The organism is Enterococcus pingfangensis (assembly GCF_005405205.1).
GTDB classification, from domain to species: domain Bacteria; phylum Bacillota; class Bacilli; order Lactobacillales; family Enterococcaceae; genus Enterococcus_A; species Enterococcus_A pingfangensis.
In genome coordinates, this window is the sequence record NZ_BJDP01000010.1 from 57,672 (window position 1) to 102,316 (window position 44,645).

43 protein-coding genes (1 of these 43 only partly in view) are annotated in these 44,645 nt (G+C 39.7%); 26 read left to right on the forward strand and 17 right to left on the reverse strand.

Features of this window, described 5'->3' with window-relative positions:
• Positions 1 to 477, forward strand: the 3' end of a protein-coding gene (locus FFM63_RS07445; protein WP_137609679.1) for a PTS fructose transporter subunit IIC. It extends 624 nt beyond the left edge of the window; only the last 477 of its 1,101 coding nucleotides appear in the window; its start codon lies beyond the left edge, outside the window; its stop codon occupies positions 475 to 477.
• Between the two features lie 20 nt (positions 478 to 497).
• The gene (gene alsE, locus FFM63_RS07450) at positions 498 to 1,202 is read left to right on the forward strand and encodes a D-allulose 6-phosphate 3-epimerase (protein ID WP_137609680.1); all 705 of its coding nucleotides are present in this window, start codon (positions 498 to 500) and stop codon (positions 1,200 to 1,202) included.
• Between the two features lie 200 nt (positions 1,203 to 1,402).
• Here the strand turns inward: alsE and FFM63_RS07455 are convergent, their stop codons facing one another.
• Positions 1,403 to 1,897 carry a hypothetical protein gene (locus tag FFM63_RS07455; protein WP_137609681.1) on the reverse strand — a complete coding sequence of 165 codons (495 nt, stop codon included), beginning with the start codon at positions 1,895 to 1,897 and terminating at the stop codon, positions 1,403 to 1,405.
• A 239-nt stretch (positions 1,898 to 2,136) separates the two neighbouring features.
• Complete coding sequence (locus FFM63_RS07460; protein WP_137609682.1) at positions 2,137 to 2,550, reverse strand: hypothetical protein; 414 nt, start codon at positions 2,548 to 2,550, stop codon at positions 2,137 to 2,139.
• Between the two features lie 293 nt (positions 2,551 to 2,843).
• Here FFM63_RS07460 and FFM63_RS07465 point away from each other — a divergent pair, with 293 nt between their 5' ends.
• Both FFM63_RS07465 and FFM63_RS07470 read left to right on the forward strand, forming a co-directional pair.
• Positions 2,844 to 3,164 (forward strand): DsrE/DsrF/TusD sulfur relay family protein, encoded by a 321-nt coding sequence (locus tag FFM63_RS07465; protein WP_137609683.1) that lies wholly within the window; start codon positions 2,844 to 2,846, stop codon positions 3,162 to 3,164.
• 276 nt (positions 3,165 to 3,440) lie between these two features.
• Positions 3,441 to 4,586, forward strand: a complete 1,146-nt coding sequence (locus tag FFM63_RS07470) for a CapA family protein (protein ID WP_137609684.1) — start codon at positions 3,441 to 3,443, stop codon at positions 4,584 to 4,586.
• Between the two features lie 76 nt (positions 4,587 to 4,662).
• On the opposite strand, the gene FFM63_RS07475 is transcribed toward FFM63_RS07470, so the two are convergent.
• On the reverse strand, positions 4,663 to 5,688 hold the full coding sequence (locus FFM63_RS07475) for an LLM class flavin-dependent oxidoreductase (protein ID WP_137609685.1): 1,026 nt from the start codon (positions 5,686 to 5,688) through the stop codon (positions 4,663 to 4,665).
• A gap of 529 nt (positions 5,689 to 6,217) precedes the next feature.
• Positions 6,218 to 6,814, reverse strand: a complete 597-nt coding sequence (locus FFM63_RS07480; protein ID WP_137609686.1) for a TetR/AcrR family transcriptional regulator — start codon at positions 6,812 to 6,814, stop codon at positions 6,218 to 6,220.
• A gap of 309 nt (positions 6,815 to 7,123) precedes the next feature.
• Here FFM63_RS07480 and FFM63_RS07485 point away from each other — a divergent pair, with 309 nt between their 5' ends.
• Both FFM63_RS07485 and FFM63_RS07490 read left to right on the forward strand, forming a co-directional pair.
• Positions 7,124 to 8,005 carry an ABC transporter ATP-binding protein gene (locus FFM63_RS07485; RefSeq protein ID WP_137609687.1) on the forward strand — a complete coding sequence of 294 codons (882 nt, stop codon included), beginning with the start codon at positions 7,124 to 7,126 and terminating at the stop codon, positions 8,003 to 8,005.
• A 23-nt stretch (positions 8,006 to 8,028) separates the two neighbouring features.
• The gene (locus FFM63_RS07490; RefSeq protein WP_137609688.1) at positions 8,029 to 9,642 is read left to right on the forward strand and encodes an ABC transporter permease; all 1,614 of its coding nucleotides are present in this window, start codon (positions 8,029 to 8,031) and stop codon (positions 9,640 to 9,642) included.
• Positions 9,643 to 9,797: 155 nt separating this feature from the next.
• Here FFM63_RS07490 and FFM63_RS07495 read toward each other — a convergent pair whose 3' ends face one another.
• Complete coding sequence (locus FFM63_RS07495; protein ID WP_171000208.1) at positions 9,798 to 11,318, reverse strand: AcpB/EbpR/MafR family transcriptional regulator; 1,521 nt, start codon at positions 11,316 to 11,318, stop codon at positions 9,798 to 9,800.
• A gap of 508 nt (positions 11,319 to 11,826) precedes the next feature.
• On the opposite strand from FFM63_RS07495, the gene FFM63_RS07500 reads away from it, so the two are divergent.
• The 9 genes from FFM63_RS07500 to FFM63_RS07540 all read left to right on the forward strand — a co-directional run bounded on the left by FFM63_RS07500 (position 11,827) and on the right by FFM63_RS07540 (position 23,846).
• Positions 11,827 to 12,198: a DUF7006 family protein gene (locus FFM63_RS07500; protein ID WP_137609690.1), complete on the forward strand. Its 372-nt coding sequence runs from the start codon at positions 11,827 to 11,829 to the stop codon at positions 12,196 to 12,198.
• A gap of 375 nt (positions 12,199 to 12,573) precedes the next feature.
• A complete protein-coding gene (locus FFM63_RS07505; RefSeq protein WP_137609691.1) occupies positions 12,574 to 13,485 on the forward strand; it encodes a class C sortase in 912 nt (303 codons plus the stop codon).
• Positions 13,478 to 14,356, forward strand: a complete 879-nt coding sequence (locus FFM63_RS07510) for a class A sortase (protein ID WP_137609692.1) — start codon at positions 13,478 to 13,480, stop codon at positions 14,354 to 14,356. The genes FFM63_RS07505 and FFM63_RS07510 overlap by 8 nt, the downstream gene beginning before the upstream one ends.
• A gap of 72 nt (positions 14,357 to 14,428) precedes the next feature.
• Complete coding sequence (locus tag FFM63_RS07515; RefSeq protein ID WP_137609693.1) at positions 14,429 to 14,620, forward strand: hypothetical protein; 192 nt, start codon at positions 14,429 to 14,431, stop codon at positions 14,618 to 14,620.
• Positions 14,574 to 16,157 carry a SpaH/EbpB family LPXTG-anchored major pilin gene (locus FFM63_RS07520; protein WP_137609694.1) on the forward strand — a complete coding sequence of 528 codons (1,584 nt, stop codon included), beginning with the start codon at positions 14,574 to 14,576 and terminating at the stop codon, positions 16,155 to 16,157. Before FFM63_RS07515 ends, FFM63_RS07520 begins: the two co-directional genes overlap by 47 nt.
• Positions 16,158 to 16,223: 66 nt before the next feature.
• Entirely contained in the window at positions 16,224 to 16,919 is a 696-nt protein-coding gene (locus FFM63_RS07525; protein WP_137609695.1) for a hypothetical protein, read from the forward strand.
• Positions 16,912 to 20,886, forward strand: a complete 3,975-nt coding sequence (locus FFM63_RS07530) for a BspA family leucine-rich repeat surface protein (protein ID WP_137609696.1) — start codon at positions 16,912 to 16,914, stop codon at positions 20,884 to 20,886. The genes FFM63_RS07525 and FFM63_RS07530 overlap by 8 nt, the downstream gene beginning before the upstream one ends.
• Positions 20,887 to 21,243: 357 nt before the next feature.
• The gene (locus FFM63_RS07535) at positions 21,244 to 21,549 is read left to right on the forward strand and encodes a hypothetical protein (RefSeq protein WP_137609697.1); all 306 of its coding nucleotides are present in this window, start codon (positions 21,244 to 21,246) and stop codon (positions 21,547 to 21,549) included.
• Between the two features lie 116 nt (positions 21,550 to 21,665).
• Positions 21,666 to 23,846: a BspA family leucine-rich repeat surface protein gene (locus tag FFM63_RS07540; protein ID WP_137609698.1), complete on the forward strand. Its 2,181-nt coding sequence runs from the start codon at positions 21,666 to 21,668 to the stop codon at positions 23,844 to 23,846.
• Positions 23,847 to 24,726: 880 nt separating this feature from the next.
• Here FFM63_RS07540 and FFM63_RS07545 read toward each other — a convergent pair.
• From FFM63_RS07545 to FFM63_RS07570, 6 genes are all read right to left on the reverse strand, one after another.
• Positions 24,727 to 26,040, reverse strand: a complete 1,314-nt coding sequence (locus FFM63_RS07545; RefSeq protein WP_137609699.1) for a tyrosine-type recombinase/integrase — start codon at positions 26,038 to 26,040, stop codon at positions 24,727 to 24,729.
• Between the two features lie 6 nt (positions 26,041 to 26,046).
• Positions 26,047 to 26,244 (reverse strand): DUF3173 domain-containing protein, encoded by a 198-nt coding sequence (locus FFM63_RS07550; RefSeq protein ID WP_060418013.1) that lies wholly within the window; start codon positions 26,242 to 26,244, stop codon positions 26,047 to 26,049.
• A gap of 222 nt (positions 26,245 to 26,466) precedes the next feature.
• Positions 26,467 to 27,534: a replication initiation factor domain-containing protein gene (locus tag FFM63_RS07555; protein ID WP_137609700.1), complete on the reverse strand. Its 1,068-nt coding sequence runs from the start codon at positions 27,532 to 27,534 to the stop codon at positions 26,467 to 26,469.
• A gap of 2 nt (positions 27,535 to 27,536) precedes the next feature.
• Complete coding sequence (locus FFM63_RS07560; protein ID WP_137609701.1) at positions 27,537 to 28,883, reverse strand: FtsK/SpoIIIE domain-containing protein; 1,347 nt, start codon at positions 28,881 to 28,883, stop codon at positions 27,537 to 27,539.
• Positions 28,864 to 29,376, reverse strand: coding sequence for a hypothetical protein (locus tag FFM63_RS07565; RefSeq protein WP_246033303.1), 513 nt, complete (start codon positions 29,374 to 29,376; stop codon positions 28,864 to 28,866). The genes FFM63_RS07560 and FFM63_RS07565 overlap by 20 nt, the downstream gene beginning before the upstream one ends.
• On the reverse strand, positions 29,351 to 29,647 hold the full coding sequence (locus FFM63_RS07570; RefSeq protein ID WP_137609702.1) for a hypothetical protein: 297 nt from the start codon (positions 29,645 to 29,647) through the stop codon (positions 29,351 to 29,353). Before FFM63_RS07570 ends, FFM63_RS07565 begins: the two co-directional genes overlap by 26 nt.
• 121 nt (positions 29,648 to 29,768) lie before the next feature.
• Between FFM63_RS07570 and FFM63_RS07575 the strand changes: the two genes are divergently transcribed.
• On the forward strand, positions 29,769 to 30,587 hold the full coding sequence (locus tag FFM63_RS07575) for a hypothetical protein (RefSeq protein WP_060417991.1): 819 nt from the start codon (positions 29,769 to 29,771) through the stop codon (positions 30,585 to 30,587).
• A gap of 196 nt (positions 30,588 to 30,783) precedes the next feature.
• Here the strand turns inward: FFM63_RS07575 and FFM63_RS07580 are convergent, their stop codons facing one another.
• The 6 genes from FFM63_RS07580 to FFM63_RS07605 all read right to left on the reverse strand — a co-directional run bounded on the left by FFM63_RS07580 (position 30,784) and on the right by FFM63_RS07605 (position 39,314).
• Complete coding sequence (locus FFM63_RS07580) at positions 30,784 to 31,272, reverse strand: hypothetical protein (protein ID WP_137609703.1); 489 nt, start codon at positions 31,270 to 31,272, stop codon at positions 30,784 to 30,786.
• 46 nt (positions 31,273 to 31,318) lie between these two features.
• On the reverse strand, positions 31,319 to 32,527 hold the full coding sequence (locus tag FFM63_RS07585) for a GIY-YIG nuclease family protein (RefSeq protein WP_137609704.1): 1,209 nt from the start codon (positions 32,525 to 32,527) through the stop codon (positions 31,319 to 31,321).
• Positions 32,514 to 34,475, reverse strand: a complete 1,962-nt coding sequence (locus FFM63_RS07590; protein ID WP_137609705.1) for a DEAD/DEAH box helicase — start codon at positions 34,473 to 34,475, stop codon at positions 32,514 to 32,516. The genes FFM63_RS07585 and FFM63_RS07590 overlap by 14 nt, the downstream gene beginning before the upstream one ends.
• Positions 34,465 to 37,131 (reverse strand): class I SAM-dependent DNA methyltransferase, encoded by a 2,667-nt coding sequence (locus FFM63_RS07595; RefSeq protein WP_137609706.1) that lies wholly within the window; start codon positions 37,129 to 37,131, stop codon positions 34,465 to 34,467. The genes FFM63_RS07590 and FFM63_RS07595 overlap by 11 nt, the downstream gene beginning before the upstream one ends.
• 369 nt (positions 37,132 to 37,500) lie before the next feature.
• On the reverse strand, positions 37,501 to 38,658 hold the full coding sequence (locus FFM63_RS07600; RefSeq protein WP_137609707.1) for a tyrosine-type recombinase/integrase: 1,158 nt from the start codon (positions 38,656 to 38,658) through the stop codon (positions 37,501 to 37,503).
• Positions 38,659 to 38,702: 44 nt separating this feature from the next.
• Positions 38,703 to 39,314, reverse strand: a complete 612-nt coding sequence (locus tag FFM63_RS07605) for a helix-turn-helix domain-containing protein (RefSeq protein WP_137609708.1) — start codon at positions 39,312 to 39,314, stop codon at positions 38,703 to 38,705.
• Positions 39,315 to 39,451: 137 nt separating this feature from the next.
• Between FFM63_RS07605 and FFM63_RS07610 the strand changes: the two genes are divergently transcribed.
• From FFM63_RS07610 to FFM63_RS07645, 10 genes are all read left to right on the forward strand, one after another.
• Positions 39,452 to 39,637: a hypothetical protein gene (locus FFM63_RS07610; protein WP_137609709.1), complete on the forward strand. Its 186-nt coding sequence runs from the start codon at positions 39,452 to 39,454 to the stop codon at positions 39,635 to 39,637.
• A gap of 2 nt (positions 39,638 to 39,639) precedes the next feature.
• Entirely contained in the window at positions 39,640 to 39,912 is a 273-nt protein-coding gene (locus tag FFM63_RS07615) for a helix-turn-helix domain-containing protein (RefSeq protein ID WP_137609710.1), read from the forward strand.
• Between the two features lie 40 nt (positions 39,913 to 39,952).
• Positions 39,953 to 40,258, forward strand: a complete 306-nt coding sequence (locus tag FFM63_RS07620) for a hypothetical protein (RefSeq protein WP_137609711.1) — start codon at positions 39,953 to 39,955, stop codon at positions 40,256 to 40,258.
• Between the two features lie 4 nt (positions 40,259 to 40,262).
• Entirely contained in the window at positions 40,263 to 40,409 is a 147-nt protein-coding gene (locus FFM63_RS09795; RefSeq protein WP_171000209.1) for a hypothetical protein, read from the forward strand.
• A complete protein-coding gene (locus tag FFM63_RS07625) occupies positions 40,393 to 40,629 on the forward strand; it encodes a hypothetical protein (protein ID WP_115251912.1) in 237 nt (78 codons plus the stop codon). The genes FFM63_RS09795 and FFM63_RS07625 overlap by 17 nt, the downstream gene beginning before the upstream one ends.
• A gap of 11 nt (positions 40,630 to 40,640) precedes the next feature.
• Positions 40,641 to 40,811, forward strand: coding sequence for a hypothetical protein (locus tag FFM63_RS09800; RefSeq protein ID WP_171000210.1), 171 nt, complete (start codon positions 40,641 to 40,643; stop codon positions 40,809 to 40,811).
• Positions 40,804 to 41,100 carry a hypothetical protein gene (locus FFM63_RS07630; protein WP_137609712.1) on the forward strand — a complete coding sequence of 99 codons (297 nt, stop codon included), beginning with the start codon at positions 40,804 to 40,806 and terminating at the stop codon, positions 41,098 to 41,100. Before FFM63_RS09800 ends, FFM63_RS07630 begins: the two co-directional genes overlap by 8 nt.
• Positions 41,101 to 41,113: 13 nt before the next feature.
• Entirely contained in the window at positions 41,114 to 41,989 is an 876-nt protein-coding gene (locus FFM63_RS07635) for a primase alpha helix C-terminal domain-containing protein (protein WP_137609713.1), read from the forward strand.
• Complete coding sequence (locus FFM63_RS07640) at positions 41,990 to 43,768, forward strand: phage/plasmid primase, P4 family (protein WP_137609714.1); 1,779 nt, start codon at positions 41,990 to 41,992, stop codon at positions 43,766 to 43,768.
• Positions 43,769 to 44,106: 338 nt separating this feature from the next.
• Positions 44,107 to 44,514: a DUF3206 domain-containing protein gene (locus FFM63_RS07645; protein ID WP_137609715.1), complete on the forward strand. Its 408-nt coding sequence runs from the start codon at positions 44,107 to 44,109 to the stop codon at positions 44,512 to 44,514.
• Positions 44,515 to 44,645 lie beyond the last annotated feature (131 nt).

Here is a 44,645-nt window from a genome sequence, read left to right on the forward strand (position 1 = left end):
GCTGAAGGAGTAAATGGGCCAATCACAGCATTGCAGTTAGTCAATACGGCAACGCCAATCGGCTTTGGCTTAGCCTTTTTCATCGCAAAATTATTCGGGAAAAATATCTATACGAAATTAGAAGTTGAGACTTTGAAATCAGCAGTGCCAATGGGCGTGATCAATATCGTTGAAGGGGTCATTCCGCTAGTCATGAATGATATTGTACGGGGTGTCGTAGCGACTGCGATCGGTGGTTTTGCCGGTGGCGCGACAACGATGATCTTAGGAGCCGATGCAACTGTTCCATTCGGCGGAGTTTTGATGATACCGACTATGTCCAGACCGTGGGCGGGTGTCATCGCGATTTTAGTCAATGTATTCGTAACGGCGATCGTATTAGCGATCATCAAGAAAAATGTCACCGAAGAAGACGCTGAAAAACAAGTTGAAAAAGAAGAAGAAGACATTAATTTAGACGATATTCAAATCTTTTAATAAAGAAAGAGTGACAGCACATGCATAAAGTAGAATTCTCACCATCATTGATGACGATGGACTTAGACAAATTTAAAGAACAAATCACCTTTTTAAATGACCATGTAGATTCTTATCATATCGATATTATGGACGGACATTATGTACCAAATATTACTTTATCACCTTGGTTTATCGAAGAATTGCGAAAAATCACCACATTGCCGATGTCAGCACATTTAATGGTGACTGATCCAAGTTTTTGGGTACAGCAATTGATCGATCTAAACTGCGAATGGATTTGTATGCATGCCGAAGTACTAGATGGATTGGCTTTTCGCTTGATTGATCAAATCCAGAATGCAGGACTAAAAGCCGGGATCGTATTAAATCCTGAAACACCGATTGAAGCAATTTTCCCTTATATCGAATTAGTCGATAAAATCACGATTATGACGATTGATCCAGGATTTGCCGGTCAACGCTTTATCGAAAGCACTTTAGATAAAATCGTCGCTTTACGAAAATTGCGAGAAGAAAAAGGCTACAACTATGTGATCGAAATGGATGGATCTTCCAACCGAAAATCATTCAAACGAATTGATGCAGCCGATCCAGATATTTATATCGTAGGACGCAGCGGATTGTTCGGGCTGGATGAAGACATTGCGAAAGCATGGGAGATCATGGTCAATGACTATGAAGAAATGACAGGTAAAAAACTAGTCTCAGCAAGTCAAGCTTAATTAAGTTGGCAGAAAAAAGACAAAGATAGTCAATGATAAGTTCCCCTTATACAGGACACTGAAATATAAGTGTCTTGCATAAGGGGACTTTTATATGTCTAAAAAAGGAAGTTAATTCTAGAAGAACGACTAATCTTTGGTGAAAGGTATTCAAGTTCAACAGTGACCGCCAACTGCTGATGGAAAATTTATTTTCAAATTTAACGGCTCGGCTGTTGCTCGGCTTCTTTCAAGTGTTTTTTTAAGAGGACTAAGCGAGCAAATGGTTGAGCTAAAAGTAATTCAACAAAAAAAGAAATAGCGAAATTTCGCGGCCATTTGTAAAAAAATTGTTCAATTGGCAGCCATGAGATCGTTCGCATCCCGATCCAACTTGCGACGATGGTGAGAATCAGGGACATCATGATGACATTGACAAGGCAGTTTACGATCATGTGTGAATGGAAACTGTCTTCTTTTGCGATTAATTTGTTCGTTATTTTTGCTGCCGGGCTATGCGTGAGTAAAACCAAAGCAACTACGGTCAACCAAATAAAAGGCATTACCACAAATGTGTGCTTCCAAGTCGTCAAACTAAAGCCCATTTCAAAACAAGAAATGAGCGGCGCGATGATGTTGACGGAGAGGATAGAAACGATTGCTAGAAATAAAGTGAATTCTGTTCTGTTGCGGGGGAGTTTCATATAAAATTCCAAAGGACTGACCTCTTTCTATTATTTGCGCAAAAAAAGCGCAAAGCCACCAATAGAGTGTGCTTTACGCTGATCAATTATACGCAGTAAATACTTTAGGATAATAGCATTTATTTTCTGAAAAAGTCAAGCGGAGAAATTTCCTTCGTTGCAAAATATCGTTTAGAACGACACTTAGCCTGAGCAGGACAAGCTGTAAAAAATAACTGCTTATTTAATTTTTGCGCTTACGCTGTTCTTCATTACTCGCTCTTTTGCAGCGTCATTGTCTTGGCAGCCTTCTTGTGATAAATCAATTTTAATTTCAATTGATGTCGGTTCAGTTTGGTCACATGGACCTTCGTAGTTGCATTGTCATTGACCAAAAAAATGTTTTTGGTCGTTGAATCAACTGTCACTCGTCCATTATCAATGATTTTGATCCCGTTTTCTGTGACATCCCATGTAGTATATTGCCGATTTTCGGTCTTTAATTTTAATTTTTCGTCTTGAGTGTACCAGCGGCCTTCTAACCAAGCCAAGTTGTTGGTCAGCAGAAATTTGATAAGCATAAATAACAAAAAGAAGCTGAGCGCAATAAAAATAAGAATGATCGCTCGTTTGATTTTCTTGTTTTGATTCTGAAACCAGATAAATAAAGGTCGTTTATTCAGCAAGAGGATCTCCTTTTTTTATGTTTTACTTACAAGGATAGAAGCAAAACTATTTTAACATATCCAAGGGAGACTAAAAATCGAAATTAAGGATATTCAGCAGATTTTTATAAGTGTCAGCTAAAAAGCGTCAAAAAAGGAGACAAGCGAGTGAAAATATAGTTTGGCCAATTTATGATAAAAGCTAGGGAGCACCTCGTCTTTTACTAGATTGTTTTTAGCGAGTGAAAGCGATATACTTTATAGTGATTTGAATAGAAGCAGCGCTATTTTTAGTGATCAAAGGAGTGAACGAGATGAAGGTAGCAATTATTTTGGAAACAAAGGAACATGAAAAAGCGTGGAATGCTTTCCGTTTCGGCGTGGCAGCATTGAAGAAAAAACATGAAGTCAAATTCTTTTTGATGGGTGAAGCCGTAGAAGTAGAAAGTATCAAAGACGAGCAATACGATGTGCCAGCTGAAATGCAAAAATTATCAGATTTGGGCGGAGAATTATTAGCGTGCGGAACCTGTTTGAAATCGCGCCATTTAGAAGATCAAACTGCTTGTCCAATCTCAACGATGTTTGATTGCGTTGAAATGGTAGAGTGGGCAGATAAGACTGTGACTTTTTAAATAAAAGCAGCCGAATTTTGAGCTGGTTTAAGATAAAGTTCGAGCAAGACAGTCCGTTTCTGACTGTCTTTTTTTACAAATTACTCGCAAGGTTTTTGTGCGAGGAAGCGCATTTGAACGCTGCGATGATCACAGCGTTTTTGTTGGTAAAAGGTTATTTTGGCTAAGTTTCCGCGAACCATTCAAGAGTTTAGTTATTCGTTATTTAATGTAGCCGGGTTAGCTATTAAACAAAAGTGTCTTAGCGAATAATAAGGACACGTTAGGAGTTGAAAAATGAAAAAGTTTTTGGGAATCAGTTTGTTTGTTTTTTTATTTCTCAGTGGGTGTGGAAATAAAACGGTCGAAAAAGCGGCGGAAAATACTTCTTCTGCGACTCAGGAAAGTCCTTCTGTCCAATTGAATTTTTCTGCGGTAGGAGATAATTTGATCCATGATTATATTTATGAACATCTCAAACAGCCGGATGGGACGTATCGCTTTGATGAAATGTATGAGCCGACGCGTTATTTGAATGAGGACCGTGATCTTTCTTATATCAATCTGGAAACGATTTGTGCAGGAGAAGAATTGGGCTTGTCGGGGTATCCCGCATTCAATGGGCCGACGCAAGTGCTGGATTCTTTGCATACCGCTGGTTTTAACTGGTTATCTGCGGCCAGCAATCACACGATGGACCGAGGCGAGGAAGGAATCGTTAAGCAATTAGAATATTTGGAAAAGTATCCGGATATTACGACGACCGGATCGCAAAAATCTGCCGAGTCTCCGCGCTTTCAAGTGAAAGATATCAAAGGCGTAAAAGTCGGTTTGATGTCGTACACGTATGGATTGAATGGGATCGCACTGCCTGCGGGAAAAGAATATTTAGTTAATTTAATCGATGAGGCACAAATTGCGCAAGATATGCAGTTGTTGAATGAGCAAAGTGACATCCAAATCGTCAGCATGCACTGGGGCGAAGAATATCAATTCACGCCAAATGAAACGCAAACGCAGTTGGCTCAATTGTTGAGCGATGCCGGTGTAGATGTAATCGTCGGCGGGCATCCTCACGTCATCCAACCGATGGATTATTTGACGGGCAAGTCAGGCAATCAAACGTTAGTGATGTACTCTTTGGGAAACTTTATTTCTTCCCAAGCAGAAAATGATCGGATGTTAGGCGGAATGGGACGCTGGACGATCGATTACAACAAAGAAAACAAAGCGGTTACCTTCGAGCAAGTCGAATTTTGGCCGACGATCACTTATATCGGAGATAATTATCAAACGTATAAAACCTATGCGTTAAAAGATTATACCGATGAGCTGGCGGCGCAACACATGATTCATGTCAATCAAGGACAAGATCTATCCCGCGGCTATTTTATCGAACGGACCAATCAGATCATGAACGAGAAAATCAAACTCGTTTATTAATAGCGATCAACTAAGAAAATAGCAATAAAACAGGTGTTGCGGTCAAACCGCAACACCTGTTTTGCTAGACAAATTTTTAGCGCCAGCCTAAGTCTGGAGCGACATCTTTAACTAATGTTTCAAGCAAGTGGATATTGTATTCCACGCCTAATGTATTAGGAATCGTAACTAATACGGTATCTGCTTCTTTGATTGCTTCATCTTCTGCCAATTCTTTCACGATTTTATCGGGTTCGCCGACAAATGTTTTACCGAAGATCGTTGGATTTTGATGATAAGCAAGGAAGCCGACTTGATCATAGTTTGGATCGTCGCCTTGGTTGCCGAATAGTTGGCGATCCAAATCAGTAGTGATCGGTTGGATCGAACGGGTTACTAATGTCCGTGGCTCAAAATCATGTCCGGCTTCTTTCCAAGCTTCTTTATAAGCACGCAATTGTTTTGCTTGTTGAACATGGAAAAGTTCGTTGGTTTCGTAGTTTACCAAAGTAGATGATTGTAAATTCATGCCATGTTGCGCAGCCCAAATCGCTGTTTGTTGCGAACCGGCACCCCACCAGATCCGTTGGCGTAAACCTTCTGCATAAGGTTCTAGCCGTAATTTGCCAGGACCTTGCGGAAACATTGGTTGTGGATTTGGATCAGCGAAATAACCGCCTTCGATTAATTTTAGAAACTCCAATGTCCGTTCACGGGTCACATCTTTGATTTCTTCTTCACTGTAGTCATAACCAAAATATTTCCAGCCATCAAGAACTTGTTCAGGTGAACCACGACCCACGCCCAACTGTACTCTTCCTTGGGTGATGATGTCTGTCAGTCCAGCATTTTCCGCCATCATATACGGATTTTCGTAACGCATGTCGATCAAACCAGTTCCGATTTCGATTTTGCTAGTTTTAGCGCCGATCGCTGAAAGTAATGGGAAAGGTGAACCGATTTGATTCGCAAAGTGATGCACGCGATAGTATGCGCCGTCGATCCCAATTTTTTCTGCTTCAACTGCTAATTCAATGGATTGTAAATAAGAATCTTCTGCTGTCTTAACAAGTGATCCTTGATCCATCCAATGACCAAAACTCAAAAAACCAATATTTTTCATAATAGATGCCCTCCTTTATGTAAATGATTATCGGAAGGTTTGCTTCCAATAAGTAAGTATATTCTACTACGAAATTCAATTTAAGACGAATAATTGTTCTCGCAAAAGTGGAAGAATCTATTGTATGAAAAAAGGCGTAAGGCTTCCGTTTATTTTGTTTCATTTGCTGAAAGCAGCAGCGAACATTCTTGGAGACAGTTTTTGATTTTTGCGACACTTTGCTCGACCGATTACGTGGTCGTATCGATCACGTGGGATTCGAAGGCGCCTAACTGATTGAATTATTTCCACAGCACTTTGATCAATTCAGTCTTTTCCTGCACGGTCAATTTTTCAGGTTGCCTTGCGCGGGCGAGCGTTTCTTCTTTTGACGCTCTTAAAACAATATAATGAACGTCAAAATCAGCTGCCGCAGCGATCCATGGAGACCGTGCTTTTTCCTGTTGCGGGCGTCTCAGTAATAATGCCGATTCTGTCTTTAGTCATAATGGCCTCCTTTCAAATCTGGAATGGTGATTCCTCGATAAAATTATTTTTTTGGCGCGATGCCTTTTACCAACATTTCCGTCCATTCGGCTGTGTACGGCATGATTTTTTCATAGATTAGCGGATTCGAGATCCCTTCAATGATTGCTTGAAAATACAGCATCAAAAATTCATCTGAATATTTCAAATCGACTTTGCCTTCTTTACGGCCGCGGTGGAACAGATCCAGCATGATCCCAAAACTTTGTTTCGTATAGTCTTCCATCATGCGGGTGAAGCCGGAGTCTTCTTTTTTAGTGTAATACTTCATTAGATCCAGATAAAATTGTTTATTGATTTTATCGAGGTATTCGATTTTGACCTGACTCATGGCGATCAGCGTTTCTTCAAATGGCGCGTTTTTTGCCATGACTTTTTTGGCGTTGTCGCCCATTTCTTCCATTGAACGAATAAATACTTCGTGGATCAAATTTTCTTTGCTGCCAAAATATTTAAAAATAGAGGTTTTTCCAACATTCGCCTTTTTTGCGACTTCATCGATCGTCAGATTTTCAACTCCTGTATCGCTGTTTATCAAGTCAAAAGCTGCCTGCAACACTCGTTTCTTTTTCTCTTCGGTTCTGCGTTCAAAACCATCCATTAAAACTACCTGCTTTCTATAAAAAGAACTTTTAATAAATTATAGTTCAAAACTATCGTCGTACATATTATATAGGAAAGGATACGAACTTACAACAACATAGGTAGTTCAAAAATATAAATATTTTTGTTGACTGTAAAAATAAAAAGGAATATTATTGGAGCTGTAAAAGAACTTTGGTTTGAAACGAAGGGTAAACAGGGATATTATGAACTATTTTATAATAGTAAGTTCATAATAAAAGACCGTTAGTTTTGGACTGGAAAGCTCGTTATAAATATATGTCGAAAGAAAAGGGAGTTACCTATCATGACAGAAATTGTGAAAGTACAAGGGCTGCAGAAAAAATTTGGGAAATTTCAAGCGTTGAAAGATGTTTCATTTACAGTGAACGCTGGTGAAGTTGTTGGTTTTATCGGACCGAATGGCGCGGGAAAATCAACGACGATCCGGACATTGCTAGGGATCATCAATCGAGATGCAGGCGATGTTCAAATATTCGGGAAGGATGTTTGGAAAGACAGTCTTGAGATCCATAAACGAATTTCCTACGTGCCTGGCGACGTCGCACTTTGGGGAAGCTTGACCGGTGGTGAGATCATCGATTTATTTATCAAACTTCACGGCGGCGGAAGCAAAACGAAACGCGATTATTTGATCAAACGGTTTGAATTGGATCCGAAGAAAAAAGCCAAAGGATACTCTAAAGGAAATCGGCAAAAAGTTGGTTTGATCGCTGCACTTTCAGTTGACTCTGATCTGTATATTTTAGACGAACCAACTTCAGGGTTGGACCCGTTGATGGAAGCCGTTTTCCAAGAAGAAGTCGAAAAAATCAAGAACGCCGGCAAAGCGATTCTATTGTCTTCACATATTTTGAGTGAGGTCGAACGTTTGGCTGACAAAGTCGCGATCATTCGCCGCGGAGAAGTCGTTGAAACAGGAACATTAGATGAATTGCGTCACTTGACGCGTTCAACCGTTACGTTGGTGACAAAAGGCGAAGTTGAAAAACTTGCGACAGTTGCCGGAGTCCATGACTTTGTTCAAAAAGACGGCAAAGCAACATTTTCTGCTGACAATGAAGCCATGAACAATATCTTGATCGAAGCAACCAAATTGGGTGTTACAAAAATCGAATCTGTACCGCCAACGCTTGAAGATTTATTCATGCGTCACTATGAAGGCTGATTGTCGGAACGGAGGAAAAGAAAATGAATGAAAAATTTGCCCGTTGGAACGTGTTGTTCGCACAATACGTGAAACGTGATTGGAAAAAAATAATTGTTTGGATTTTAGGGTTAGGGTTGTTTTCAGGAGCGTATGTTCCAGCCTTTGAAGAGATCGGTAAAGGCCAAGGTCTGCTGGGGATGTTTGAAACAATGAAAAATCCCGCAATGATCTCGATGGTCGGACCTACACCGATCAAAGTGGGTGCTGATTACACATTGGGTGCGATGTATGCACAAGAAATGTTGCTGTTTTGCGGGTTGTTTGCGATGATCGTTTCAGCATTGCACGTAGTCGGTCATACACGAAAAGAAGAAGAATTAGGTTTGACCGAATTGGTTCGCTCATTTCGCGTTGGACGTCAAGCAAATTCATTTGCGGTAATCAATGAAGTATTGCTGATCAATCTTTTGCTTGGTCTGTCTATTGGTGGAATCATGACCAGCTTTGGTGTAAAAACGATCAATGCTGAAGGAGCATTTTTATTCGGCGCTTCGATCGCGCTGGCAGGAATCATCGGCGGTGTATTGGCGCTGGTGATGTCGCAGATCATGACGACTTCGACCGGTTCGACTGGTGCGACATTAAGTCTTGTCGGATTGTTGTATATCCTTCGGGCGGGAACCGACGTGTCAAATGTCGATCTGTCGATGTTCAATCCAATGGGGTGGGTCTACTTGACCTATCCATTTACGGATAATAATTGGCTACCGCTGTTGTTCGCTGTGATTTTTAGTTTAGTTCTGACGGTGATCGCATTCATGTTGGAAGGTCATCGCGATATGGGGGCAGGCTATCTTCCCGAACGTGAAGGCAGAGCAACCGCTAAAAAATCATTGCTGTCGGTACCTGGTTTGTTTTTCAAAATCAATAAAGGTGTAATGATCGGCTGGCTGATTGCCTTTGTCGTGATGGGTGCGGCGTATGGTTCGATTTATGGCGACATGCAAGTTTTTCTTGGCGGAAATGAATTGATGAAACAAATGTTTACTCAATCAGGCACATCGATTGAAGAATCCTTTACCGGAACGATCATGATGGTGATGATCGGCTTAGTAACGATTTTGCCGATCGCTGTGGTCAATAAATTATTCGCAGAAGAAACACGCCTGCATATGAGTCAACTGTATGCGACAAAAGTCACCCGCGGACAGTTGTATTGGACGACGATCATTTTAGCTATCTTAGCTGGGATCGTTGGGATCGGGTTGGCGTCAGCTGGGTTAGGCGGCACCGCGATTTCCGCAATGAAAAATAAATCCACGATGGATCTACTTGATTTCTTAGCTGCCGGCTATAACTTCTTACCGTCAGTATTGTTCTATATTGGTTTGGCGGCGTTAGCATTAGGCTGGTTGCCAAAATTTGGAAAAGTGATCTATGCGTATCTTGGTTATTCATTTGCGCTGAATTATTTCGGCGGGATTCTTGACTTGCCGGATTGGTTCTCAAAAACAGCAATCCAAAGCTGGAGCCCACGGTTGCCAATGGAAGAATTTGACGGCACGGTCTTTGCAGTGATCACTGTGATCAGTATCGTCTTCTTGTTTATCGGTTACTTAGGATACAAGCGGCGCGATCTAGTCGAAGGCGCATAATTATTTGCACGTAAAATAAATCAATAAAACTACCGATCAAGCAAAATGTGATCGGTAGTTTTTTGTAAACAATCATAAAAAATAGCCTTAGTCAAAATCACAGCTGACTAAGGCTATTTATATAGTAGAAAACTGTTTTACTAAACGGCAGAAATTTATTTTAAGTCTCGGTTGTAACTAAAAGTTGCCGCATTGACGATCATCGAAATGAATTCCTCAATATGTTGGAAATCACTGCTGTAAAATTCATGATTGATCAAATAGAAATGCTTGCCTTGATTTTCAATCGCTGGAAAGTTCACGTTGCTAACGACCAGATCATAAGCAACACCTTTTTTCAACGTAGAAGCCGTAATAAAGTCTAAACAATTCAACCGTTTGATAATCATTGGTGTCAAGATCCTTTTCATCAACAGATCACCTTCGATATGCACACCGATAGACAACCCTGGAAAATTCCCTTTTAGAAAATACAGGATCAATTGATAGAGATCACTCTTGTAATAATCCAAGACATCAATCTTATGGGTGACATCAGGGAAATGATCCGCAAAAAAATCGGCGATAAAATCATCTGTGTCAAATAAAGCCGCAACTTTTTCAAATTGTTCAGGAGTGATCTGTGAATCTTCCGTCACGATCCACCCTTTAAAGAAACAATGATGCCAAGTAACTTGCGTGAGCAAATAGGTCAATTCATCCTGCTGATTGGAAGAGATAATCTGATGGTCATTAAAGCAGTCCAAAAGCTTATTTTTCATCGCGTAAGTCATCAAATCAGCCTCTGCTTCAACCGCGATGAGGTCTTTATACAAAATCGAATCATCCGACAGAATATGTTTTCCCATCAAAAATAAGATCAGCGCTAAAGGTTCATCCCCTTTTGGAACGATCCCGTAAGCGGAGAAAAACTTCTTCATAAAAAGTTTGCCAGGTTCGTACAGCGGACTTTTAACCAAAGAATCAACAAATCGATTAAACGAAGCGTCATCAAAGAACCAATCAGAAATACAGCTGACAGGAACGACCTTTTTTTGCAGATATCTGAATTTTACGATCATCAAGTAGGCGACGATTCTGCCAATTGCGATATCCGATAATTCTAGCTGGAACTGGTTGTTTAGCTTGATGATCTCATCAAAGACGACTTTATCCGAGAATTGCTCCGAGGTAGATTTCCATGTCCGCGTCATCGTATAAAATTCCACGAAAAAATGCCGAATTTGAAGCTCGGAACCGATCAATTTTTTATTTTCAATTTTTATGTCAAATTCAGCCAAAATCACATTTATTTCAACCAATTTTCGATAAAAAGTGGAGTAGCTGATGCCTAATTTTTGTTCGATATTTGGGATATGGAGCGTTTCTTTATGGAATAACTCTGAAATGATCTGGTATTTAATGGAAGAAAGCAATAAATAATGAAAAATATCATCTAAATTTTTATCAAATGGGATACTAATCGTTAAGATTCGGCCTTGTTTGCTAATAGAAAACAGACCAGATTCTGAAGCTAAAGACTCTAGAGAAACAATCAGGTTATTCAAGACCGACACATTCAAATTAAGCGTGTGCAGACATTCCTCTTTTGTCGCTGAAAAATTATTCTTATGCAAAAAAGTGAGCAGGTTATATTGTTTTTCATCCCACGAATCTAAAATTTTTCCTCTGTACACAGCAGAGCCCCCAGTCAATAGTTTCAATGAGTTATTTCTTTTTAGTATAAGAGAGGTAATTATAATTATTTTAACTCAAAAAAACAATAATTTAAAACGAAATCCTTATTTTTTTTAATAATAAGTGCCTAAAATATTTAACTTGGCAAAAAAGACAATTTTTTACTGAAACTTTGGCTAGAATTTTGGAATCATGATTGCAACTTGCCCAGCTCAGTAGGATAAATGTTGCCTTTTAGCGAGAAAACTCTTTAAAAGAATGAGGTGCATTTAGCAAAAATATTCCTGGATCCAAAAGTTAGAAATCAACGGCAGATAAAATTTATTTGTGCAAAAAATAACTCTTTTAAACGAAGCGAGTTTATTTTTATTGGATGATTTGTGGAATTGAACACGGGAGCGTTATCAAGAAATGTGAAAGCTGTTTCATAACAAGTAGATAATAACTCATTTTTTGAGACAAAGGAGCTTTTCTTTTCTGCTATGCTAGTCAAAAGAGGTGAGAAAAATGTATTTGTGGGATCTTAACTGTGCAAACTACTTGTCGAATCTGTCAAAAAAACATCAATTACCGCCATTTGGCTGTTTTGATGCCAAAATAAACGACAACTTCATTTTGGCGTATAAAAAATTAGCGGATCAAGCAGAACGAATCATCAAAACGGCAGACAGCGAAAATTTTTTGAACCAGATCCATCAGTTGCTCGATATCGATATGCGTTTGTATTATTATTTACTGCTGATGATTTATAATGATGGTTTTCGATCAGAAGAGCAAATGCTGCAGGAGCTTGAACACAATTACAAATCAGAATATTTTTCTGATGACGAGCATTTTTATCCTTTTTCTGATTATCGCTTGATTGTCGAACATCCTTGATTAATCACTGTTTTTTCGGATTTTTTTACTAAATTTTGCCGAAAATAACGCAATTTTAATCCCGACCATTTCCAGTTTCAGATTAGGTATTTTTTTGAGTGAAATTTGAAACTAAAGGGGTTACAAAATGGTTTATACTTAGACCAAGTTTATAATTATACTAAACTCTATTTTTTGAGAAAGCGCTTCGATTGCGACGAAGAACACAACTTTACCAATAAAAATGGTCGCAAAACTGAGTGGCAAACCTAGCAAAAAAATCGACATAATTGAGGTTGGCTAGATGGGGACTCTTAATAGAAGAAAGTGTCCGCAGAAAAATAACTGCTCATATTCAAAAAATAGTGATAGAGAAACGGAGGGGATGAACGATCTGTGACAAAGAAGAAAGTTGATAAAAAGAAGCGGAAAAAACGCATCATCTACACTTTTTTCAGCAGTGTCATCCTTCTGGGCGTCTTATTATTATTAGCACCGATTTTTTTCGATATGATTGATCTTGCTAAGCGCAAGGATATGGTTGCCGATTATGAACAAAAAGTTCCTGAAAAAGGCAACGCGACGATCGAATTGATCAAAAAATATAATAAGATGATCTATCAGCAGCAAAAAGGTGAAGCGGCAGAAGAAGTCAAGATTACGGATATTCAAAGTGATTTGAAAACACCAATCGGCTTTGTCAACATCCCCAGTATCCACTTGATCAACATGGTGATCCACTTTGGCGATTCTGACTGGGTATTGAATCATGGAATTGGGACGTTGCCTTTTACGACCTTGCCGATTGGCGGCAAGAACACACTCAGCGGCGTTACCGGACACTCTGGATTAGCGAATCAGATTTTATTTGATAATATCCGCTACTTGAAAAACGGGGATGTCTTCTATCTGAATACTTTTGGCAAAGAAACGGCTTATAAAGTCTATGACAAAAAAGTCGTTGATCCAAAAGATGAAAACGCTGTGAAGGCCTTTTATGTCCAGCAAGACAAAGATCTCGCCGCGCTGATGACGTGTACACCGTTGTTTATCAACAGTCACCGCTTAGTTGTTTATGGCAAACGAATTCCTTTGAAGGCTGCGAAAGAAGTCAAAACAGTTCATCGAACGGTTTGGTCGTTAGACACAATCTGGATTGCAACGCTGTTGATTTTCTTATTGCTCTTGCTGTTGTGGCTGATTTATCGCTACTTCCGCGATCGACGCAAGGAGAAGCAGCCGGAAGACGAGGAGTTGGCAGACAGTGAAGATGCGAATGAAGCAAGCGATGTGAAAGCGGATGATTAAACGAATCTTCAAATATTTTCTCATTCCGACCTTACTTTTTTTTGCGACAACGCTTTGGGTCTACGACGGCTATCATAAATTATTGACGCCGCCGGACACCTCGGTCACTTTGACAGAAGGCCAAGCGCAAGCCGCAAAAAATAAAGCGAAGGCTGTTTCACAAACCGATAAAGAACGTGAGAAGATCCAAGACGCAGACATGCAAGTCTTAGTGACGGCCCGCTTGAAGCGAGCCGAAACAATGGCGCAAGCCGGGGTCGGTCGTCTCGCAATCCCGTCAGTTGACCTTGATTTGCCAGTGTTAAATCAAGTGACGGAACTTAATTTATCTACCGGTGCGGCGATGTATTTTCCCGAACGTCCATTAGGTGAAGGAAATGTCGTCTTAGCTAGTCATAATTTTTCAGATGCGGATGTCTTATTGCATCGAATAAAAAATGTGACGACCGGAACAAAAATTTATTTAACGGATTTTACGACCGTTTGGATCTATCGGGTCACCGTCAATCGGACGATCCACGAAAACCAAACAGAGGTCTTAGATCAACCAAAAGACGGACCCGCGCAAGTAACCTTGCTGCGCTGTGAGGGCGGTATCGGCACACCCTATCGACGGGTCGTCCAAGGTGCTTTACAAAAAACGCAACTTTTTTCAACATTGACTGCAAAAGAGCAGCGTGCTCTAGGCATCAACGAAAAAAATGCACAAGCAACAAAGAGCGAACGCAAACAACAATCAGAAAATTGGATGAGCAATCAACTAGCCCTCAGCATTCAACAGAAACGACCAACGATTTGGCTGGTCGGAGTACTGTTGGTCAACTTGCTTGTTTTAGCCATCCAAGGAATGTCGTTCGTTCGCAAAGACTAATCGCTGAACCTAGAGAAGAAGAAATCTTCGACTCTATTCAGAAATACACTCAACCTAGAGGAGGAAAAAGAAATGAAAAGTAATACGGTTAAGAAATCCCGCAAATTATTGAGTAGCTTATTGGTTTGCGGAATGTTGTTGGGAACGATGAGCGCAGCTGCACTTGTGACAGTTGGCTCAGATAACGGACAAGTGGTGTATGCAGCAGGAACTGAGATTGATAATACGTCACAGCGGAGTATTTCTATTCATAAATATAGATAGTAATACGGAAGGTGAAGTCAAAAATGAAACTGGATCTGCTGAAGAGGGAGCTAAGGTTACCGGAGCTGCTGGTTTTGCGGACGCTCACAAACCATTATCTGGCGTTACCTTTAAAATTCAAAAAGTAGTACCTGCTACTGGGTTGACTTCTTCACAAATTAGCGCAAGTGATACTAGTACTTTCGAGCCAGTAGAAGGCATAGTAGAATCTCTAGTGACGGGTACCAACGGGTTAGCATACTTTGATCTTGGCAAAGGAAATGCAAAAGATGGCGTCTACCTTGTTACCGAAGTATCCAACCCGTCAGCAGTGATTGATGAAGCAACGGGCAAACCAAAATTAATTGATCCATTTGTCGTTCAAGTGCCAACCACTTTGAAAGATGGCGTAACTGGTGAGGAAACAGTAAATTATGACGTGAATGTTTATCCTAAGAACGATGTAGAAGATGTACTTTTGAATCCTGTGAAAACATTTGAAAAAGATACTACTGCTAGTAACACGGTCCAATCTGTTAAGCCCGGTCAAACGGTTACTTGGAATTTATCGGTTAAAGTACCGGGAGACATTTATACGGCGGCAGATACAACTGCAGGCACTACTGAAAGTGTAGCAAAAGAATTATCTATTACCGATAATTTGAATATAAAATATTTGAATTTTGATCTTTCAAAGGTTGAAGAAAACAAACCAGAAACATATCCTTTTAGTGCAAGAATTGAAAAATCTGATGGTAATAATGTAGAGCTAGACTATCCAGCGGATTATGTTTATGAACAGCCAAAGCCAGGAGCTGACAAGGACCATGAGCTTCACACATTTTCACTAACAAAAGAGGGAATTATAAAAGTAGGGAAAATCGAAGGTGAGAAGACATTTGTCGTGAGCTTGAAAACGATTGTTAATCCAGTCAATGATTCAACAGCTGAAATAATCAATACATTCAATACGTTATACGTCGGACCAACTGGATTAGAAACTCCTGATACAACAGAACCCGAAGATCCTGAAAATCCAGGAACAACTATTCCAACTGTTGTTCTTGGGAATATTGATGTATTAAAAACAGATGAGGCTAATAAACCATTACAGCACGCTAAATTTAAATTGGCTGCCACTGAAGAAGATGCAAAAGCTGGAAATTGGGTAACAGACAGTGAGGGAAAAGTTCTCGAAGAAGAAACAGATGAAAATGGTACTGTGGAATTTATCGGTTTAGTGGTTGATGAAACTAATAAAACACAAGAGTACTACTTGGTAGAAACTTCAGCTCCAATAGGATTTGACATAGATGGGAAAATTCATAAAGTAATTGCTAATACGGATCAAGATACTGATGTTACTAAAACAGATGATAATATTCAAGATATCGCTTACGAAGCCACTGTTATAAACGTGGATAACAAACTTATCCCTAACTTACCTGCAACCGGGGATGACGCTCGTTTGATTCTATTAATCACAGCAAGCACATTGATCGTTGCCGGTGGAGTCGCAGTTATTCACTACCGTCGTAAAGAACAAGCAAATAGCTAAACGTCACGGCAAGGAAAGTGTACCTCGGTAACGAGGTACCTCTTTTCTTAGGAAGGAGGATTTTGCATGAAGAACATACGATTGTTTAGTGTGCTGATTATCAGCCTTGCTGGACTTGCACTAGGTCAAACGGTCTACGCTTCTGATGTAATGAATAGTCCTTCGGTTACCGTCGTGAAGCGCGAGACTGCAAGTTCTTCCACAGTGACGCAAACAACAACACCTTTAGCAGGTACTCGTTATCGTTTGACGCGCGTTTTGCCGATCAATGGTGAAAAAATTGTGCCGACTGATTCGGCTACTTACGTGCTGCCTTCTAATGATTTAGCTCTTTCTGTTGAACTGATCACCGATACGGATGGTCGTGCAATCTATGGAGACACAGAAGCATTAGCAGAAGGCTATTATCTATTGGCAGAACAAAGCGGTGACGGGGTCGAAAAACCTGCCGATCCGATCGTTTTTAAATTGCCGTATACTGACGCAACAGGAAAAGTGACCGATGATTTTACTTATGAACCAAAATCGGGACTAGTAGAAACGGACACAGATGATCCTGTCAAAATCACATCCGGTAATGCAACAAATGCAGCGAATGCAACACCTAGTCAAAGCGGCTCTTCCACGATCATGCAAACAAGCGGTGAAGTGTGGCAGGTTTCTTTGACGAAAACATTGTTCGGCACCACTATTTTATTGAGCAGCATCATTGGAGGGACCGTTTTGGTGCGTAAACGTTGGGAGGAGAAGAAATATGAATAAACGAGCTTTAAACCATTTTTTCTCCAAGCATGCACCGCAGTCGGAGGGTTCCACGAAAAAAACGAAATACCGTTTGATGCACTTGTTTGCGGTCGGTATCTTAAGCGTTCAAATGATTACATCAGCAGTTGCGCCGGTGTATCAAGTTGCCGCTGAAACAACGACACAAACAAGTCAAACAACGGAGAAAACATCTACCGAACAAACCAAACCGACGACGGCAAGTGAACCGGCAGCAAGTTCTGCTCCAGCTGAAGCTAAAACGACGAGTGAATCGTCAACTGAACCTGCTGAAGAAACGGATCCAGCCAAAGTCCGCTCTGATTTGCTCAAAGCGATCGCGCAATTCGGCGATACCGCCGGGACGACCGTGACCGTTGCTGACAATGCAATTAAGATCGATTTGTCTGCGCAACTAAGCAAGCAAGTCGAAGCAATCAAAACCGCGATTACTCCGCTCGTGCCTGACGGGTACAAAGCAGAAATCACGGCGAAACAAGCGGAACTTCATTCAATTAAAAGTTTGAGTGAATTTACAGAGCCTGATTTAGCTTCGCCGATTGTGGTTACCTGGTCTCAAGAATCAGGTGCAGCGACAACTACCGGGACAAAAGTTTTTCCGACAAGTTTTACCATTTCATTAAAAAGTACCACTGCAGGTCGAACTGCTACATGGGCAGTTGGAGACGTAATAACGATTCCTGATTTAACTTATACAGGTGCTTATGGGACTATTGCGCTACAACCAAGTTTTGTAAAAACAGTCATTCCTGGTATTGGAACACTTGAAGGAAACAAAATTACAGTTACACAAGCTGACAATGGTTCCGAAAAAACAATCGAGTTGAAAAATATTTTTGCATCCAACTTTACCGGATCACTACCAACTGTCGAATTAACTGAAAGCACGTCGGTCTCGACATCCTTTCTAGGCTCATCTTTGGATTTTACAGCCATTGATGCTAGTGCCAGTTGGGGAGATGGGAAGGGTGAAATCCTGACGATACAAAAAGGTGAGGATGGTGGCGATGCGCTTGATCTAAGTTTTAAGCTTTTCCCCGTTAATTATGGGGAACGTCGAAATGACTTATTCTTTGGTGGAGGATATACCGATGCTGCCGACTTTTTGAACTACGTCGAGCTGGTAAATGATGATACTCCAGGTAATTATGAGGATTCGACAAAGGAAACCACTATGAGCAAGTTGGCGGATATGAAACAAAATATCTTCATGGTCAACACCTATCCTGCCGGTCAGGAGATTCTGACTATTGCGGGAAGTAGTCTCTATGCTAGAACAAATGTAGGAACTATTACTGGGATCACGAATGACGGAAAGAATGCGATGATAAAAGGGTCTGGTAATTCAATCGTTCTGGTAACGATTACGCCTAAGGTTTTTGCTCCTGGGACATCTTTGAAAGATATGAAGGCAGCTCTCAAAGTTGGTGAGACGGGGTATTCGAAACAAACGGATGGTTCCTTTATTTCCCTAGTTAATATGGGTAATTATAGCGAAGAAGGAGACCACATAAGCTATGATGATTTGACCTATCCTGATTATTTGTGGCGAGGAATGATGAGTAATCAAGAATTGAAAGCCGCTGACGGTTTTAATTTAACTACTTACCAAGAAACTATGGTTGCAGCGGATAATCTAAATACTCCACCTTTATTTTCTGCCCAATTTATGTCTACGGTAAAGGTTGTAGACCCATCAAATGCAAAAAATATTTATAAAGTAATTTCAACAATTGAAGGACCGGATGGGGTTGTATCAGGTATTGATCCAAAACCATCAGAATTGCAAATGGATCCGATTGGAGTAAATACAGAGGCATCAGCAGCAATACAGATTAATTATAAATCGGGTGATACAACAGTTGGCGCTGTCAAAAAAATCTATGCCGACCCTGGTACCTCTTGGTCAGATTATGTTACGAATAATCCAAATGAGGAACTTTTTCCAAAACAATTTACAGTAGAACCAATTACCTATAAATTGAAGAGTACCCCAGATGGAGTCGATTTTGGAGAGAAAGGATCTACGACTGAAATCACTGTCGAATATGAAGCACAAGCAACCATCAAATTCAATTACGTATCAAACGGTACAGAAATTGCTACTTCTAAGCTGATTTATGCAGGTGAGAATACGTTGTTAACCGACTATCTTACTGCTAATGCTACTTCAGAAACCAATTCAGAAGCCAAACTATTTCCTGAAGAAATAAAAGTTGGCACAACGCCTTATCGATTGAGTGAAACTTTTAAACCTGCCGATTACAATTTTGGTGTAGGCGGAAGTCTGACATCAGTTGATGTGGAGTATGAAAAAACAACGGATATTGGTTTTTGGACAGCTCAAGCAGATTCTAATCTCACGAACAATACAGGAACTTATGGGGATGCCGGGTTAGACTTATATGTTTATAGGAAAAATCCATGGGTGGATCGGATTGTTGGTGACCCAACAGCCGATGAAAATAAGACCGAGGTTTTAGCAAAAGGGATTTTTGGTAATGACGTTAATGTTGGTGTGAAATGGTATATTGATACGGAAAGCGTGTTGCATCTTGGTTCAGGAACGACAAACTGGGTGCACACAGAAACTGGTTATTTCAATAATCCAGATTCGGTGCTGCCGCCAGACTATCCTGATGATTATCGCGCAGGAAGTGTCTCTCCCTGGTATCAATATAAAGATTTATTCACCAAAATCAGCGTTGATGGGAACGTAGTACTAAATAAAGGGTCACAATACTTATTTAGCACACTAGACCAAGTGGACAGTTTCACTGGGTTAGAGAAATTTGATTTTTCAAATGTGGAAAATACAAACGGAATGTTTCAAAGTACTTATGCATTGAAGGAGATGACAGGGACAGCTGATTGGAATCTCTCAAAGGTAATATACGCACGAACCATGTTTTCCAATACGTCTGTTGCGTCCTTAGATGCAACAAATTGGGGAATGAATAGTGTGGTAGATCCTTATGCCATGTTTTACCGTGCGCGGGGATTGACTGAAATTAAGGGAACTGAAACATGGAGTATGGAAAAAGCAACAACGTTACAAGAAATGTTTTTCAGTGCAATAAAATTGCAGACATTAGACTTATCTGGTTGGGATACAATTAATGTTAAAAATATGAGCAACATGTTTAGAGGTGCTGCGGCACTCACCAGTATAGATACAACTGGTCTTACTAGTGCAGGTAAAACTAGCTGGGACACTAGTAATGTAACCACAATGAGAAGTATGTTCAATGGAGCTGCAGCTTTAGAAACTATTGATACGTCAGAGTCAGGGTGGAACACAAGTAGTGTTACTGATATGGGGTATATGTTTAGTGATGCTGGGGCACTGAAGAGTCTTAATACTTCCAATTGGACCACTAGTAATGTGACGAACATAAGCACAATGTTTCAAAATGCTGGTTCATTAACTGAGCTTGATACAAGTAAATGGAACACAAGCAATGTTACTAATATGGAGTGGATGTTTAAAGGGGCTAAATCCTTGGAAAAACTTGACTTTAGCGCAGCAGATACAAGCAAAGTAACAACTATGCAGAATATGTTAAGTGGTACCACTGCCTTACGTGAAATCACATTTAGTAAGGACTTTGCAACAGCACAATTAACCGAGAAAACTAATATAGGTACAGTTAATGAAGTAACAACTACAACCAGTAAACTAAATTTACCTAATACTACAACAACTCTCAAATGGCGCAATGTAGCAGATGGAACAACAACTGCACCTATGGGAACAGAATTTCTTTCAGCTTACAAAAGTGCTGTCCCTGACACCTACGTCTTAATCGACACGACACAAATCAATCCGGATTTTCCTGATACGGGTAGTGACCAGCGTTTGACCACATTAATCAGTGCTAGTTTGATGATTCTACTTGGTGTGCTGGGTGTTGCATGGTTTCAAAGAAAAGAAAGAGTTCGTTGACTAAATGAATTTCAAAGATATTGACCTTGATGCACTAAACTAATTTTGATATAGGAATAGGGAACCTCTCCGATTCTGCTGTAGTGATTGTCAACCAAGGCAAGAACGGCGGGAAGGAAGATTCCCTATATCTGTTGGGATACAGGAAAAGAGATAGTCGCTTAATATTAATCAAGCAAGCTTAATATTATTCGAGTGTTTAGCTTTTCAAAATACTGAATTATAAAATAAGAAAAATAAAATTGATTTTTTAAGGAGCGATAATAAAATAGCGCTTACTAAGTGTTATAGTTAACTTATTAAAAACGTACATTATTTTATTTAGCTCGAAATAATCAAGTATGGGGGGACGTATTCATGAAAAATAATAGAAAGCATGAGTATCTCATTCGTGTTGACAAGACAAAGCCCCGTGAACGTAAGCAAAGTGGTCGGCTACAAATATTTGTAATCGGTTTCGTACTTTTTAGCTTATTCAGTGGTTTTCTGAGCCCGTTAGTTTCAGTCTATGCAACAGGTGAATCAACAAGTTCTGATGCAGTGACGACCAGCACATCTTCTACGACAAGTAGCAGTTCCGAAGCTACTACAGATACGACAGTAACAACGGATGAATCATCAGACACAACTGACTCATCAGAAGCCATTGTGTTTCACCGTTAAGTTTTGATGATCTGACTGCGACAGATTTAGCGGATAAGCCAAGTGTCAGCTGGTCACCAGAGACTACCGATGTTACCGAAAAAATCAAAGTCTATCCTTCAAAATTTACGATTAAATTGAAATCAATCAAAGACGGTCGGACATTCACTTGGAAAGCTGGAGATGTCATCACACTGCCAGCATTGACTTATACTGGCGCTTATGGCAATCTTACTCCGAAATTTTCTTTCACAGATAAAAAAATTAGCGATCTTGGAACACTCAATGGCAATGAATTGACGATGGATAAAGAGGATACAGGAGAGGCATTGACTATTGAAGTAACGGATGTGGCCGCAGAAAATATTGACGTGAAACTGCCCACGCCTAATTTAGCTAATCCAGCTTCGACTGCTAAGTTTTTAGATTCAGAGTTTGCGTTTAATGTCATCGCAAGTCCAGCACCTAAGTTGGCCGCAGCACCTGCTATGGCGTCTGCCGCACCCGAAGCTACGACAACGCTGAGTCCTTGGAAGGCCGGAGCGGATGTTAACGCGGTACAAAATACCGGAACTTATGGAGCAACTTATACGTTGACGGATGGGGCAATTTTGGACTTCTCAAAATATGTGGTGACAGGAAAAGAATTTCTTGATTCTGTCGAGGGTGATCCGAATACAATCGCAAAAACACCCGTACTTAAAAAAGGAATTTTTGGGACAGTGAAATGGTATATCAGCACGGATGGCGTTTTGCATCTAGGACCAGGGATTATGGGAACGACAAGTAAGGCCCTTTTTCCAAACATTGAGTCACCATGGAATCAGTATTATACTCAATTTCAATTTGCGAAAATCAAAATTGAGGGAGAAATTTTTTTGAGATCTGGCTATTATCTTTTTGGGAAATTAAGCGAACTGACGCAAATTGATGGGTTATCAAATTTGAATTTTACTGGAGTAAAAGATTCGACTCCAGTAATAGATCCGATTACAGGAAAAAACTTGGAACCAGTAAGAGATTTGACCGGCATGTTTCAAGGTACATCAAAGTTAACGAAGATAGAAGGTACCAGTGCATGGGATTTATCTTCAGTAGTGAGTACCTCAACAATGTTTTCAGGTTCTGCTGTTGAGTCTTTAGATACAAGTGGTTGGGGTTTAGGTGCAGTGACATCATTTGCTTCCATGTTCAATAGTGCCAGTAGCTTAACTACAATCATTGGAACTAAGTATTGGGATACAAAAAGTGTGGATAATATGGTTTATATGTTTAGTGGTGCGACGAGCTTAAAGACACTGGATGTTTCAACATGGAACACGGGAAAGGTTAAAAATTTACAAGAAACGTTTAGGAATACGTCAAATCTTGAGACATTGGATGTTTCAACATGGAACACGAGTGCTGTTACTACAATGCAGAGTACATTTAGTGGTGCGGCGAAGTTAAAAACACTTGACGTTTCAAATTGGTCAACTGGTAATGTTCAAGATATGGCGAATATGTTTGCAGGTATGTCGGCTTTAACAAGCTTAGATGTCAGTAGATGGGACACCACTAATGTAGGAGTAAAAAACTTAGAGACTGATGCAACAAAACCGGCACGTTATGGATCAATGTCAATAATGTTTAAAAATGCTTCTAATTTGGAAAGTCTTACGCTTGGCAACGCTAAAGATGGAACTGTAACAAGTTGGAACACCGCCAATGTTGCGAACATGACGGATATGTTTTTAGGAACGAGTAAATTAAGTGTAATTACTTTTGGCAAAAATTTTAACACTGCAAAACTTACCAATGGCTCCGTTGCTTTACCTAATACAACTAGCACGGTTAAATGGAAAAATGTTGGCGAGGGTACACTATCGATACCAAGAGGAACAGAATCTTTAACGGCCTATGCTGGCAAAGTGTCAGATACGTATGTTTTAGCAGCTACTGACCGTGTTGGAATTGATGTAACAGTACAAGATAGTTTAGGAAACCCACTAGCAAATGTTGAAGTCACACTATATAAAGAAGATGGTAGCGCAGTAGCTACTATCAAAACAAATTCAGAGGGCAAAGCTTCGTTTTCTCCACAACCATACGGGAAATATAGCGTCAAACAGATAACAGACTTAACTAATTTTAGTAAGCCGGCTGCTGAACAAATCGAGTTATCAAGTACAACTACTGGGTTTAAAAAAGTCACCTTGATCAATAATTTTAAACAGATGTTGCCTCCAACTGGTTCTGCAACTCGCCTATGGGTAGTCATTATCGCCAGTTTGATGATAATTAGCAGCGCTGCGATTCTAATCATCCGAGTTAAATAACAATTGTATTTTAAGAGGTGAAAAAAAGAAATCATGCCAAACAGCCCAAATTTAGAATAATTTGGGCTGTTTGTCGTGTAAGTATAATCTTATTGAATAAGGAACTAAGAGTTGAAATAAAAAAATTTGATTATTTGTATAAATAGGTAAAAAAGAATCCAAAACGACTCGTGTTATTGAGTAAGTTTGGATTCTTTATAGTAGGAAGCTAGAAGATAGTTAAATAATTTCAGCCTTTGTGACGAACAGGAAACTATCTAATCAAATTGTAGGCTATTCCTACTCTGGCAATGATAGATATTGATTAAGCTAACTGATACGAAAGGGTTAACTCCCTTGCGATTTTTTGAGTTGGCTCGTTATTGTCGGGGTGGTTGTGAAAAGGTTGTATCATATAGTCAAAGAAGCGATAAAGAATTTTGATGTAAAATACAATCTGAAATTTCAAGATCAGTATTTACTAAGGAAACTAATTAATTTCCTTAATACAGATGGAGATACAGAAATATTTATTTCTTCATTATCTTTATTATTTACAGATAAAACTTTTCTACTCGATAGGGTGGTGGAAATATTCCAATCGATACGCCCAATGCAGTATTGATTAAACTTTATCATGATAAGACGCTGGATGAGTTGGATAGTTGGTTTGAAAAAATAGCTGGCCTAACCATGTCTTGAAAAGTAGTGAATAACAAAAAACCTTGTCAGCCGTTAATCTGACAAGGTTTTTTGATAGGAAAAATGGTAGGGAACCATATCATTTTTAATGAAAATCAAGCAATTCATAAGTTGAAAAACGTTGATTTATCGGTATTCCCCATTCATATTATGTTGGCTCTTTATTCCCACTCAAGAGAAAGCACACTCATAGGAATACCTACATATCAACGTTTAAATCACCTTTCCGACTTTTTGGTGGTGTGCTTGGTGGGGCACCAAGTTCACTCAAATTTTTGATTGCTTGGTTGCCGTTAAACTTAACCGAACTCTGGTCAGCTGTATCTACTTTGATATGACCCTCCATCTGTTCCACGATGGCAGTATCTGCACCTACCCACATATGTGAATAGTTCTTCAAGGTAACATCAGGGCCACTGTGACCAAGACGCTTAGACAAGACCAAGACGGACACGTTAAACTCATTAATCAGATATGAAGCGTGGCTATGGCGGAGTCCCTTCCCTTGGATAGGTTTCACCCCAGCCGCTGTCGCATAGCGCTGAATAACACGTGCTAGCGTGGATTTAATCATTGGCAAGCCATCATAGGTAAACACGAAGTCATCATCATGCCCTAACCCTGCTTGTTTCTGCCGTTCCCGCCACTTACGCAATACATCAACCGTTGTATCATCTAGTGCAATCGTCCGCTTACCATCGGCAGTCTTCGTATAGTCTTTTCGTGTCCAATCAGTCCGCGATTTCAGATACAACATGTGGTGAACTCGTAAATGCTTGTTATCCAAGTCTATATCACTCCACCAGAGCGCCATACCTTCATTAACCCGAACCCCGGTCATGAAATAGACCCATAACATCACAAAGTACAGATTCTCAAGAAAATCACCGGTGTAGATTTGTTTGATAACCGCTTTGAACTCATTCGCTGTCCAATATGGGACAATGGCTTTCGATTTAGGAATTGCTTTGATGCTTTTTGACACATTGAAGTCAAGGTATTGTAAGGAAACAGCCTTATCTAATGTCTTGCGAAACATTCCGAACACCAAACTGGCATACGATTGAGAGTAACCAGCACCACCTTCATCAGTATCAGTCAGCAAAAAGGTTCGAAAATTCTGAACATCTTCAATATTAATGTCGCGCAGTTGCTTTGACCCAAAGCGGTCACAGAACTGCACAAACGCACCTTGACGGACGGCAAACGTACTTTCTTCAACTTCAGTCTTGTACGCAGGAATATAGACTTGCTCCATATACTCACGATACGTCATCTGATAATTGGCGTAACTGTTCACCTGATAATAGTCCCGTTTCACGCGGGTCAATTCCCGATTTGCCGCCATGGCCGTCTTAAACGGGCGTCCAGTTAGATCTTTGCGCGCCTTCTTTCTAACCCTTCGACCCGTGATGCGGTCAATACCCAACTCGGTCTGGTAAAAGTACATACCGCTTTTCAGGTCTTTGAAAACACCTGCATATTTTGTTGTTTCTTGTAACTTACTTGTCATCACTAATCACTCCACTTCTCGGTGAAGCGTTGTGCCAATGATTGACTCAACGACCTCGGTCGGGACACGTCCCAATCGGCGATTGTTGTAAAATGGGTACCCCTTTTGTACCATAATTGCTTTGGCTTGGCAAATCAGACTACGTGCAGTGTGCTCTTTGTAGCCAATTGCCATCAAGTCTTGTTTACAAATTGTATTCGTCATAATCATTCTCGTTTCTTTCATTCTTACAAGAAGCATGAGATACTAAACGAGTAGACACATTGTCTACGCTAGGAACGGGGACTATCACCATCTGCTGTTGGAGGCGTGGTGGTAGTCTCTTTTTGTATCGCTTCTTGAGTAGTATCAATTTCGGCAAAGAGTTCAAATAGAGTTCGCTTCGCCATCTCTTTTCGATGAAGTGTAACCCATCGAACAGCATCATCAGGGGGGGTGACGTCCACGAAGATAGACAGCCGCCATCCTTAGCAATAACTCAATACCAGAATTGTTCCCCCAGATTGCATCACATTTAAACATCGTAGTGAACAACCCAGAATTAAACATCAAATACTGAATTGACCTAATAAGCTCGCTATCTCGTGGACTCTCCAAACGTAACCGGCTGAAATCGTGCTCACCCGCATCAACCACGTTCAGGAGCGCAACCGTTAAGTCAGCATATTCTTCTGTCTCAACGTCCACAAAGCGGTACTTCTCCAGTAGCTTACTCGCGATGAACGCCTTCATTGACTGTTCATCGCTACCCAGCTCATCACGAATACTGTCCGTAATCTGATGCGCATATTTACCTTTGAACACCGCTTCAAGTCGCACCCAGCTTTCAACTGCCAATGCTTCTTCATAACGAAAACTGGGTTGCTCCATCTGCTCACGCCGCTTGTCGTAAACGCGCATGAACAGCCGCGTGTTGCCCTTCTTTGAGCCCACATAGAAAGTCTCAACAATCTTATTAACCTCATGCGCCGATAAGCCTGATGGGTTCTTTTTGCCATCAGCATTCTGAATAATCCATGAACCATCAGTCAAATGCCGGTATAAGTCATCAACGGTAAAATTGTAGTTCTGAAAATCAGCGGTAAAGTCGATTCGACTAAGCCGTGACTGAAAATCATCGGTCACCGTCAGCAAACAGAACTGCTTAATCGTCATTGGCGATTGATGCAATCTAGCCCACTCATGGCAATAATGCGCCCAAGCATAAGCAGAGAACTTAACCACAATCCCCATCTGAACGTTTTCAGGATGATAGGCAATGGCAAAATAGAACGGGTTATCACCATACTGATAACCAATCGTATAGCCTTGAGGAATTTTACCGGTCAATGGTGTTTCTTGGCCAAACACAGTTTCAAGCTCTGTCATTTGGGAAAAACGATTAATGACATTAATGGCTACTGGTGACCAGTCACGGATATCGTCTAGTTGAGATTTATCAACCGTCAGTACCATTGTGAACTCATCAATCCCTAGTAAAAGTGTTGGTTCCATTTCTAATCTCCTTTACTGGAGCGGGGGTTATTACATAACCCCCGCTTGGCAAGAAAAGCTGCGTTTATATCAAAGTCGAGGTAACTAAAAGCGCAAATCTTCGGGGTGTTTGCGATTCCGGGGTAAGTAAAAACCCCTTCACCTTTTCGATAATCACGACTAGGAATATCCACACCAGTCCCGAAAGCGGTCACGTAGGTTTGTGCTTCCGCATTTCCTAACACAATCTTCAATGGCAGATTTTCGCGAATCATCGTAGGCAACGAACTGCTATCACTCTTTTGCATCACCACAACCAGAAAGAAGCCCAATTGCCGCCCTTGAAGAACAATCTGTGTAATCAGCTTATTGACTTCATCGCGGCGTTTCTTATCAAAAGCCTGTACTGCACTTTGAAAAGACGCGTACTCATCAAAGACGAAGACAAATGGTGACAACCCAAAATCTGAATACGTTGCCTCAAGTTTTTCAGACAACAACTGTTTCAGCTCAACCTTTCGCTGGCTCATCTCGTCATTAAAATCCCGCAATAGGTCAATAATTGCTTCAATGTTCTCGGCCGTGTGCTCTGGTGCGATGATGTCGCCAAGGATCGAAAGACTTGAGCCTTTCGGGTCGGCGAGAAACAGTTGGTATCGTATCGGCTTACTAAGCATCTGCAACAACAAGGAGTAAATTCCATATGTCTTCCCAGAGCCTGTTTGCCCGACAATCAGCGCATGATGCAACGGCACCTTTGTGAACTTGTCGATGAATAATTCGGTATACTCAAGCGAGGAACCACAGTTAACCAGTGCGTCAGCCGAAGTAAATGTTAATCGCCGTTCTAGCCGACTATCGAACAGTTCAAACTCGTAGAAGTTTTCATCGTCAGACAAAAATGAGCGCTCAACCACATAGCGTCTCAGGGCACTTGATAATTGAACGTTATCAAGTCTCTGAACGTATTTAACCCGATTCTCAATGGATAAGGTCGCGCGCTTATAATTGTCAATAAACGTCAATCTAATTTTTGGTAATAGGGCCACGGCAGTTCCAAAGAACTGCCGTGATACAAAGTAATCGGCATCTAACAAAGCACGTCTAATCGAAAGACAAATCGCATAGTAGCGAATGGCGTAGATTAGTCCCTTGTTCAGATGATTGCGACTGCCCCACAATAAGAACAAACACAAATCGAACACAAATATTACGCCTAGAAGACTGGTACCAACTAACTGGGGTACTATAATCACACGGTATTTCGTGGAAAGAAAAATCCCTACTACCAGAATCAGTAATAAGGATTCAATAGCAAGCAAGGTTTGTCCACGAATATACCGTGAAGTTTTAACCTTGTTTTGCCGCACGTTTAATCACCTGCACATTCTTGTAGCGGAGGATAATATCAAACCCGATAATAAAGGTCTTGTCGTCCAGTAGTTCACCCAATCGAATAATATCGCCTTTTTGAGCGTCAAGACGTTGGATGTTATTCAGAATAGTCACGTCAAAAGTGTTGAGAACATTATTATCACGTTTCATACCGGTCTTCTTATCAACCCCGTAATCCCCATCATCTTTAACGACTTGGAGTGTTAGCGATACGCCAACATCTTGTGGGTTCTTCTTACTACTGTATGGGCGTTGACTAACCAGAATAAACTGATTGCCTGTGTTCAACTTGAGCTTTTGGTCATCAAACGTCGTTTTAGTATAAATCCATGTGTTTTGTAGAGGCATGGTTGCCACCTTCGGCTGCATTCTGCAGCCGCCTTTCTGTTTTTGTTTCCAAGAGTTTAACGACATCATGGCCTTGGTCAAATAAGGCAGTTTGTTAGCGCTGGGCAAAACCGTACTCACGATTCCACCTGCGCCGTTCAAGTACCGCTACTAAGTCAAGTAAACAATTACGATAGTCGCGTTCATCTTTAATAGTGATGCTTAATGAACCCACCTCAAACTTCTCATTTGGATGACTTCTAGTATCGCCGGAGCAGTCTGCAAGCATTGCTTCATACAATTCAGCAACAGCTTTTTCAATCTCTGAATCGCTGACACCAATTTCGTCCAATAACGGTCCGGAAATCAGCGAATGAACGTAATTAACGGTTTTATACGCATTGTTAGTCATCTCATTTCCCCCTTGCACTTTCTATATTTATATAATAAGCTTTATACAGTAGGATATGGTGGGTATATTTTAGACGAATGATTAGTCATTTTAGTCCCACACATATAGAGAGGGTGATTTCATGTTTGAAAAATCAACAGAGTATATTTTCTCCACCATTAGCAGTACCATCAAATATCGCCAGAAAGAAATGAAAATGAAACGAAGAGACCTACTATCTGATGAATCCCTAGTCAGTCATATTGTTAACAATCATCGAACTTCGAAGCATCCTAATTTGATGAGTAATGAAAATGCTGATGATATAAGCAAAAAGCTAAAGTTTAACGGTACCAAAAAAATGCTATGGGGAAGTATTAATTGGAAAGACCTATTTAATATCGCACTTCACGAAATTTATTTGTATCACGGAACGAGCGACACAATGAACGGACTACACGATTTACTTTTTGATGTGTTGATAAACAACGTCGATTTTGCAAATATGTATGCGGCAATTTCTTATGACATCTACCCGTTAGACGGGGAAGATAAACGGGTCAGAGATAAGGCCATTCAAGAATTTTTACTGCGTGCAGAAGCACTAAATGGTGAGTCACTCCAAAAAACATTAGAACATCAATTTCATCAACGATTCGACGAAGACAAGCTCATAAAATTCACTGTTAAGTTTCCTGAATTTCTTCTGTCATTTTTCAAAAAAGCACTTTGTAACCTCACGCCGGCAAAAAATGCAACCGGCAGATTGGCCTACCAACTATCCATCAACGCTTATGAAGCCGCCGAAATGGAAAGCAACGCTTGGTACTACCATGAAAAACAGGGTGTGGAATATGCCAAGGTTATTGCAGAATTAAATAAAGCAATTAACGCAATGCAAAAAGTGCACACACATGAAATGTCATTGGATTTTATCCGGCAAACAAGAAAATCCATCTAAAAAGAGCCACCCGACGGGGTGGCTCTCACTGTTAAAACTATAAACGATGCTAATTTTTTGACTTCATACTGTTTGATGCTTGCACAGCATCAGGAGATTGTCCCGTTCCGTCTTGCCACATTTACTCCATGGCAAGACGGCCATCTCGTCCTATTTTCAAATATTACATGGAACATATCTGAGTCGAAAATTATTATTAAATAAAAATACGCTGAATTATTGGAACTAACTGATCCAGCCCAGCAGTTGCAGTCCACGTGATTACTGCGTCAAACCCCATCGCCAGCAAGGGATGTTTTTCAAGAAACGACTTACTGGCGCTCGATTCGACCTTACCTTGACTCTGCAATTCTTCTAATGCTTGCACCAATGCGACGCGATCCGATTCTTGTAATCCGCCAGCATACTCCCGAATTCCTTCAAGCAGCCCAACCACATCACTTTCACCAATATTAAGCTGCACATTATCCGTGCCGCCAATTTGCGAATGGCTAACATCACCAGTTATATGAAGACTGTTGTCCACGCTTTGAACGGTTACCCCAGATTTAGGAAAATCAGACTCCACCGGAAGGCGAATCGGGTTTCGCGCGGCATGACGATTAACATCCTTCACCGTTTTATCCATTTCCTTCTTTAAATCGCGACTCAGTCTTCTAAACTGACTGTTAAGACTTTTTGTCAACTTCACGCCCCTACTTTCATGTGTTGGTTAGACCATCAACAACGTCTCAGTCTTGCATCCTCAGTTTCGAAATTATATTTGCAGCGATCTCCTCAATGGTGGTTAAGTCAACAACAAACCATTCACGCGGATGGATTAAGCGCCCGTTAGCAGCCGTGATATCAATATCTAACTGATACTCAGCCATTGCATGATGCAGCGCCGTTTCAAGTGACTCCGCATTCAGGTTCACAACTTTCATTTCCTCGACCAACTCAACTGGCGCATATAAATAGGTGGATTCGTTCTCGGCGTTCGCAATACGCTTCTGTATTGATCCAGCCGTAAACCCAACTTTATACAGTGGGTGTTCGTTTTGGATTCGCATAATCTGCTCATTGGTGCTCAAAGATTTGAGCACGTAAATAAAGCCGGTAATTTGGTCATTAGTTTCAAATGCAAAGGTTTCATCTGGTTCGGTTACAACTCGCCCTTGACGACCGTACAATGAAGCGGCCAGGCCATTCCGTAGTGGATGATTGTCGGTGCCATTATCGTAAACCACATGTAATCTTGCGTTTGTCTTTCGATTACTGTTGTCGTTAAGCTCGATTTCCGCGCCAACTTCGTCAACGTAGAGCAGTTGACCTTTCAACACGTAAAAATGATGGCGTAGAATTTCGTAGTTTTTGAAAGGCCGTAGCTGGCGCTTACCGGATGCAATCTCAGCTTGAGCCTTCTTAAACATTGGTTCAAATTCACCAAAATTCGCCATTGCCTTTCGTTGCGATACTACCTCTGGTCTATTCTCCTGTTCACGCTGAATATCCTTGTAAACCTTAGTATCAAACAACTTGCTGTCTGAAACTTGTGTTTGCGTACCCGTAAATAGGACAGAATCATCATCCAAAATGTCATCAAGTGAGGAAAAATCAGTCTTCTCCTGCTTGATCACGTCTTCCAGCTTTTCTGTTTCCGATTCGTCACGTAATAAGCCAAACGTGTCATACGGAGCAAGATGGTCACGACGTTCAGCACTATCGCGAATACCCTTCAACCGACTAGCAAGCTTGCGCTGCTTCATCTGGGACGGGTCACGGAGCTTCTGAGGTTCCTGACCATCATGGTCACTTACCCACTCATTGATTTCCTGAAAGCCCGTCACTTCAAGATCATACGTCACCGACTTGTGCTTAACCGGAGCTTGCAACATATCATCAACATCAGGATCATTGAAAATATCATCCAGTGATCTGATTAAGTTATCGTCCGCCATTCTGCGTCCTCCTTGCCTTTAGGTCTTGTAGCTGGGCTAAGGCATAGGCCATCTTAACTTCCAGTTCGTCTTTTGAGTTCTTGTCCGGTTTGCGCCCATTTTCGGCAACAAATCGCTTGGATTCGTTATACAAGTACACCAACTCAGCCTGATCAAAATTAAATTTCTTCGCATCGATCGAGCGCTGAATAACATGCAACACATCGCTATCAATGTTACGAGACAGCACATCGTAGGCTCTCTGAAATGGATTGATTGAGTCAATCAGATTAATGTCCAAATCATTCACGTTGATGAACTTATCCGCCATACGCAAGAATTCGTTCGTATTTCCCTTACTATCCGTCGTAGTATCAACCACAGCGTGTCGCAGCACAGTATCAGCCACAGCATATTGACGTACTTCTTCGACTTCCTCATTATTCAGGTTTGGATACCGCTGCATAATTACTTTTGGAATCAGAACCTTATTCATGGTCTCAGGATCAACGTTTGCCGCGATACCATTCTTAACCGCATCGTCTTGCAAAATCGCAGCCTTCAAATCAGGCATGTCATTATCAATGATGCTCTGAACATGCTTAGTTGACGGATCTTTCAACCCACGGACAAAGATGTCGCCGCCATTGCTCGAAGAATTGTCTTTCTTATGCTTACGCGCTTTAAGACGAATCTCAGGGGCCAGGACTTGTTCCATCAACAACGACGCTGTAATTGCTTTCAGGATTGAATTGACCGCATACTGAACCTCACCATCTTTAGCATCAGGCTGTTCAATCATATTGGTAAATTGCGCATGCGTCTTATTCGAACTATCACGCGTGACTCGGCCAATAATCTGCACAATCTCCGTCAAAGACCGACGATAACCAATGGTCAACGCTTGTTCCGCCCACGGCCAATCAAAGCCTTCCTTAGCCATTCCAAGGGCAATTAGAATATCTAAATCGTCCGCATTGTTGACCTGCTCACGCAGATAATCCTGAATACGGTCACGCCCTTCCTCAGTCACCAAATCTGCAACCTTAAGTAATCGTCCGTTAGCCTTACTCTTGATTGAGTAAATCCCTGTCGTCTGATTCTGATCAACAACTTCACCAATTGCATCAAAAATCGCGTCTACTTCGTTAAGCTTATCCTTCGTTGATTCACTTGAGTTAACGCTAGGGATATGAATAATCGTCTTCTTGGTCACATCGAGCGCTTGATCCAGTGCTGACAAATACGCTCCTTGGTAAAACTTGTAATCAATGCCAAAAGATTTAAGGTACTTGTAGCCGTCCAGTTGCTCGTAGTAGGTGTAATTGACCTTATCAAACTGCTGTTCATCTTCCGGCGACAAAATCGGTGCAGAATCCCCACGGAAATAAGACCCCGTCATCGCCAGTATATGTGCGGTGGAGTTATGCGTAATATTTTTCAAAGCCGATCCAAGCACCGAACTGTCATCAGACGAGACATGATGAAATTCATCAATCGCCAACATCACGTTATCAAATTTGTGATCATCATCAATCTTGTCGTAAGCAAAGCGCAATGTCGCATGTGTACAAATCAGAATCTTTCCAGTCGGTGAATTGATGAAGTCCACAAACTTCTGTACTTTGCTATCGTTACCACCGGGTAAAGTCAGGTCATATTGTGAGTCAATCTGCCAGTCTTCGTAAAACCCGAATTTAGCCAGTTCAGTATTCTGGAATGACTTCCCAATTGAGCGTTCAGGAACGGCAACCACGACCTTATTGACACCCTGATTAGCCAATTTATCCAGCGCAACAAACATCAATGCGCGGGACTTACCAGATGCAGGCGGTGCCTTAACGAGCAGATACTGCGAATTGCGATGCTCATAGACACGCGCCTGCATTTCTCGCATGCCCAAGTCATTTGTATTGGTGCTCTGACCCGTTCGATGGTAGTTCACATCAACAACATTCTTATTCTCCAAGTGACTTCACCTTCTCTTCATACATTTTAAGCAACAACGCCAAGCGTTGTGAATCATCTTTGAAACCGTCCGACTTATATGCGCGATCCACCACTTCGTCAAGCTTTTGGTGGGCTTCCAACAAGCGTGCATTCATAGGCTTTGGATTCTTTTCAGCCAGTGGTGAACCGTATAACTCAGCAAGGGTTCCACCTTCCTCTTCACGAATATCCAGTATTTTCCAGACTAAATCTTCAATTTCATTTTTACGACGAGTGGAAAGTCTAAGTAATGGAAATGTATTATAAACTAAATTTTTGGAATATCTTAATCGTGTTTCCAACTTTCCTCCAATTATTTGAAGCCACAACATATGCATATGGGACTGTAAAATTCCAAACAACCATAAAGGAGCATCATATATAACCATCGTTGAATTGTTTGCAATATAGTCACTATTGTATATAGTAATAGGCACATACAGCCTATTTTCAGATGAAGTCGCAGGAATCACAATCATTGAAGATTTTGCTTCTCGAGTATCCCTGAACCTCCATGGCTCATCTGCCAACTTCGGATTGTTAGATCTTGCTCTCTTAACATTCTCAATTCGTTGTTTGATAAGAACATTTGACATAGCCTTCTGTAATAGATTCTTTTTTATCCACAAAACATAGTTATATGTCCCATTCTGTGTATCTTTACCACCGATTAATTTTTTAAACAGTATAGCTAAGGACGGATCATCATCTATAATCTGGGAATATTCTGATTTAGAAAACCGAAGATTGCCCTTGCCATCAGTTGGTCGATTCCCCGAAAATATTTTAGGTAGGTTAAACAAGGGAGCCCCAACTTTCTTATTAACTATAATTGTCTTTCCTTCATTTAGATAAACATTAATGTTAGCAACCTCTTTCTTCCCTAAAGAATTAAATAAAACTTTATTTCTATCTGATTCATTTCCTATTTGAATAATTTCAACAGTTACTTGTGCTTGGCCTCTTGCATTGTTGTTCCATTTAAAGCTTTGCCTGGCCGATTGTATTTCCAAATTCATCGACATAATTAGTGGCCAAAAGATTCCTACCAATTTTCCTTCGGTTAATGAATTTGTAGTTACAAAAGAAAATTGGCTTCTTGTATCTCTAATATAAAGAGCTGCATCATAGAACCAACCACAAATATAGTCCAATTCACCTGTTTTGATGATTCCATTAAATAATTTCTTCAAATCTGATTTATGATTATTTTTTTGATTATTTGCCCCTAGATATGGTGGATTGCCAAACAAATAAACTTCATCATCTTTTTCATGTGGCAATACTTTTTCCCAATCAATCCGTAACGCATTCCCACATACAATCGCACCGGCATGCTGTAATGGCAGCGTTGGTCGAACAGCATCGCTAATCTGCTCATGCAGCTTAACGTTCATCTGATGCTCAGCAATCCACAACGACAATCGCGTCACATCACACGCAAAGTCTTCAATCTCAATACCATAAAACTGGCTTAAGGTCACTGAGGGAAGATAATAGACCTGCACGTTGGGTATATGATTGAGTTCTTTCAGAATATCAATTTCTAGTTGTCGTAATTCTTTGTACGCAATGATCAGAAAATTACCGGATCCGCAGGCTGGATCCATAAATTTTATATTGCCAATTCGGTTATACAGCTTCTGAAGCTTATCTTCATTGCCCTTTGCGGCTTCAAAGTCTTCACGAAGTCCATCCAGGAATAATGGCTTAATCACCTTCATAATGTTCGGAACTGACGTATAGTGCATGCCGAGGTGACTGCGGCTGTCTTCACTAGCAACCGCTTGAATCATTGATCCAAGAATGTCCGGATTAACCTGATTCCAATTCAACAATTCTCCAGCATCAATGATTAATTTTCGAGACTTAGAACTAAACATCAAAGATTCGTGCGGATCTTTAAATAAGTCGCCGTCAACATATGGAAAATCATTAAGCCACGATGGTGTGTCAACAGGTCGTTGTGACTTTTCAAAATCAAGCACCCCAAACAACTGACTTAAAAATGCATCAAAGTCAGTCCCGTCTTCTTTAGTCATTTGCTTAACACGATTGGTAAACAAATTGTTCTCAAAGATATTTGTATCTTCAGCAAACAAGCAAAACAGCACACGAATTAAGAACAGGTTTAGTCCCTTCCGCGATGCGTCCGGATTGTCCTTCACCACAACATCGTATAGCTTCGCAAAACGCTCGGCAGCACGAACATCAGCTGGATTTTCCTTGTCGAAATCAGCCTTCTCAATTCCATTCCACGCCAAGAAGAACGCGAACTTTTGCGGTAGTTTTGAAAACTCAATGTCTAAGGTGTCGTTAGTCTTCGTATCCTTAGCCAATAGCTGCTCGTAATCAGTAACAATAATAAAGCGTGGCTTTGTTCCTAAATCATTTACACGGGTCTGAACGTCAACATACGCCTGCATTAAATCTGAATCGGTCCGCTTAAAGTAAAGCTTGTTTTTTAAATAAACCTCCCCTGATTCTTTGGAAAGATTATTCAATCCCTTTCGTAATTTAGTAATTGTGGCCTTAGGAATTTTCTCATACACACTCAAAAAATCGTAAATGAAATCCTCGTGATTCGGTTTGTTAATGATTGCTTGAATTTGATCTTCATATTCGGTAATTGCCATGCCAATTCCTCCATGTTTGCTTGATACACCACTCCCTATTACATTATCTGCAATATTTTCGGAATGTACAAGAAGCCAATTCAAAAAAATCGCGAAAATCATCAATTACTCTCAAGTAACTGACAACTCCCGCGATTATTGGTGGTGATTTTGGTGGGGTACATAACGAATACCCCACCATATGACCCATTTCACGTCAATCAAAACGCCGTTAAATCAACGTTCTGGCTTCAACTTCACTTACTTAATTATTCCCACTCAACTGTTGCGAATGCTTATAAATACACATTGAAATAGCTTTATATCAAGCTTTATGACTCTTTTTATGGTAGCGTATTTTAGAATTAATGCCATCATTAATGCCATATGCTAAAAATTAACGTATCTTTGGAACTTTTCACCACTTGTCTGTTTCATTTTTTTAGTGAAGTGGGAGTAGACGGACAGAGTGGTCGAAACGTCATCATGCCCCATTCTGTATTGAACGCTCTTAAGGTCAAGTCCAGCTTCAAACATCAGAGTACAAGAAGAATGCCTAAGTGAGTGAACTGTGACAGGTTTCAAATTATGATCCTTACATAATTTTGCAACTGCCTTATTAATTTGTGAGCCATGAAAGTAGTCATAAGGTTTCTTACCAATCATTCTATTAAATAGTAAATTGTTCTTATTTCCATCGGTTCCTTTTCCCGTTTTTAGCAACTGCTGTGCTTGATAATGTTTCCAGTCTTTGAGAATAGTCAGTGTAATATTATCTAAATCAAATGAGCGTGTGCCTGCTTTAGTTTTAGGCGTAGAAACCTGATATTCTCCATCTAAGTAGTAAACAGTTTTATTGATACTGATTTCTTTATTTTTAAAATCAATATCATTCCAAGTTAAAGCCAAGCATTCTCCTTTACGAATTGAAGTGAAAGCAAGTAGTCGGAGAATCGTATACATTCTAATATCACAATCCTCTTTAGCAAATTGGAGAAAAGCTTTCAGCTCTTCAACTTCAAAGAACCGTCCAGTTTTCACCTCATTCTTCACTTGTAAACGTGGTAATATAGTCCGTTCCATAGGGTTAAAGTTAATTATTCCTAAACGAATAGCGTGATTCATAACCATGTTGAAGTAAGAACGAACGTTTTTAAATGAACGGTATTCTTTAGACCACTGATTTAGAATTTTTTGACAGTAAAACGTGTTTATTTTAGTTAGTTTCATTTTTCCGAAATAAGGCAATATTCTTACTTTAAAAATAGTGTCTATGGCCGATTGTGTGCTTTTTTTGATGGATAGGGCATGACTTTCATCCCAAAGTTCAAACATTTCTTTATAGGTATAATCTTTTTTATTGAAATTGGTTAGTTGCTTTTCAGCTTCTAACTTGATACGAGCTAATTCTAAGCTAGCTTCTTTACGGGTTTTATAACCTTGTTTAGAGGTCTTTTTTGGCTTTTCGGTTATTGGATCTATACCAAGATACGCTTGAAATTTATAGCGCCGTTCTCCTTGTTTATTTGTATATGCTTTAATTGTCATTTTTAACCTCCTGTACTGCTGGGGGCAAGTGGGAGGAGGATCAATTATTTAAGTTGAAGGTTGTTAGAAATATTTTGTAGATCTCTACGTGCTGTAATCAAAATATCCATAGCTTGTTGATAGGCTTCAGCACTTAGATCATCATATATTAAGTCAGAAAGAGGTGTACTAGCAGGGAATATCTTGGAACCAGATTCAGTTTCAAAATTTTTAGTTTTTTGGGGATCTTCATATTTGTCACGTAGTTTTGATTGCAAATTGATAATCGAATGTGCAATATCGTTTATGATCCCCCGGTCAGTATTTCCCATACCATCTAAATTCATGACGGCTTGACCTATAAGATTTTGTAAGTCACTCTCTTTGCCAATAATATGTTTAGCTTCTTTCATTCTAACTATTTCCTGTTTGATTTGTTCAGTGGTAAACCCAGTAGCAGATGCCCATAAATCCCAACCGTCTGGATCATCGGTTTTACCCTGCAAATACTCAACAGGGACTTGTAGAAAATGCGCGATTTTTTCCCAAGTATGTTTATCAGGAAAACGCTTTTCTTGTTCGTAATAACTTATAGCTTGTTGTGTAAGCTGTAATTCTACCGCAAGGTCATTTTGGCTAATCTTTCTTAAATTTCTCGCTTCTTTAATTCGATTCATTGAGTCACCTCCTATACGAATAACTTGATTCTAGCAGATTAAACAATCGATTACAACAATGTTGTTGACTTAACAACAGCGTTGTGGTAGATTAAGTTTAACAACAGCGTTGTAAAAAAGTGGAAGGAGAATTTTAAATGAAAGCAAATCAAGAAATTCGTGACAAAATTTTTTTTAATCGTTTGAAAATGTGGGAAGTTGCTCAAGTAGTTGGGATTTCTGATGGAAGGTTTTCTGTTTGGCTAAGAACGCCACTACGTGAAGATCGTAAGAAACGAGTTGAACAAGCAATTGAAAAACTCATTGAGAAGAAAGGAGAATAGTGATGAAACTAGAAGTAGACCTAAGCCCAACGATCGAACAACAGCTAACAGAAGTTGCAAGTCGTGTATGGGCAGAAACAATGCAACAAGAAATTCAGAGAACTATATTCCCTGAATGGATGGATTTAGAAACGACTTGCGAATATTTACAGGTATCTCGTTCTAATTTATCTAAATTTATTAAAGAGTTAGATTTTCCAATTTCTACCATCAATCAGACAAAACGCTGCAACCGAAAAAAAGTAGATGAGTGGATGTCACAATTTGAAATGTAAAAAAATGCTGGGGGCAAGTGATTAACAGGAGGAAATAATAATGGAATCGACACAAAATAAAGCAATCGAAAAAGTATTATTAACAATTCTTACAGAAGATACAGCAAGCGAGTTAGCAAACTTGGAAGGCAAAGCACTAGAAGAAGCCTTTGAATGTTTGTACGAGCAAATGGACTATCAAAAATTGTTGCCACAAGAGCCAACGGTAAGCGGAGTATTGCAAGGTCTGTATGACCTAACACAAGCAGAGTTTCAAGAACGACTTTCTATTGAAGAGTATCAAGAAATTTTGTATCAGCAAGTTGAGTTATTAGCAAGCTTGCTAGGGATCAAACTGGAGGACTAAGTAAATGAGGGCAAAAGAAAAAGCCATTATCCATAACAGTCTTGGCGGACAGGATAAAGGCAAACAAAATAGTACAAAACTATTAATCTTTTGTCCTTCAATTATAACACATCAATTTATTGGAGGAAACTACTATGAAACATTTAACTAATGACGAACTCTTAAAACAGGCAGAGAAACTAACCGAATGTGCGCAACAAATTAAGGTACTACACCGACTGGCTGAAAATTTGGAATACTCACGAGTCAGCGGGGATCAATTTGCGGTGAACCACCAAATTCAAAGCGGATTGCTGGGCGATATGGGCGATAGTTTACAAACACTTGAGGAAGCTATCCAAGAAATATCTAATACCATTTGTCCAGATTAGGAGGAATCACAATGAATAAGAGAACAAATTTAATTTTAATTAGCATTATTTTAGGTGGCATGGTCACATTTTTACCAGTAGCGATAAAAGTAGCCTTGTTATTTAGCGCAGCGATAGCATTATTCATGCGTTATGATTTTTACGAATATGACCAAAGAAACGAGGAGATTACTCATGAATAAAACATTACTAGAAAAGCAATACGATCCAACAGGGAAACCGACTGGCCGAATACTTTTGATTGATCGCTGGGGATTCAAAGAAATACCGATCGATACACCGATTTTATCTCATGCAGCAACAGTTGGTGCTGGAAATGATGTGGATCGAGAAATCACTCTTTCTGTTTTGACTGATGTGAATGGGGATAATAATCCGCAATGGTTGAATTTTGAAGCACAGCAAGTGTGGCTTGTATTCAACAATCGATTTAATGAAGATGGCACACCAAAGGCAATTTTTGCAAGTTAGGGGGTACAAAATTATGGTATTTAGTTTTGTTGATGGACTAACCAATAATAAAATGACCACTGTTAATAAAAATCTATTTGATTATTTACTTCAATATGAACCGCAAAAATTTTTGGTTGATGATAGTTATACAAAAGAGCAGGCAGATAAATTAAAGCACAAAGCTTCATACGTGGTTGCTGGTATTTTTGATAATAACGTTCGAACAGAAAATGAATTGCACCAAAAAATCGGGATATTCTTGGATTATGATGATTTAGATTTGATGGTCACTGTTTTTCAAGCAAAGATAAAAGAAGCTTTATCTAATGTTTCATTTATCTGTTATCCAACCATTAAAAACAATCTTTTTGGTCTAAGGTATCGTTTGTTTATTCCAACTGATAGACCATTTATCGAAGATGAGAACAAGCGGTTGATTCAAAATGTGGTGAACAAAATCGGTCTTCCTTGTGATAGTGCAAGTAATAAGTGGAATCAATTGATGGGATTACCAGTGGTTACAAAAATATCACCTAAAACGTTAATCTTTTCGCAAAAAGGCGAGCTAATAAAAGTTGATGATTATTTACAACCGTTACCTTTAAAGCAAGAGAAGTCAACTTTTTATCATAACAAAACGTTTAAAAGCAGTTACTACAATAAATTAGGTGAATTTATTGACAGTTTAGATGAAATCTCAATAAATCGAAATGAAGCCATGGCTAGTATTATAGGTAAGCTTTACGCTAGTGGGGCGACAAGTGAACAAGGAATTTACGCTTTAGCAGTTTTTGTTTATGAAAACTACGTGAATCAACTGAATGATCCATATACTCAAAAAGAATTTAATGCCACGTTCAAAAGTATCAGAAATAGGGAAATGAAAAAGAGGGGAGGCGCTTGCTGATTGGGAAAAATTGAAGTACCAGAAGATTTACTTGAAGATTTTGAAAACAATCCACTTCCAGAAGTAGAAAAACCTTCTCCAAAAACAATGGAAGAGTTAAAATGGCAGTTAATTGAGCGGGCAAAAGAACTGAAAGGCCAAATTGGGGAACGAATAAAAGAACAAAAAATCAATGCAGCTATTAATAAAGAATTATCGTTAAAGAAAAATAAAAAGCGCAATCCAGAAGAAATTGAAGATGAAGTGAATGGACGGTTTGCGAATACCTTTTATGAAGGAAATTTAGGAATTGACGAAGCTGTAACAATTTTGGATGAATTTGTTCACTATGTAAAAATTGATGATATTGATAGCCCTGTATCTATTTTTAACTTAGATGACGGGATTTATACCAACTCAATAGGTGTATGGTACCGGGTTGTTTCTTACATTTTACCATTCAGCAAGGAGAATGAAAAAAATACTATTATCCATATTTTAAGTACTAGAGCAGATATAAAAAATTTATATAGTTCTTCTGATAGGATCGTAGTGGGAAACGGTATCTATAACTTCAATACTAAAAAATTGGAGCCATATAATCCAGACTACGTTTTTACTTCAAAAATTGCTACTAATTATCGTGAATTTATTTCTCCACTGGAAATAAAAGGATGGTCCGTTAAAAAGATGTTTTCTGATTGGGCGCAAGGAGACAAAGAACTGGAGTTACTTTTTATGCAAATTGTTCGTGCAAGCGTGCAATTAAAACAGAGAGATCAGTTTGTCCTGTTACGTGATGATGAACAAGGTGGTACAGGTAAAGGGACTTTTCAAAAGCTGATATTCAATCTGGTGGGATTTGAAAATATCATGGCCTTATCAATGGTTGAGATGACTAAAGAGCATCAATTAGCTGGTATAGAAAAAGCTCAAGTTATTATCGGAGATGACAATGATAACGGTGTGTTCATAAAAGAACCACGAGTCATTAAAACACTGACTAGCGGTGATCCATTGAATGTCAATCCTAAAGGCCAAAAGAATTATTCTTTCTTGGGGTGTCCACTTATCATTCAATCTATTAACGGGCATTTGAAAACAAAAGATATTTCTCAAGCGTTTAAAGATCGTATGTTGTTTGTGAACTTTACTAAAAAATATCGTGGAACTAACGAGGGAAATCCTGATATTAAGCAAGACTATATCAATAGATCAGAGGTTCTGGAAAGCCTTTTGTACGAAGCGTTACAATTAGAGGATTTTACTAATTTCATTCAGCCAGCCTCTAGTGAAAGATTAATGAAAGAATTTACAGTTCAAAATGATATAGTGGCGGATTTTTACTTTGAAGTATTTAAAAAATTTAAATCTGCACGATTACGTTCTGATTTTGTGTTTAAGTATTTTCTTGAATGGTGTAAAGGAAACAATAGCCCCACCACAATGAAACAACGCAATTTTACTGATCGAATGAAACTCTTGATCGTTGGTACCGATTGGGAGCATTCAGGAAAAGTTGAGTTAGCAACAGGAGTGTATTTCAATGATGACGATAACCTCCAAGATGGACTTACCGTGGTAGATGAAAACATGACGGTGGCAAAAAGGAAAACGTGCTATCGAAACAAAGGTAAAGAACTAGAATACGATAAATCAGAGATAGATAAAAAAATTAAAGAACAACAAGATGTCATTGAACGAATCAAATCTAATCGGTCAAATATGAAGGCTTTAGATATTGAAACTAATGAAATTGAATTAGATAAATTAAAAGAAGAGAGAAAGCGTTTAGGCTAAGAAATGTGGTTAGTGGTTAGCAAAAATGGCTAACCACATACTTAACCACATTTAGATAAACTAATATAAATGCTGGTACTATACGTTTTCAAAGAATTATTTTCAGCGCTAGGTGGTTAGTGGTTGGTTTATTCAATATTGTTAATTAAAAAAGTATAGGGGAAAATATTCTCACACTCTCTCTTAGCGGTTTAAATTGAACTCAACTTGGAGTTTTCTAACCACTAACCACTTGAGAGTGAAAATGAACTATGAAAACTTGGTATATAAGCTTTTACCAGAAGTGGTTAAGCATAGTAGTTATTACCCCAGCTAACCACCAACAAGGAGGAAATTAAATGCTAAACTTCATTTCAACAAACAAAGCACCGAACTTTCAATATACAGATGAAATAGATCGGTTTCTAATGAACACGCTGGCATTTAGTGTGGGATTGGTAACAGAAGATTATTCCACATTTGATCCAGAAGTATTAAAGATAATGGAAGATGAATCTGATTGGCTGCAGGAGTCAGTAGTGTGGTGTCAATCGCTTATCGTTGGTTCACTGGCAGATAGTGGCAACTATGATGATACAGGTGAGCTAATGGATGAATTTAATTGTTTGCTTAATCTATATGATCGAGCGAGACAACGAGAGCTTACATCGAATGAGGATAATTTGTTTTTAAACATCCATGATAAGTTCTTGGCTTTGCTACTAACAGATGATGAATTGATAACTAATTTATTGGAGGTAGCATAGATGATTGAAGTGGTTTATGTGTTCGATGGTGTGGAACGTGTTAGATATGCAACTTGGATAGATGTCAATAAAGTAGACACGAAAAGAGCAGATACTTACAGATGATTAAAGTACTTTTCTTCCATTTCGTT

Coding starts and splice junctions, on each gene's coding strand:
- FFM63_RS07615 (WP_137609710.1), top strand. CDS start 39,640: ATGAAACTAGAAGTAGACCTAAGCCCAACGATCGAACAACAGCTAACA.
- FFM63_RS07545 (WP_137609699.1), bottom strand. CDS start 26,040: ATGACAAGTAAGTTACAAGAAACAACAAAATATGCAGGTGTTTTCAAA.
- FFM63_RS07465 (WP_137609683.1), top strand. CDS start 2,844: ATGAAGGTAGCAATTATTTTGGAAACAAAGGAACATGAAAAAGCGTGG.
- FFM63_RS07480 (WP_137609686.1), bottom strand. CDS start 6,814: ATGGATGGTTTTGAACGCAGAACCGAAGAGAAAAAGAAACGAGTGTTG.
- FFM63_RS07630 (WP_137609712.1), top strand. CDS start 40,804: ATGAATAAAACATTACTAGAAAAGCAATACGATCCAACAGGGAAACCG.
- FFM63_RS09800 (WP_171000210.1), top strand. CDS start 40,641: ATGAATAAGAGAACAAATTTAATTTTAATTAGCATTATTTTAGGTGGC.
- FFM63_RS07530 (WP_137609696.1), top strand. CDS start 16,912: ATGAATAAACGAGCTTTAAACCATTTTTTCTCCAAGCATGCACCGCAG.
- FFM63_RS07510 (WP_137609692.1), top strand. CDS start 13,478: ATGATTAAACGAATCTTCAAATATTTTCTCATTCCGACCTTACTTTTT.
- FFM63_RS07625 (WP_115251912.1), top strand. CDS start 40,393: ATGAAACATTTAACTAATGACGAACTCTTAAAACAGGCAGAGAAACTA.
- FFM63_RS09795 (WP_171000209.1), top strand. CDS start 40,263: ATGAGGGCAAAAGAAAAAGCCATTATCCATAACAGTCTTGGCGGACAG.
- FFM63_RS07490 (WP_137609688.1), top strand. CDS start 8,029: ATGAATGAAAAATTTGCCCGTTGGAACGTGTTGTTCGCACAATACGTG.
- FFM63_RS07575 (WP_060417991.1), top strand. CDS start 29,769: ATGTTTGAAAAATCAACAGAGTATATTTTCTCCACCATTAGCAGTACC.
- alsE (WP_137609680.1), top strand. CDS start 498: ATGCATAAAGTAGAATTCTCACCATCATTGATGACGATGGACTTAGAC.
- FFM63_RS07515 (WP_137609693.1), top strand. CDS start 14,429: ATGAAAAGTAATACGGTTAAGAAATCCCGCAAATTATTGAGTAGCTTA.
- FFM63_RS07555 (WP_137609700.1), bottom strand. CDS start 27,534: ATGGAACCAACACTTTTACTAGGGATTGATGAGTTCACAATGGTACTG.
- FFM63_RS07485 (WP_137609687.1), top strand. CDS start 7,124: ATGACAGAAATTGTGAAAGTACAAGGGCTGCAGAAAAAATTTGGGAAA.
- FFM63_RS07525 (WP_137609695.1), top strand. CDS start 16,224: ATGAAGAACATACGATTGTTTAGTGTGCTGATTATCAGCCTTGCTGGA.
- FFM63_RS07470 (WP_137609684.1), top strand. CDS start 3,441: ATGAAAAAGTTTTTGGGAATCAGTTTGTTTGTTTTTTTATTTCTCAGT.
- FFM63_RS07500 (WP_137609690.1), top strand. CDS start 11,827: ATGTATTTGTGGGATCTTAACTGTGCAAACTACTTGTCGAATCTGTCA.
- FFM63_RS07585 (WP_137609704.1), bottom strand. CDS start 32,527: ATGGCGGACGATAACTTAATCAGATCACTGGATGATATTTTCAATGAT.
- FFM63_RS07620 (WP_137609711.1), top strand. CDS start 39,953: ATGGAATCGACACAAAATAAAGCAATCGAAAAAGTATTATTAACAATT.
- FFM63_RS07535 (WP_137609697.1), top strand. CDS start 21,244: ATGAAAAATAATAGAAAGCATGAGTATCTCATTCGTGTTGACAAGACA.
- FFM63_RS07570 (WP_137609702.1), bottom strand. CDS start 29,647: ATGACTAACAATGCGTATAAAACCGTTAATTACGTTCATTCGCTGATT.
- FFM63_RS07550 (WP_060418013.1), bottom strand. CDS start 26,244: ATGACGAATACAATTTGTAAACAAGACTTGATGGCAATTGGCTACAAA.
- FFM63_RS07595 (WP_137609706.1), bottom strand. CDS start 37,131: ATGGCAATTACCGAATATGAAGATCAAATTCAAGCAATCATTAACAAA.
- FFM63_RS07475 (WP_137609685.1), bottom strand. CDS start 5,688: ATGAAAAATATTGGTTTTTTGAGTTTTGGTCATTGGATGGATCAAGGA.
- FFM63_RS07635 (WP_137609713.1), top strand. CDS start 41,114: ATGGTATTTAGTTTTGTTGATGGACTAACCAATAATAAAATGACCACT.
- FFM63_RS07610 (WP_137609709.1), top strand. CDS start 39,452: ATGAAAGCAAATCAAGAAATTCGTGACAAAATTTTTTTTAATCGTTTG.
- FFM63_RS07645 (WP_137609715.1), top strand. CDS start 44,107: ATGCTAAACTTCATTTCAACAAACAAAGCACCGAACTTTCAATATACA.
- FFM63_RS07600 (WP_137609707.1), bottom strand. CDS start 38,658: ATGACAATTAAAGCATATACAAATAAACAAGGAGAACGGCGCTATAAA.
- FFM63_RS07605 (WP_137609708.1), bottom strand. CDS start 39,314: ATGAATCGAATTAAAGAAGCGAGAAATTTAAGAAAGATTAGCCAAAAT.